This is a genomic window from Dyadobacter sp. (assembly GCF_017744695.1).
Lineage (GTDB): Bacteria > Bacteroidota > Bacteroidia > Cytophagales > Spirosomataceae > Dyadobacter.
The window spans coordinates 346,030-403,700 of sequence record NZ_JAGIAS010000005.1 but is presented as its reverse complement, the minus strand read 5'-3'; the positions used below and the strand labels follow the sequence as shown (position 1 = coordinate 403,700).

51 protein-coding genes (2 of these 51 only partly in view) are annotated in these 57,671 nt (G+C 51.2%); 27 read left to right on the top strand and 24 right to left on the bottom strand.

Annotated elements, in window-relative coordinates; translation table 11 throughout:
• Together J7619_RS20055 and J7619_RS20050 are read left to right on the top strand one after the other, a co-directional pair.
• Positions 1–573: the 3' end of an RND family transporter gene (locus J7619_RS20055; RefSeq protein ID WP_291202667.1), read on the top strand. Its footprint begins 1,749 nt before the window's first position; the window shows 573 of its 2,322 coding nt (coding positions 1,750–2,322); its start codon lies off the left edge, out of view; its stop codon occupies positions 571–573.
• Between the two features lie 161 nt (positions 574–734).
• A complete protein-coding gene (locus J7619_RS20050) occupies positions 735–2,117 on the top strand; it encodes a M28 family peptidase (protein WP_291202664.1) in 1,383 nt (460 codons plus the stop codon).
• Positions 2,118–2,217: 100 nt separating this feature from the next.
• Here the strand turns inward: J7619_RS20050 and J7619_RS20045 are convergent, their stop codons facing one another.
• On the bottom strand, positions 2,218–2,940 hold the full coding sequence (locus tag J7619_RS20045) for a peptidase (RefSeq protein WP_291202661.1): 723 nt from the start codon (positions 2,938–2,940) through the stop codon (positions 2,218–2,220).
• Positions 2,941–3,047: 107 nt separating this feature from the next.
• On the opposite strand from J7619_RS20045, the gene J7619_RS20040 reads away from it, so the two are divergent.
• Together J7619_RS20040 and J7619_RS20035 are read left to right on the top strand one after the other, a co-directional pair.
• Positions 3,048–3,881, top strand: coding sequence for a maleylpyruvate isomerase N-terminal domain-containing protein (locus tag J7619_RS20040; protein WP_291202659.1), 834 nt, complete (start codon positions 3,048–3,050; stop codon positions 3,879–3,881).
• Positions 3,882–3,934: 53 nt separating this feature from the next.
• A complete protein-coding gene (locus J7619_RS20035) occupies positions 3,935–4,639 on the top strand; it encodes an SGNH/GDSL hydrolase family protein (protein ID WP_291202656.1) in 705 nt (234 codons plus the stop codon).
• 71 nt (positions 4,640–4,710) lie between these two features.
• Here J7619_RS20035 and J7619_RS20030 read toward each other — a convergent pair whose 3' ends face one another.
• The 3 genes from J7619_RS20030 to J7619_RS20020 form a co-directional block, all read right to left on the bottom strand.
• A complete protein-coding gene (locus J7619_RS20030) occupies positions 4,711–5,034 on the bottom strand; it encodes a 2Fe-2S iron-sulfur cluster-binding protein (protein WP_291202653.1) in 324 nt (107 codons plus the stop codon).
• 2 nt (positions 5,035–5,036) lie between these two features.
• On the bottom strand, positions 5,037–6,041 hold the full coding sequence (locus J7619_RS20025; RefSeq protein ID WP_291202650.1) for an NAD(P)/FAD-dependent oxidoreductase: 1,005 nt from the start codon (positions 6,039–6,041) through the stop codon (positions 5,037–5,039).
• A 110-nt stretch (positions 6,042–6,151) separates the two neighbouring features.
• On the bottom strand, positions 6,152–7,054 hold the full coding sequence (locus J7619_RS20020; RefSeq protein WP_291202647.1) for a diacylglycerol kinase family protein: 903 nt from the start codon (positions 7,052–7,054) through the stop codon (positions 6,152–6,154).
• An 84-nt stretch (positions 7,055–7,138) separates the two neighbouring features.
• Here J7619_RS20020 and surE point away from each other — a divergent pair, with 84 nt between their 5' ends.
• The 14 genes from surE to J7619_RS19950 all read left to right on the top strand — a co-directional run bounded on the left by surE (position 7,139) and on the right by J7619_RS19950 (position 23,564).
• On the top strand, positions 7,139–7,873 hold the full coding sequence (gene surE / locus J7619_RS20015) for a 5'/3'-nucleotidase SurE (protein WP_291202644.1): 735 nt from the start codon (positions 7,139–7,141) through the stop codon (positions 7,871–7,873).
• A gap of 226 nt (positions 7,874–8,099) precedes the next feature.
• The gene (locus tag J7619_RS20010; protein WP_291202640.1) at positions 8,100–9,398 is read left to right on the top strand and encodes an MFS transporter; all 1,299 of its coding nucleotides are present in this window, start codon (positions 8,100–8,102) and stop codon (positions 9,396–9,398) included.
• Positions 9,399–9,446: 48 nt separating this feature from the next.
• Positions 9,447–11,768 (top strand): c-type cytochrome, encoded by a 2,322-nt coding sequence (locus J7619_RS20005; RefSeq protein WP_291202637.1) that lies wholly within the window; start codon positions 9,447–9,449, stop codon positions 11,766–11,768.
• A 122-nt stretch (positions 11,769–11,890) separates the two neighbouring features.
• Positions 11,891–12,445 (top strand): TetR/AcrR family transcriptional regulator, encoded by a 555-nt coding sequence (locus J7619_RS20000; protein WP_291202634.1) that lies wholly within the window; start codon positions 11,891–11,893, stop codon positions 12,443–12,445.
• Between the two features lie 51 nt (positions 12,446–12,496).
• Positions 12,497–13,405, top strand: coding sequence for an NAD(P)/FAD-dependent oxidoreductase (locus J7619_RS19995; RefSeq protein WP_291202631.1), 909 nt, complete (start codon positions 12,497–12,499; stop codon positions 13,403–13,405).
• A gap of 152 nt (positions 13,406–13,557) precedes the next feature.
• On the top strand, positions 13,558–14,721 hold the full coding sequence (locus J7619_RS19990) for a class I SAM-dependent RNA methyltransferase (RefSeq protein WP_291202628.1): 1,164 nt from the start codon (positions 13,558–13,560) through the stop codon (positions 14,719–14,721).
• Positions 14,722–14,821: 100 nt separating this feature from the next.
• Positions 14,822–14,989: a hypothetical protein gene (locus tag J7619_RS19985; RefSeq protein WP_291202625.1), complete on the top strand. Its 168-nt coding sequence runs from the start codon at positions 14,822–14,824 to the stop codon at positions 14,987–14,989.
• Positions 14,990–15,221: 232 nt separating this feature from the next.
• The gene (locus J7619_RS19980; RefSeq protein WP_291202622.1) at positions 15,222–15,794 is read left to right on the top strand and encodes a hypothetical protein; all 573 of its coding nucleotides are present in this window, start codon (positions 15,222–15,224) and stop codon (positions 15,792–15,794) included.
• 322 nt (positions 15,795–16,116) lie between these two features.
• On the top strand, positions 16,117–17,712 hold the full coding sequence (locus J7619_RS19975) for a response regulator (RefSeq protein WP_291202618.1): 1,596 nt from the start codon (positions 16,117–16,119) through the stop codon (positions 17,710–17,712).
• A gap of 13 nt (positions 17,713–17,725) precedes the next feature.
• Entirely contained in the window at positions 17,726–21,328 is a 3,603-nt protein-coding gene (locus J7619_RS19970; RefSeq protein ID WP_291202615.1) for a response regulator, read from the top strand.
• A 9-nt stretch (positions 21,329–21,337) separates the two neighbouring features.
• Entirely contained in the window at positions 21,338–21,703 is a 366-nt protein-coding gene (locus tag J7619_RS19965; RefSeq protein WP_106595304.1) for a response regulator, read from the top strand.
• A gap of 4 nt (positions 21,704–21,707) precedes the next feature.
• Positions 21,708–22,517, top strand: a complete 810-nt coding sequence (locus J7619_RS19960; protein ID WP_291202609.1) for a protein-glutamate O-methyltransferase CheR — start codon at positions 21,708–21,710, stop codon at positions 22,515–22,517.
• Positions 22,499–23,080, top strand: coding sequence for a chemotaxis protein CheB (locus J7619_RS19955; protein ID WP_291202606.1), 582 nt, complete (start codon positions 22,499–22,501; stop codon positions 23,078–23,080). The genes J7619_RS19960 and J7619_RS19955 overlap by 19 nt, the downstream gene beginning before the upstream one ends.
• 103 nt (positions 23,081–23,183) lie before the next feature.
• Complete coding sequence (locus tag J7619_RS19950) at positions 23,184–23,564, top strand: DUF983 domain-containing protein (RefSeq protein WP_291202603.1); 381 nt, start codon at positions 23,184–23,186, stop codon at positions 23,562–23,564.
• Between the two features lie 5 nt (positions 23,565–23,569).
• On the opposite strand, the gene J7619_RS19945 is transcribed toward J7619_RS19950, so the two are convergent.
• Entirely contained in the window at positions 23,570–24,442 is an 873-nt protein-coding gene (locus J7619_RS19945; protein WP_291202600.1) for a helix-turn-helix transcriptional regulator, read from the bottom strand.
• A 101-nt stretch (positions 24,443–24,543) separates the two neighbouring features.
• Between J7619_RS19945 and J7619_RS19940 the strand changes: the two genes are divergently transcribed.
• Together J7619_RS19940 and J7619_RS19935 are read left to right on the top strand one after the other, a co-directional pair.
• Positions 24,544–26,328, top strand: a complete 1,785-nt coding sequence (locus J7619_RS19940; protein WP_291202597.1) for a cytochrome-c peroxidase — start codon at positions 24,544–24,546, stop codon at positions 26,326–26,328.
• Complete coding sequence (locus J7619_RS19935; protein WP_291202594.1) at positions 26,325–28,436, top strand: metallophosphoesterase; 2,112 nt, start codon at positions 26,325–26,327, stop codon at positions 28,434–28,436. Before J7619_RS19940 ends, J7619_RS19935 begins: the two co-directional genes overlap by 4 nt.
• A 5-nt stretch (positions 28,437–28,441) precedes the next feature.
• Here the strand turns inward: J7619_RS19935 and J7619_RS19930 are convergent, their stop codons facing one another.
• The 4 genes from J7619_RS19930 to J7619_RS19915 all read right to left on the bottom strand — a co-directional run bounded on the left by J7619_RS19930 (position 28,442) and on the right by J7619_RS19915 (position 32,800).
• Complete coding sequence (locus tag J7619_RS19930; protein WP_291202591.1) at positions 28,442–30,784, bottom strand: T9SS type A sorting domain-containing protein; 2,343 nt, start codon at positions 30,782–30,784, stop codon at positions 28,442–28,444.
• 130 nt (positions 30,785–30,914) lie between these two features.
• Positions 30,915–31,448 carry a DUF4199 domain-containing protein gene (locus tag J7619_RS19925; protein ID WP_291202588.1) on the bottom strand — a complete coding sequence of 178 codons (534 nt, stop codon included), beginning with the start codon at positions 31,446–31,448 and terminating at the stop codon, positions 30,915–30,917.
• 408 nt (positions 31,449–31,856) lie between these two features.
• The gene (locus J7619_RS19920; RefSeq protein ID WP_291202585.1) at positions 31,857–32,342 is read right to left on the bottom strand and encodes a response regulator transcription factor; all 486 of its coding nucleotides are present in this window, start codon (positions 32,340–32,342) and stop codon (positions 31,857–31,859) included.
• Positions 32,343–32,392: 50 nt separating this feature from the next.
• Positions 32,393–32,800 (bottom strand): hypothetical protein, encoded by a 408-nt coding sequence (locus J7619_RS19915; protein WP_291202582.1) that lies wholly within the window; start codon positions 32,798–32,800, stop codon positions 32,393–32,395.
• 222 nt (positions 32,801–33,022) lie between these two features.
• On the opposite strand from J7619_RS19915, the gene J7619_RS19910 reads away from it, so the two are divergent.
• Entirely contained in the window at positions 33,023–34,918 is a 1,896-nt protein-coding gene (locus J7619_RS19910) for a CocE/NonD family hydrolase (protein ID WP_291202579.1), read from the top strand.
• A 4-nt stretch (positions 34,919–34,922) separates the two neighbouring features.
• Here J7619_RS19910 and J7619_RS19905 read toward each other — a convergent pair whose 3' ends face one another.
• The 5 genes from J7619_RS19905 to J7619_RS19885 form a co-directional block, all read right to left on the bottom strand.
• Positions 34,923–36,656, bottom strand: a complete 1,734-nt coding sequence (locus tag J7619_RS19905) for an ATP-binding protein (RefSeq protein ID WP_291202576.1) — start codon at positions 36,654–36,656, stop codon at positions 34,923–34,925.
• 1 nt (position 36,657) lies between these two features.
• Positions 36,658–37,773 (bottom strand): universal stress protein, encoded by a 1,116-nt coding sequence (locus J7619_RS19900; protein ID WP_291202573.1) that lies wholly within the window; start codon positions 37,771–37,773, stop codon positions 36,658–36,660.
• Between the two features lie 129 nt (positions 37,774–37,902).
• Positions 37,903–38,268 carry a hypothetical protein gene (locus J7619_RS19895; protein WP_291202570.1) on the bottom strand — a complete coding sequence of 122 codons (366 nt, stop codon included), beginning with the start codon at positions 38,266–38,268 and terminating at the stop codon, positions 37,903–37,905.
• Between the two features lie 45 nt (positions 38,269–38,313).
• Positions 38,314–39,408, bottom strand: a complete 1,095-nt coding sequence (locus tag J7619_RS19890; RefSeq protein WP_291202567.1) for a porin — start codon at positions 39,406–39,408, stop codon at positions 38,314–38,316.
• 89 nt (positions 39,409–39,497) lie between these two features.
• A complete protein-coding gene (locus tag J7619_RS19885) occupies positions 39,498–40,058 on the bottom strand; it encodes a K(+)-transporting ATPase subunit C (protein WP_291202564.1) in 561 nt (186 codons plus the stop codon).
• 41 nt (positions 40,059–40,099) lie between these two features.
• Here J7619_RS19885 and J7619_RS19880 point away from each other — a divergent pair, with 41 nt between their 5' ends.
• Both J7619_RS19880 and J7619_RS32300 read left to right on the top strand, forming a co-directional pair.
• Complete coding sequence (locus J7619_RS19880) at positions 40,100–40,330, top strand: hypothetical protein (RefSeq protein WP_291202561.1); 231 nt, start codon at positions 40,100–40,102, stop codon at positions 40,328–40,330.
• Positions 40,311–40,724 carry a PIN domain-containing protein gene (locus tag J7619_RS32300; RefSeq protein WP_409012750.1) on the top strand — a complete coding sequence of 138 codons (414 nt, stop codon included), beginning with the start codon at positions 40,311–40,313 and terminating at the stop codon, positions 40,722–40,724. Before J7619_RS19880 ends, J7619_RS32300 begins: the two co-directional genes overlap by 20 nt.
• Before the next feature lie 4 nt (positions 40,725–40,728).
• Here J7619_RS32300 and kdpB read toward each other — a convergent pair whose 3' ends face one another.
• From kdpB to J7619_RS19860, 5 genes are all read right to left on the bottom strand, one after another.
• A complete protein-coding gene (gene kdpB, locus J7619_RS19875; protein ID WP_291202559.1) occupies positions 40,729–42,768 on the bottom strand; it encodes a potassium-transporting ATPase subunit KdpB in 2,040 nt (679 codons plus the stop codon).
• Between the two features lie 17 nt (positions 42,769–42,785).
• Positions 42,786–44,474 (bottom strand): potassium-transporting ATPase subunit KdpA, encoded by a 1,689-nt coding sequence (gene kdpA, locus J7619_RS19870; protein ID WP_291202556.1) that lies wholly within the window; start codon positions 44,472–44,474, stop codon positions 42,786–42,788.
• Positions 44,475–44,488: 14 nt separating this feature from the next.
• Positions 44,489–44,566 carry a potassium-transporting ATPase subunit F gene (locus tag J7619_RS32295; protein WP_090379866.1) on the bottom strand — a complete coding sequence of 26 codons (78 nt, stop codon included), beginning with the start codon at positions 44,564–44,566 and terminating at the stop codon, positions 44,489–44,491.
• A 269-nt stretch (positions 44,567–44,835) separates the two neighbouring features.
• Positions 44,836–46,173, bottom strand: a complete 1,338-nt coding sequence (locus J7619_RS19865) for a sigma-54 dependent transcriptional regulator (RefSeq protein ID WP_291202553.1) — start codon at positions 46,171–46,173, stop codon at positions 44,836–44,838.
• Between the two features lie 70 nt (positions 46,174–46,243).
• On the bottom strand, positions 46,244–46,669 hold the full coding sequence (locus J7619_RS19860; RefSeq protein ID WP_291202550.1) for a response regulator: 426 nt from the start codon (positions 46,667–46,669) through the stop codon (positions 46,244–46,246).
• Between the two features lie 185 nt (positions 46,670–46,854).
• Between J7619_RS19860 and J7619_RS19855 the strand changes: the two genes are divergently transcribed.
• Positions 46,855–47,478 (top strand): YceI family protein, encoded by a 624-nt coding sequence (locus J7619_RS19855; protein WP_291202547.1) that lies wholly within the window; start codon positions 46,855–46,857, stop codon positions 47,476–47,478.
• Positions 47,479–47,553: 75 nt separating this feature from the next.
• Here the strand turns inward: J7619_RS19855 and J7619_RS19850 are convergent, their stop codons facing one another.
• From J7619_RS19850 to J7619_RS19830, 5 genes are all read right to left on the bottom strand, one after another.
• The gene (locus tag J7619_RS19850; protein WP_291202544.1) at positions 47,554–48,318 is read right to left on the bottom strand and encodes an SDR family NAD(P)-dependent oxidoreductase; all 765 of its coding nucleotides are present in this window, start codon (positions 48,316–48,318) and stop codon (positions 47,554–47,556) included.
• Between the two features lie 92 nt (positions 48,319–48,410).
• Positions 48,411–49,319 (bottom strand): AraC family transcriptional regulator, encoded by a 909-nt coding sequence (locus J7619_RS19845; protein ID WP_291202541.1) that lies wholly within the window; start codon positions 49,317–49,319, stop codon positions 48,411–48,413.
• Positions 49,320–49,649: 330 nt separating this feature from the next.
• Complete coding sequence (locus J7619_RS19840; RefSeq protein WP_291202538.1) at positions 49,650–49,919, bottom strand: UBP-type zinc finger domain-containing protein; 270 nt, start codon at positions 49,917–49,919, stop codon at positions 49,650–49,652.
• Positions 49,919–51,580 carry a response regulator gene (locus J7619_RS19835; protein WP_291202535.1) on the bottom strand — a complete coding sequence of 554 codons (1,662 nt, stop codon included), beginning with the start codon at positions 51,578–51,580 and terminating at the stop codon, positions 49,919–49,921. The genes J7619_RS19840 and J7619_RS19835 overlap by 1 nt, the downstream gene beginning before the upstream one ends.
• 35 nt (positions 51,581–51,615) lie before the next feature.
• Positions 51,616–53,016, bottom strand: a complete 1,401-nt coding sequence (locus J7619_RS19830) for an ATP-binding protein (protein WP_291202532.1) — start codon at positions 53,014–53,016, stop codon at positions 51,616–51,618.
• Between the two features lie 87 nt (positions 53,017–53,103).
• On the opposite strand from J7619_RS19830, the gene J7619_RS19825 reads away from it, so the two are divergent.
• From J7619_RS19825 to J7619_RS19815, 3 genes are all read left to right on the top strand, one after another.
• On the top strand, positions 53,104–53,931 hold the full coding sequence (locus J7619_RS19825; protein WP_291202529.1) for a DUF72 domain-containing protein: 828 nt from the start codon (positions 53,104–53,106) through the stop codon (positions 53,929–53,931).
• A 333-nt stretch (positions 53,932–54,264) separates the two neighbouring features.
• Positions 54,265–56,997, top strand: coding sequence for a DNA ligase D (gene ligD, locus J7619_RS19820; protein WP_291202526.1), 2,733 nt, complete (start codon positions 54,265–54,267; stop codon positions 56,995–56,997).
• 249 nt (positions 56,998–57,246) lie between these two features.
• Positions 57,247–57,671, top strand: the start of a protein-coding gene (locus J7619_RS19815) for a TonB-dependent receptor (protein WP_291202523.1). The gene runs 2,686 nt beyond the window's last position; only the first 425 of its 3,111 coding nucleotides appear in the window; it begins with the start codon at positions 57,247–57,249; its stop codon lies beyond the right edge, outside the window.

Genomic DNA, 57,671 nt, shown 5'->3' with positions numbered 1-57,671 from the left:
CCGGAGAAATACAAAGTGGGCCTCACCGGTCACAGTCTTGTGTTCCTGAAAAGCAACGACTACCTGCTCAGCAATTTGTACGAAAGCCTCCTGATCGCCATTGTCCTCATCGCGATCGTGGGCATGGCGCTCTTCCGCTCCATCCCTATCATCCTGCTTTCAAAGCTCCCCTGCCTGATCCCGCTCGCATTGACGGCCGGTATCATGGGATATTTTGATATTTATTTCAAACCGACGACAATCCTCATTTTCAGCATCACGTTTGGTATTGCCTCCGATGGAACAGTATATTTCCTGACACGCTACCGTGAGGAGCTCTACAAAAAGGGCCTGACACCATCGAAAGCGGTAACCGCAGCTATTTTTGGAACAGGCCTAAGTATGATCTACACGGCCGTGATCCTCTTCTGCGGGTTTTCTATTTTTGCAGCGTCCAGCTTCGGCGGAACGGCAGCGATGGGTGTGATGGTGTCAATCACTTTGCTGGTGGCAATGTGTACCAATCTGATTCTTTTGCCTGCCTTATTGCTATCAATTGCCAAGCGGCAGGGAAAAGACGTGAAACCGAGCTGAATGGAGTTTAGAGTTTATGAGTCTATGAGTTATTGAGTTCAGAGTCTATGAGTTCATGAGTTCAGAGTTCAGAGCAGGAATTAATAAACTTTAAACTCATAAACTCTAAACTCATAAACTTTAAACTCAATAACTCATAAACTCAATAACTCCTTCCATACATGAAAACATTCATTACGGCGCTATCCCTTTCCATTACGGGGATAGCGCTTCCTGTTTCGGCTCAAACCGACTTTCAGGCTGACTCTGCCTTCATACGCAAAATTTACGACACAGCACTCGGCGAGGGCAAATCCTACGAATGGCTTCGGCATCTTACCCAGCAGGTGGGGCCGAGACTGAGCGGCTCGGAAGGTGCGGCTAAGGCTGTTACTTATACCAAGTCGGTGATGGAAAATGAGCGTTTCGATCATGTATTACTGCAAAATGTGATCGTTCCGCATTGGGTACGCGGGGCGAAGGAGAAAGCACAGATTATCGTCGGTAAACAGAAAACAGACGTTCCCATTGCGGCATTGGGCGGCTCGGTTGCCACACCCAAAGGTGGTGTCAGGGGCAAAGTAATCGAGGTAAAAAGCTTCCAGGAACTTCGCGACCTGGGTGCGGATCGGGTGAAGGGTAAAATCGTATTCTTCAACCGCCCGATGGACCCGACCAAAATCAACACATTCGAAGCTTATGCAGGTGCGGTCGAGCAACGGGCCGCTGGCGCGAGCGAAGCTGCCAAACTGGGCGCAATAGGGTCTATTACCCGTTCCATGACGACCCGCCTCGACGACTTCCCGCATACGGGCAGCATGCGCTACGCGAGCGGCGCGCCCATGATCCCGGCGGCGGCAATCAGCACGAACGGCGCCGAGCTGCTGAGCAAAACATTAAAGGAAAATCCCGAGACAGAATTCTATTTCGAACAAAACTGCGAAACACTTCCGGATGCTCCTTCGCATAATGTGATCGGGGAATTGAAAGGGAAAACCAGCCCCGACAAATACATTGCCGTAGGTGGTCACCTCGATTCGTGGGATTTCGCCCAGGGCGCACACGACGACGGGTCCGGCTGTGTGCAGTCCATTGAGGCAGTCCGCATCCTGAAAGCATTGGGTTACCAGCCCAACAACACGCTACGTGCGGTCATGTTCATGAACGAGGAGAATGGTATGAAAGGAGGCGTTACTTATGCCGATTCCGCCAAGTCCAGACAGGAGACGCATATTGCGGCTATTGAATCGGATCACGGAGGATTTTCACCGCGCGGCTTCGGGGTCGTAGGTACGCCTGCGCAAAAGGCTAAAATCCAACAATGGTCGAGGTTGTTTGCAGCCTATGGCGTTCATGAGCTGGGCCCCGGCGGCGGCGGCGCGGATATTGGCCCGTTGGCGCAGCAAGGTACCGTGCTATTGGGGCTTATGCCGGATACGCAGCGGTATTTCGATTATCACCACGCGGCGAACGACAAGTTTGAGACCGTCAGCAAACGCGAACTGGAACTCGGGGCAGCAGCGATGGCCTCCATGCTGTATCTTATAGACAAGTATGGCCTCTAAGGCTGTCCCTTGTCCCAGGGACTGAAGTCCCTGGATAGGAAATGTGTCGGGCCGCTGGCCCTCAATGACATAACAAAGGGGACTTTTGGTCCCCTTTGTGCTATTCCATTTTGTCGAAGGTTTGATCCATCCAATCTTCGGGGATGTCGTCCAGCGCTTGTTTGAGCTTTTCGGCCCAGATCCTTGATATTTCTTCCATATCTTTCTGCTCGTAGCGATGTTCGGCGATCGCAAAACTGTCCTTTTTGTACAACACCACGTCGATCGGGAAATCGACATCGTTGTTGCTGACGCGCGTGGAGTCGAATGACAAAAACCCGGCTTTCAACGCCTGCTTCATCGTTGAATTTTCATTGAGTACACGATTCAATATGGCTTTCCCCTGGCCGGAATTGCCGATAATCACGTACGGCGAGCCTTCGTCGAGCTCTACCCAGTTGCCTTCCGAATAAAGAAGAAACAACTTGTGGTCCTTGTCGTCTTTTAATTGACCGCCCACAATGGTATTAAGATTGAATTTGAGGCCCGACCTTTCCAGGCTCGCCTTGTCCTCCTCCGCTACCCGTTTGATCTGCTCGCCAAACGCATTTACAGCTTTGTAGAGCTTGTTATAAACGACGCCTTCGCTGATCAGCTCTTCGAAATAATGTACCGCCTTGTCGCGTACAGACCTCAATCCGCTGGTCATGATAAACATCGAATAATTGTCCTGCTGGGTTACGTACATCTTCTTTTTAGTCGTCGTGTTGGTACCCGCGGTAATCCGGGTATCGGCCAGGGCCACAAGGCCCTCTTTCACTTTTATTCCTAAGCAATAAGTCATTTTTCTGCACTTTGAACCAGCCCAAAAATACCAAATCGCATCCTGAACATCACAACAAATCCCTTTTTCATCGATATTTAGGGAGAAACCAAGTCCACGCCAACGCCATGATCCACACCATTCACCTGTTCGCCGAGCTCGACGAACACCTCATTTCACTACTCAAATCCCTCACACCCGAAGAATGGGAGAAGCCAACTGTCGCGCGCTTGTGGAAGGTACGCGACGTAGCCGCGCATTTGCTGGATGGCAATATTCGGGTGATATCCATGTACCGCGACGGCCATTTCACAGCCCCTGATCGGCAAATCAACAGCTATGACGATCTGGTAGCTTACCTGAACCAGTTGAACGCGGATTGGGTAAAAGCCTCTCAACGAATGAGCCCTGCCCTCCTGACCGAGCTCCTGGAAAGCACAGGTAAGCAATATTCAGAAATCATGGCCCAACAAGATCTCGAAGCCGACGCTATATTTTCAGTGTCCTGGGCCGGCGAAGCAGTTTCCAAAAACTGGTTCCACATCGCCCGTGAATACACCGAAAAGTGGCACCACCAGCAACAGATCCGCGATGCCGTCGGCCGGCCGGACATTGTGCATGGCATTATGACACCCCGGCTTTTCCGCCCGCTCATCGAAACCTTCCTGCGCGGTCTCCCGCATACATACAGGCACACGCAGGCGCCTGAGGGAACGGCCGTACGCATTGTGGTCGCGCTCGATGAGACGTTTGAATGGTTTTTGATTAAAACTGAAAACGGCTGGATAATCGGGGAAACTTCCGAAAACACTGCGGAGGCGTCGATAACCCTCGATGCCGACACTGCCTGGAAGCTTTTCACCAAAGCCATTAAACCGGACGACGCATTGGCGAAAGTGCATTTAACTGGAAATAAAGAACTTGCAGGCGTTACATTAAACCTGATCGCGGTAATGGCTTAGTATAATTCAATGGCATATCGATCCAAAACACCCGGCGAAACGGTATATCTGTTATGAGACTGTTTCAAATCGCTATCACACTTTTCATGTTGTCCTGTGGCGGCACGCAGGTACCTGCCCCTTCCGTACCCGACCCCGTCAATGAAAGCGGCAAGACGCAATACCTCGCTCTGGGCGATTCGTACACCATCGGGCAAAGCGTATCTGTGGACGAGCGTTGGCCTGCTATACTGACTGCCGAACTGAAATCGAACGGAAAATCGGTTGCGGCGCCGCAGATTATCGCCAGAACGGGCTGGACCACACGCAACCTGCTGGACGCGCTGGAACAGGCCCCTCCTACGGGAACGCCATCCGGCACATTTGATGTGGTATCGTTGCTCATCGGCGTCAACAACCAGTACCAGGGACGTAACCTGGAAGAATACCGAGTCGAATTCCGTCAATTACTGACAAAATCGATCGGTTACGCTGGCGGGGAGGCCGAAAAAGTGTTTGTACTTTCCATCCCCGATTGGGGCGTAACTGCCTTCGGCGAAGGTAACCGCGACCACATTGCAGCGGAAATAGACCGGTTCAATGCTGTTGCAAAGGAGGAATGCGACAAACAGAAAATCCTCTTTATCGACATTACAGGCATTTCGAGAACAGCGCTCGGCGATCCTACCATGCTAGCGTCCGACCAGCTGCATTTCTCCGGCAAAATGTACAAATTATGGGTGAACGAAGTACTACCCCAGGTAAGGCGACTTTTCTGAAAACTAAAAACCTCCGCTGTATGCCAGCGGAGGTTTATGTACTATTATTCCAAAATTCTAATAACCTTATTTCAAGCTTCCTGCAAGGCTTTCAGGCGGATTACCAACCCGTCCATTTCGTCGGACGGCCGGAGCTGGCACGAAAGTCTGCTGTTATTGTCGGCATTCGGCAATGTGTCGAGCGTATCGAGCTCCTGGTCGTTGGAGTCCGGCAACTTTTCCTTGCCTTCCAGCACTTCGATGTGACAGGTAGCGCAGAGCGCCATTCCACCGCAGGTTGCCTGTATGTCGTATTCGTATGCTTTGAGGATTTCCATCAGGTTGAAACCCATATCGGTGGGTACTTCCAGCGCCTGGCGTTCTCCTAAATCGTTCTCAATGAATATATTGATCATGGCTAAAATGGATTAACACCGTTCACTGTGGTGTATTTAAAACTTAATTTCTGATCAGGGTAAACGTACTTGAATGCGCTCTGCATCATGATGGCCGCTTCGTGGAAACCGCACAAAATGAGTTTCAGCTTACCCGGATACGTGTTGATATCGCCAATGGCGTAAATGCGTTCGACATTGGTCGAATAATCGAATGTATCGACGATGACCGCGGATTTCTCCACGCCCAGGTTCCAGTCGGCGATAGGGCCGAGTTTCGGGCTGAGGCCAAAAAGCGGGATAAAATCGTCGGTGGGAATGGTGGTGACCGATTTATCATTTCCTAAAATCGAAACTTCTTTGAGCACGCCGTTCCCTCCCAGCTTGTTCACCTGTGCTTGCAGAATGAGGTCTATTTTTCCCTTACCTGCCAAATCGTGCACTTTTTCAGCCGAATCCGGCGCGCCGCGGAAGGTGTCGCCCCGGTGTACGAGCGTGACGCGGGAAGCGATATCGGCCAGGAAAATCGTCCAATCCAGCGCGGAATCACCTCCACCTGCCAGTACCACATTCCTTCCCCGGAACTGTTCCGGCTTTTTCACCATATAATGCACACCTTTGCCTTCGAAATATTCCAGCTGTTCGACGGCCGGCTTCCGCGGCTCAAAGCTGCCAAGGCCTGCCGCGATAACCACCACCTGGCAATGCACATCGGTTCCCTCGTTGGTACGCACGATATAGCTTCCGTCGTCCTGCTTTTCGAGTGCTTCCACCCTTTCGCCCAACGTGAACCCCGGTTTGAACTCCTCGATCTGCTTCATGAGGTTGTTCACAAGGTCTTCGGCAATGATGGCCGGTGCACCGGGAATGTCGTAAATTGGTTTTTGGGGATAAATTTCAGCAAGCTGGCCACCCACCACGGGCAGGGCATCGATCAGGTGGCAACGCATTTTGAGCAGTCCGGCTTCGAAAACCGCGAAGAGCCCCACTGGCCCCGCTCCGATAATGCAAATATCTGTGTGAATCATAATTCAATGTGAATGAGAATTTTGGAAAACTTTGATGTTCCAAAAGTAGAGCACATTCACATCGTACGCCAATCACAATTGGTTATCCGCTATAACCAAAAGTTATGGACTTAGCCTTCGGTAATCATAAATTGCAGCATGTCAGGCAGTATTTCGATGTCCACTTCGACCGGCGTTTCGATTTTCAACCGTTCGTCGTCCGCGTGGCCGTCTTTTCCATCCCAGAAAACCTTCACTTTCCGCGCACGGAGCGTTGAAAAACTGAATTCCTTGTCCTCGTCATTAATGCGGCTGAGCAAAAACGACTCGAACTTGCTGCGGCTTTCTTCCGAAACCATCACCACATCGAGCATACCATCGCCCGGATCGGCCTCGCCGGCGAGCACCAGGTTGGGGCCGATAGAGCGGATATTCATGATTTCAACCATAATATAATTACCCGAATGCTCTACACCGTCGGCCACGATCGTGCAGGGCCGGGCCTCGTAGTTTTGTACGATTTCGAGCAGTACGGCACGGGCGGCTTTCAGCTTTTCTTCGGCCGTATCACCGATATCGCCCTCTATTTTACTCATCACCTTCATCAGGCGCGGGAAAATACCATAGCCAAATGCTTCCAGGAAAAACAGGTCATCACCCACCCCATGGATACGGCCGATGTCGAACGATTTGAGCCGGAAATGATGCCAATGCGGAATAATCTCCTTCGGATGTCCTTCTATCTGCAATGCGGTGGCGATATTGTTGGCGGTCCCGTGCGGCAACAGGGCCAGCGGATATTGCTTGTCGAGCCGCTTGCGTTTCATGAGCGCTTTCGCCGCGCGCCTGACGGTACCATCGCCACCGGCCACAATCAGAAAATCGGTATCATTTTCGAAAGTATCCCAACCTTCCTCCTTCACCGACGAATAGGTACATTCGAAACCTTCTTTCTTTATCAGTTTGACCAGTTCTTTTTTAGAAAAGTCATTATCCCCAGCTGTTGGGTTGTGTAAAAGGGTCGTTTTTTTCATATCAGGATGTATAGCATATCCCGGTTTTATAAAAAACATACCAGGCATAATTTTATTAATAACCACCTGAAAACGCTATACGTTATGAAAATCCTGGTAACGAACGACGACGGAATATACAGCCCGGGCATTGCGGCGCTCGCCAAAATTGCCTCGCGGTTCGGGGAGGTGAAAATCGTGGCCCCGGATGTGGAACAATCCTCTATGGGCCATGCTATTACGGCGTCCAGGCCTCTCTCCTATAAAAAATCCCCGATCGAATTCGAGGGGATCGACGCCTACCGCGTGAATGGTACGCCCGCCGACTGCGTGGCACTGGGGCAACACCTGTGGGACAAGCCCGATGTGGTGCTTTCGGGTATCAACCTGGGGCCTAACCTGGGGAATGCGATGTGGCATTCGGGCACGCTCGCCGCCGCCAAGCAGGCGGTGCTGTTCGGGATCAAGGGCATCGCATTGAGCACCCCCACCGACGTGGAACCCGATTTTGAGAAGCTCGATCCGTTTGTGGAAAAAGCATTGGACCTGCTTTTTAAAAACCCCCATTTAAACCTGGTGAACGTAAATTTCCCGCATAACCCCAGGGGCGTACGCTGGACGCGGCAGTCGGTGCGGCTTTATGACAATAAAATTGTCCCGGCCCTCGACCCGATGGGCCGCAAGCATTACTGGTTTACCGTGGTGCCGCTCGAACCTGCCGAGGAAGGGACCGACCGCTGGGCCATTGAAAATCAATTTGTATCCATCACGCCCCTCCGCCTAGACCTGACCAATGAAGCCGAACTCGTGAAGGCTCAGCTGGCCTATCCTATTACATGAGTAAATCCGGCCACACCGCCTCTTTAATGAGAAAGTGTGGTTAGTAAATTATTTACGATACGTTCCTTCTATTACCCAAGATCCTGCCCAACCCGGTGCGGGATCTTTTTTTGTTGAAGTCTTTTGCAAAATCATTAAGGGGTAGAATGGGAAAAATGTAGTCTTATCCCCAAGACAGACGTATTTTTACAAATTCCTGAATCCAAGAAATCAGTTTTCCCCCATCATGAAACAAACCAATATTGGCAACTATCGCTGGGTTATTTGCGCATTACTCTTCTTTGCAACCACCATCAACTACATCGACAGACAGATTCTTGGATTACTAAAACCGACCCTAGAAACAGAATTCAACTGGACCGAATCCGACTATGCGAACATCGTGATGGTTTTCGCGGGCTGCTATGCCGCCGGTTATATTGTGTTCGGTAACATCATCGACAAAATCGGCTCGAAACTTGGTTACGCCGTTTCCATTATCATCTGGAGTGTCGCTGCGGTGGCACATGCATTTGTTAAAAGTACGTTCGGATTCGGTACGGTCAGGGCTATTTTGGGCCTTGGCGAGGCGGGTAACTTCCCGGCGGCCGTCAAAGCGACAGCCGAATGGTTCCCTAAACGCGAACGCGCACTCGCTACCGGTATTTTCAACTCCGGAACAAGTATCGGCGCGGTAGCTGCGCCTATTCTGGTACCCTGGCTGCTGAGCACCTACGGCTGGCAGGGTGCATTCCTGATCACCGGTGCGCTCGGGTTTATCTGGTTGATATTCTGGTGGCTGATGTACGAAATCCCTTCGCGCCACAAGAAAGTAGGTCCCGAAGAATATGCATTCATCCATAGCGATAATGAAGCCGGTGACGGTGAGAACCAGAAAACCATACACTGGACCAAACTGGTTAGGCTCCCGCAAACCTGGGTATTCATTATCGGAAAGTTCCTGACCGACCCCGTATGGTGGTTCTTCCTGTTCTGGCTGCCATCCTACTTCGCTACCACATTTGCACTGGATCTTAAAAAGCCAAGCCTGCATTTGGCGATCGTTTACACGGCGACCACATTCGGTAGCATCGGTGGCGGTTACCTTTCGTCATACCTGATTAAAATAGGCTGGACGCCGCTCCGTGCGCGCAAAACCACATTACTCGTGATGGCATTCGCAGTCATGCCGATTATCCTGGCGCAATTTGCTACGGATATTTGGACGGTGGTTGGTATCATCGCCATAGCAACCGCAGCGCACCAGGCGTGGAGCGCGAACATCTTCACGATCGTTTCCGATATTTTCCCGAAACGTGCGGTCAGTTCGGTGGTCGGTATCGGGGGTATGGCCGGCTCCCTCGGCTCGACGTTCTTCCCGCTGCTGGTGGGCGCGTTGCTCGACCATTATAAAGGAACGGGAAATATCGGCGCCGGTTATAACATTCTGTTCGTTGTTTGCGGGCTCGCGTATATTATCGCCTGGCTCGCGATCCATTTCCTCACCGCCAATATGAAACCGGTTGAAGAATCGTTAAACAACTGATCTTACCTAAAATCACCAAGCTGTTAATATTGCTAGCATAGCATTCCAATGAAGAAGTACCGTTATCCCATTTTGATCCTGGCTGTTTCGTCCATGTTGGTGTATTGTAAAACCAACAAGCAAACCAGCCAGCAAACCGCCTCTTCCGCTGCTACAACTGTTGCGAAAGAAGAAAAACCCGCCCCGAATGCCGGAAAATCTCCTTTCATCCCAGCCTCCGAAACCATCGGCAAAATGGTGATCGAGGATGGCTTTGAGGTCAAACTAGTTGCCGCCGAACCGCTCGTGAGCGCGCCTGTGGCCATGCAGTTCGACGATAAAGCCAGAATGTGGGTCGTGGAGATGGTAGGCTACATGCCCGACACCATCGGTACCGGCGAAGACATCCCGAATGGCAACGTCGTGATCCTCGACGACAAGAATAAGGACGGCGTTTACGACGACCGCAAAGTGGTGATCGACTCGCTGGTACTCCCACGCGCGATCTGTCTGATCGACAACGGCATCCTCGTAGCCGAGCCTACCAATCTTTGGTTTTACGAACTGAAAAACGACCAGGTCGTCAAAAAAACACTGGTTGACCCGAAATACACCGAAGGCGGTAACGTGGAGCACCAGCCCAACGGCCTCCTCCGCGCGATGGACAACTGGATTTATAACGCCAAATCCGACAAGCGCTACCGCCGTGTAGGTGGCAAATGGGTGATCGAACATACCCACTTCCGTGGTCAATGGGGCATTTGCCAGGACAACTACGGTCGTCTTTATTACAACAATAATTCCCAGAACCTTCTGGGCGACTATTTCCCTGCCGGCCTCGGTGCCTGGAACAAGAACCAGAGAGGCGTTGCCGGTTATAACGAGAAATCGGTGGCGAACAATAAAGTGTACCCACTTCACCCGACACCGGGCGTGAACCGCGGCTACATGAAAAACGTCCTCGACGACAGCCTGCGCCTGAATGAGTTTACAGCTGCCGCTGCGCCCGTCATTTACCGCGGTGACCTGTTTGGCAAGAATTACGATTTCAATGCATTTGTACCGGAACCTTCGGCGAACCTGATCAAACGTGATTTCCTGAATGAAAAAGGTTACGTCGTGAAAGGCGACATTGCCTACAAGGGTAAAGAATTCCTCGCCAGCACCGACGAGCGTTTCCGTCCGGTAAGCCTTTACAATGCACCCGACGGCAGCATGTTCGTGCTCGACATGTACCGCGGCATTATCCAGCACAAAACCTACCTGACACCATACCTCAAGGACCAGATCGGCAAACGCGACCTTACACAGCCGCTTTCGGCCGGCCGCATTTACAAGATCGTTCCCAAAGGCACGAACCCTAAACCGGTAACCATCCCGGACGGCGCACAGGAATTGGTGAAACTGCTTGGGCATCCCAACGGCTGGGTACGCGACCGCGCGCAGCAAAAACTAATCGACGGCAAATACAACCAGACAGTACCCGCGCTTCGGGAGGCGATCAAACAAACCGCCGATCCATTGCTGGCCATCCACGCATTGTGGACGCTGGAAGGCCTGAATTCCCTGAAACCGGAAGAAGCGCTGAGCTGGATCAGACAATCGGCATGGACGTTCCGCGCGCAAGGGTTATATGCCTCGACGGCGGTAATCACACCGGGCTCATACCAGCAGTTTGCCACCGCATTCGATGGCATCGTCGATTCCGGCGATACGCTTGCGGCGCCTTACATTGCGTTTCTGGCCAAAAGCATCGAAAAATTCGACCAGAATGCGTCCCGCGGGCTGCTCAACAAGCTGGCAGCCAAATATCCCAACAATCGCTACGTGTCCGACGCCATCATCAGCAACTTGCAGGATCAGGAAGAGGTCTTCCAGAGCGCGATCTCGGCGTCTGTATCCGATCAGAATGCATTGATTAACAAGCAACTGACCCGCGTAGTGACCGCAATCCGCAATGCGCAAGGGAACCGCAATCCTGAAATGCTCAAAAAGGAATTCCCCAAAGGTGAAGCATTATTTACTTCCGTATGCCAGACCTGCCATGGTGCCGACGGTGGCGGCGTAAAATCGCTCGCCCCGCCATTGAACCAATCGGAATGGGTGACGGGGAACAAAGACAAGCTCATTTCGATCGTCCTTTTCGGCCTCACCGGTCCGGTGAAAGTAAACGGCCACGTGTACCAAACGCCCGAAGTAAGCGGCGATATGCCTGGTATCGGCTACGACAAGGACATGCCAAACGAAGACATCGCGCAGCTGTTAAGTTTTATCCGCCGCTCCTGGCGCAACAATGCCGACAAGGTTACGACCGAAGAAGTCACCAAAGTCCGCACGAAACTCACCGGCCGCGAAAAAGCATTCACCGAAGCCGAGTTGAACGGCATTTGATGGTATGTTGTTGATTGTTAATTCAAAGGCGCCTTGCAAAGGGCGCCTTTTTGTTGCTACAAAAGAAAATATGCAATCCAAAATGTCACACATTTGAGACATTTTACTACCTTTGTCAAATCATGAAAGACACCGAACAAAGTATTATCGAAGCTGCGATCCTGATTTTCAATGAGGACCTGTCCGCACCGCTGGAAAAAGTGGCGGACCAGGCGCAGGTGACGCGCAGGACTTTACACCGGTATTTCAAAGACCGGAAGGAACTGATGGACAAATGCCAGAAGGAAATCCGGAAGGCTTGCGCCATAGCGATGTCCAATGCCTACAACACCAGCGAAAATCCCAGGGAAAGACTGGAAGCGATGTTCTACGCCGGACTCGACTGCGGTTCCAAAAACACATTTTTACATAAACTACACACTCTGCACGACCACAAACACCAGGCCGCCAATGAAGAGTGCTCCGAATATGACGATACCTTCGAACTCTGGAAGGGTAACCTGCAAGTGCTACTCACAAAAGGGGTTATTAACCAGGGAATGACGGTCGACTGGATACATAACTTCTTCCAGAGCGTGGTAGTGGTATTCATTAACTCGCAGCAAAGAGGCCCGCTCAGTCGCGCGGAGGCACGGCAGCTTGCGTGGTTTTCTTTCAGTAAAGGGATAGGTATTTAAAAATTTTTGTTCAACCGTGTCTCAGTTTTGAGACATTTATATACTTCAATAATGACAGATCAACAACTATTCGACGTCGTGATTATCGGCGGCAGCTACGCGGGGCTTTCGGCCGCCATGACATTGGGCCGTGCCCGCCGTAAGGTTATGATTATTGATAGCGGCAAACCCTGCAACCTTCAAACGCCACATTCGCACAACCTCATTACCCACGACGGCCAAACGCCCGCCGAAATCTCCGCGCTCGCACGCGAGCAGGTACTCGCCTACCCGACCGTGCAAATGCGCACGGGACTGGTCACAAGTGTGTCGGGAGTCGATGGAGCATTCTCCGTCACCGTGGATGAAGACCATACATTGCAAGCCAAAAAACTGATTTTTACCACCGGTATTCGCGATATCATGCCGGATATTCCGGGCTTTGCCGAAAGCTGGGGTATCAGCGTCATTCATTGCCCCTACTGCCATGGCTACGAGTACAGCGACGCCCGCACCGGCGTTATGATGAATGGCGAAATGGCGCTGGAATACGTTAAAATGATCCGTAACTGGACCACGGACCTGACGCTTTACACCAATGGCCCTGCCACGTTCGACGAAACAGCGCGTGAAAAAATGCGCTCATTCGGAGCAAAAATCGTTGAACAACCCATCGCATCGCTGGATCATGAAAACGGCTACCTCAAAACCCTCCGGTTAACCGACGGCTCCACGCATGGTATTACCGCCCTTTACCATCGCCCGGCGTTCGTCCAGCACTCTTTGATACCTGAAAAATTAGGCTGCGAGCTCAATCCGCAAGGGTTTATCAAGGTAGACGAGTCCCAGAAAACAACGGTAGCCGGCATTTACGCCGCAGGCGATAACACCGGCGCATTCAGAGCGTTAGCAGCCGCCATGGCCACAGGAACAACCGCCGGAGCAAGGCTCAATCACGAATTAATCAATGAGGAGTACTGATTGGAGTCTTGCAATATGGTAGCTTTGCGAAAAAATGCTGTAAGCAATAGGCTATAAGCTGTAAGCAGTAAGCAAAAAGCCTTGGGCCAAATGCTTATTAACTTGTAGTATAGGGCTTAAAGCTTATCGCCTATTGCTTAAAGCTTAAAAAAATGTCCCCATTCAAAACAACCGCCCCCATTATCATTACCTGTTACAAGCGCCTTGCGCCGTTTCTTGAAAAAGAAGTGGCGGAACTGGGTTACCGGGTCGAAGAAACCTTTGCCACCGGGGTGCGGCTGCGGGGTACCGTCAACGACTGTATCAAACTAAACCTCAACCTCTATTGCGCGAGCCAGGTACTTTACAGCCTGGGTACATTCAGTGCGCAGCATCCCGACGATGTTTACCGGTTTCTGACAAAAATGCCATGGGAGAATATCCTGGCCGACGACGCGTATTTCTCGGTTACCAGTAATGTAATGACTGCCACGGTGAACAACACCATGTTTGCGAACCTGCGTGTGAAAGATGCCATTGTGGACAGGCTACGCGATAAAAAAGGCGCGAGACCGTCCACCGGCTCGGAGTTGAAGGGAGCGGTGGTGCATTTGTTCTGGAAGGACGACCGCGCCGAGATTTTCATCGACACTTCCGGCGAGACGGTGGCACGGCATGGCTACCGCAAAATCCCCGGCAAGGCTCCGATGCTGGAAGCCCTCGCTTCGGCAACGATCCTGGCCAGCCAATGGAACCGTAACTCGGCATTTATCAATCCGATGTGCGGCTCGGGTACGCTCGCGATCGAAGCCGCATTGATTGCCACCAACAGCCGTCCCGGGCTTTTCAGGGACAATTATTCGTTCATGCATTTGCTTGGGTATGACGAGGAAGTCTATTTCAAAGGGCAGAACAAGCTGGAAGCGCAGATCATCGAAGCTCCGAAAGTGCGCATTATCGCTACCGATTACGATCAGAATGCCGTAATCAATGCCAAAAAGAACGCAATCGCGGCCGGCGTGGCCGATATGATCGAGTTCGGTCTTTGCGATTTTGCCGATACCGAAGTGCCGCAGGATAACAAAGGTGTGTTCTTCGTGAACCCGGAATACGGCGAACGACTCGGCGAGATCAGCGAACTTGAAGAAACTTATGGACGGATTGGTGATTTTATGAAACAGAAGTGTGGAGGATATTACGGATATGTCTTTACCGGGAACCTCGATCTGGCCAAAAAAATAGGTCTCAAAGCCAAGCGCAGAATAGAGTTTTATTCGGGAAAAATCGATTGCAGGCTGCTGGAATACGAACTTTACGAAGGGTCAAGAAGAGGATAGTCCCGGATTTGGCAAGTACAGTGAAAACCGGGCACGGCGCCTCAACAACTTTGGCATAATATTTAGATCATATAAGACATAACCATTTAGAAAAATTGTCATGAAACAGTCACAAAGTTCAGGAACCATGCCGCAAGGCCAGGTCCGGAACAGGCCTGAAAACAAAGACAATCTGGATAGCAGACATCGTGAGGAAGAAATGGTAAAAGGTAATCATATTACCAGCAACCAAAAAGAGAATCACAGTCTGGGAAAACAGCAAAGGTAGCATTCGATGCACCTTAAATGGTTCCTAAGTTGAGACGAAGTCCGCATGAAACGAACATCCGGACTTCGTTTTTTTTATGCCCGCCACCGGCCTCATCAAGCCACTCAACCGATGCTGAACAAGCCCCATCCCACGATAGCATCTGTGTCTTGCCGCCCCGCATCCAATTTTTAAGCGAATTATACGTTCCTATCCTAAATTTCGGCCGGCATTTACATTAAAACCAGAACCGATGAAACGATACCTGATGGCGCTCACCCTCCTGATCGGCGCTGTTTCCTGCGATTGGATCGGCAATACGCCGAGTTTTGGGGACGATTTTATTACTTACGATATCAAGGCAGGCAATCATGAAGTCGAGCGGAACCTGAATACATTGTTCACCGCCTCATCCATGCGTTTTCAGGCTTTGTTCGACAGCAGCTGTATTTACAAAACAAATATCCCTGAAAACCAGCACGATATCAATAAGCTCTACGGTTTCTCGGATTGCAGCTCGCAGCATCAGAACAATAGCGCGCGTTTCGGGTGGAACTGGCGCGAAGGCGCATTGCGCATCTACGCGTACATATATGTGAATGGCGTGCGCCAGGAACGCGAGCTGGGCACAGCGGAGCTGAACGAGGTTACCAGCTTCCGGATCGACATTCGCGAGAATACATACGTGTTCACTTACCACGGAATCGAAACCGTAATGCCGCGCCATTGCTCGGGTGGTGTGGGAGTAGCTTACAAACTCCTTCCCTATTTTGGTGGCGACGAAGTGGCACCGCACGATATCCGGATCAAAATCAGGAGTTTATAAGATTGACATCAACCCGGACTCTCATATCCGGGCGGAAATTCCCCAGCTACCTCCCGCTTCGAATTGATTTACACAGCCCCACTCCCACGCGCTTCCCGCTTTACGTCAGGTTATTATGAAAAACGGCCAGGAAGAGCTGTAACTGGTATAATTTTTATACACAATTCGAACCACACACACGGCAACACTTGTACACACACTTGAAAATTTTGTGTCTCAGCGAGCCAACCGTATATAGATCAGGTGTCACGACACCGATGCGCGACACTCCGTGTTTCGACGTCCGGCAAATACCAGATTAGTGCCTACTTTTCCCAAAAACATGATTCTTATTGTCGACGACAGGCCGGAGAACATCTTACCGCTTAAAAAAATCCTGGAACTCCACAATTTCAACACCGACACCGCAGAGTCGGGTGAGGAAGCATTGAAAAAGGTGCTTAAAACAACTTACTCGGTTATCATCCTTGATGTGCAAATGCCGGGTATGGACGGGTTCGAGGTAGCCGAGGCCATTGCCGGTTTCGGGAAAGCGAAGGACACGCCCATTATTTTTCTCTCGGCAGTCAATACAGAAAAAAAATTCATTACGAAAGGCTATACCTCCGGCGGTATCGATTACCTCACCAAGCCTGTCGACCCTGATATCCTGTTGCTGAAAGTCAAAACATTTTACCGGCTTTTCGAACAGCAGCAGGAATTGAAAGCGATTCAGGAATCCCTCCGGCATGAGATCGACGTGCGCAAGCACGCGCAGGAAGAGCTGGCCGCCCGCATGGATGAGCTCCGTTTCATCCTTGAATCGCTGCCGCAGATTGCATTCACGATCCGTAACGACGGGAAGATCGAATATGTCAACAGACATTGGTTCCAATATGCCGCTGACGCCCGGACATTCCCGGAAACGCACGCCGACGACCACGCCTATGCGCGCTGGAACGAGCATTTTCTGAATGGCCTGGAATTTTCCGGCGAGGCCCGGTTACGGCAGCTGGATTCGGAGGATTACAGGTATTTTCTGCTTAAAATCATCCCCGTATTGCAAAATGGTGCCATTGTGCGCTGGGTGGGGACGTTTACTGATATTCACCAGCAGAAAATGGCCAATGAATTGCTGGAACATAAGGTGGAGCTGCGTACCAAAGAGCTTGTCGATAAAAACTCGGAGCTCGAAACGACCAACCACGAATTGCAGCAATTTGCCTGGGTGGTATCTCACGACCTGAAAGAACCACTTCGTAAGATCCAGACTTTCAGCCATTTGATTAAAGACAAATACCTATCCGGCAACGACGAAGCAATTTCCTATCTCAACCGGTCGATCAGCTCTTCGGCCAGGATGTCGCGGCTGATCAGCGATTTGCTTGACTACTCCCGCCTATCGGTAACCGCCTATTTCCAGCCGACCGACCTGAATGCGTTGGTGGAGGAACTGCTTGCCGATTTCGACGAGACGATCCGGGAAAAAAAAGCCAGCATCCGGAAAGATAAACTCCCGGTGGTAGAGACAATTCCCAGCCAGATCCGCCAGGTATTCCAGAACCTGATCAGCAACGCGCTGAAATTTTCGAGGCCCGATGTGGCGCCCGTAATCGATATCCGCTACGAGATCGTCGAAGAAAAGGACCTTTCCAGTCCTGCATCGACCGAAGGCCCTTATTGCAGGATTATCATCGCCGACAATGGCATTGGGTTCGACGAGAAGTTCCTCGACCGGATATTTGTCATTTTCCAGCGACTCAACAACATCAATGCCTACGAAGGAACGGGGATCGGGCTGGCCATTGCAAAGAAGATCATGGACAAACACAACGGCCTCATTTCCGCCCGGAGCGCCGAAAACGAGGGTTCAGAATTCATTTTGATACTTCCGTTCGTGCAGGAATATTTACCAACGACCTTTAAAACCGACATTTAGCTGACACCCGTTTATGAAGAAAGTTTCCAATTCGATCATCCAGCAATTACAGATCGTCTTTTCCTTCTCCATTCTCCTTCTGTTTTTCAGCCTTCTGGCATCCTATTACAGCACACAGAAGCTGATCAACAATTCGGAGCTCGTCAACCACACCAATGAAGTGCTTATCGAGGCGGAGGCCATCATGTCGCATATGAAAGATGCGGAAACCGGCCAGCGCGGTTACCTGGTGACCTCGGACCTGCAATTCCTCGAACCCTACGAGGGTGCCTATGAAAAGACCACCGACAGCTACAACAACCTGGTGGAGCTTACTTCCGACAATCCGATGCAGCAAAAGAACCTTCGGGAGGTGAAGGCCCTTTATGAAGCCAAGTTCGGCCAGATGCAAAACATCATCGACATGGCCAAAAAAGACCGGAATTTCCTGCATGACACCGACTCCCGTTTGCGGGAAATGGTGAGAGGGAAGAAGATCATGGACGATCTCAGGATCACCACGGAACGCATCAAGGAAGAAGAAAGCGCCAGGCTGGCCGAACACCTCGAACAGCAGCAGATCTACATCAAATATACCCCCATTCTGGTCGTTGTAGCCGCGCTGATCTCGATCCTGATCACCATCTCGTCATACCTGCGTATTCGAAAGGATATAGGCAAGCGAATCGCGCAACAGCAGCTGGATGAACAAAAATATACGGAAACAAATCGTCGGATAGGCCACATCGAAAAGGTGGCGCAGAGGGTTTCAGAAGGCGATTATGCTGCCCGCAGCATGGATGAAACCGACGATGAGCTCGGCCGCATTTCGGTTGCGTTGAATAATATGACGGGATCACTGGAACAAACTTTCAATGATCTGCACATTCAAAACTGGTTGCAGGCGGGCGAAGTGCAGATCAACGACGCGATCCGGGGAGAGCGTGTACTCAAAAAGCTGTCCGCAAACCTGATCAACACCCTGGCCGCGTATTCGGGCGCGAACCTGGGGACCATCTATATTCTCGACACCGACTGGAATTTCCGGCTTAGCGGCAGCTTCGCCGTGCAGAATGCACCGGAAGCCGTCGCGCCCGGACAAGGACTATGCGGGCAGGTAATCGATACGAAGAAGCCCCTGCTGGTGCACGACGTGCCAGAAAACTACCTTAAAGTGACATCCAGCCTGGGCGAAACAAGTCCTTCGGCGCTCGCAATTCTCCCGCTCGTGTACTCCTATGAGTGCATTGGCGTGATCGAGCTAGGGTTCCTGAAAGCCCCGGAAGATCTGACCATGCGTTTCCTGGAAGAAAACCTGGAAACAATCGCCAGCGGCATCAATTCCGCGCTGGATTATGTAAAGCTTCAAAACTTCCTGGAAGAAACGCAGGCCCAGGCCGAGGAACTTCAAACGCAGCACAACGAGCTGGAAAATCTGAATGCGGAACTCGAAGCGCAATCGCAGAAGTTGCAGGCGTCGGAAGAAGAGCTGCGCGTGCAGCAGGAGGAATTGCAGCAAACCAACGAGGAACTGGAAGAACGCAGCAGCCTGCTGGAAGAAAAGAACCTTGAAATACAGAAAAAAGCGGAAGAACTGGAACTGACGACCCGGTACAAATCCGAGTTCCTCGCCAATATGTCGCACGAGCTGCGGACGCCGCTGAACTCGATCCTGCTGTTAAGCCGCCTGCTTGCCGAAAATGACGACAAGAACCTTACCCCCGACCAGATCGAATATGCGACGGTCATTCAATCTTCCGGTAATGGCTTGCTGGGCCTGATCGACGAAATCCTCGACCTGTCGAAAATCGAGGCCGGGAAAATGGAACTGGAATATGTAACGGTGTCGGTAAAGGAGATCAGTGACGATATGAAGAGCCTTTTCACGCCGATCGCCCGGGACAAGGGGCTTAATTTCTCGGTTACCATTGCGAGCGGCGTTCCACCGGTAATCGAGACGGACAAAATGCGGATGGAACAGATCCTCAAAAACCTGATTTCCAACGCATTGAAATTCACTGCACAGGGATCGGTGGACATTAGCGTCAAGCTGAATGACGGAAATGACAAAATGCTCTGTTTCACCGTTCGCGACACGGGCATAGGTGTTCCGCCGGAAAAACAGCATCATATTTTTGAAGCATTCCAGCAGGCCGACGGTTCGACCAAACGCAAATACGGCGGCACGGGGCTGGGACTGTCCATCAGCCGTGAACTGGCCAAGCTGCTCGGCGGGGAAATATCGCTTACGAGCGTGGTTGGTCAGGGCAGCGAGTTCACACTTTTTGTGCCCATCGGGCCGGCATACAGCCGTTCCGAACCGGAAACAGCCAATTTCTTCGGAAGCTACCAGGAAGAAAACGTGGCCAAAGCATTGCCGGCCATACAAAACCAGTTTGTCAGCACTGTCATTCCCGAAAGTATCCCCGACGACCGCTCGACCGTCGGCGATGCCGCTAAGGCGATCCTGATCATCGAGGACGATACGTTTTTTGCCAAATCCCTCCTGGATTACACCCGCAAGCAGGGCTATAAAGGCATTGTGGCCGTACGCGGCGATGAGGGACTTGAATTAGCACGGACATTCAGACCGATGGGTATCCTGCTCGACATTCAGCTACCTGTTGTCAGCGGATGGGAAGTGATGGATCAGCTCAAAAACGATCCCGAAACACGGCATATTCCGGTCCACATCATGTCGTCGCACCGGATGAAAAACGAGAGCTTGCAAAAAGGTGCGATCGACTTTATCGACAAGCCCGTGGCGATCGAAAAGATGGACGAAGTTTTCCGGAAGATCGAATATGTGATCAGCAAGAAATCGAAAAAGGTGCTCATCGTCGAGGACAATTCGATGCATGCCAAAGCATTAGCCTACTACCTGGGCACATTCGACATCCATTCAGAGCTCAAAAGCGATATCAACGAAGGGGTCAGTGCGCTTTCGAATAACGAGGTCGACTGCGTGATCCTGGACATGGGCATTCCCGATAAAAAGGCCTACGACATGCTCGAAGAAGCGAAAAAGAACCCCGGATTTGAGCATGTACCGATCATTATTTTCACCGGCAAGAGCCTTTCCATGACGGAAGAGCTGCGGATCAGGCAGTATGCAGATTCGATCATCGTCAAAACCGCGCATTCTTACCAGCGCATGCTCGACGAAGTATCGCTGTTCCTGCACGTGGTGGAAGAGAACAAGAAAAATGCCCGCCAGGGCACGGACGTACGCAAGCTCGGCGGACTCGGCGAAATCCTGAACAACAAAACCGTGCTCATAGCCGATGACGACGTCCGGAATATTTTCTCGCTTTCCAAATCATTGGAAAACTACAAAATGAATGTCCTGACAGCGCTGGACGGCAAGGAAGCCTTGCAGAAACTCCACGAAAACCCGGAAGTAGACGTGGTGTTGCTCGATATGATGATGCCCCAGATGGACGGCTACGAAACCGCGAAGCGCATTCGCGAGAATCCTCATTGGCGCAACCTGCCGGTGATCGCCGTTACGGCCAAAGCCATGACGGGCGACCGCGAAAAATGCATTAATGCCGGCGCTTCTGACTATATTACGAAACCGGTGGATATCGACCAGCTCATGTCGCTGCTGCGCGTGTGGCTTTATGAAAAATCCTGACCCCTCACCATGGAGAAGAAAAAGATCATGATCGTCGACGACGACGCCCGGAACATCTTTGCGCTCAGAGCCACCCTCAAATCGAAGGGCTTCGACTGCATTTCCTGCTCCGCGGCAACGGAAGCACTAGATATCCTGCGGACCGGCGAGCCGGTAGACGCGGTGCTGATCGACATGATGATGCCCGAAATGGATGGCTATGAGGCCATTCCGCTCATCAAAGACCTTGAAAACAGGCAGTCGGTACCGGTAATCGCCGTTACGGCGCAGGCCATGGTGGGCGACCGCGAGAAATGCCTCGATGCCGGTGCCAACGATTACATTTCCAAACCGATCGACGTCGACAAGCTTTTGAAGATACTTGGTAACATCTGATGCCATGATTGAAGAGGATGACATCGACCTTTTGCTGAATGACCTGTTCGATCTTTACGGATACGATTTCACGCGGTACTCGCGCGCTTCGCTGAAACGCAGGATTATCCGGCTGTGTTCGCTCGACAAATTCCCGAGTTTCGCCGAACTGCGCTATCGCGTCCGCAACGACCCGTCGTACCTCAAACGGCTTGTAGAAGAAGTGACGGTGAATGTCACTGAGATGTTCCGCGACCCGGCATTTTACAAGTCCCTGCGCGAGGAAGTGCTTCCGGTATTGGGTACAAAGCCGTTTATCCGTATCTGGCACGCGGGCTGCTCGACCGGCGAAGAAGTCTATTCCATGGCGATCCTGCTCAAAGAGGCCAATCTGCTGCGGCGCTCGCTGCTGTACGCGACCGATCTCAATCCGAGTGTACTCGAAAAAGTGAGGAAAGGCATATTTCCGCTGGGGCTGATGAAGCAATACTCCGAAAGCTATATTACGTCGGGCGGTACACGGGATTTTTCGAGCTACTATACCGCGCAATATGGCCAGGCCAAGTTCGATAACGAGCTTTCGGAGAAGATCATCATTTCGACCCATAACCTGGTCTCCGACAGCTCTTTCAATGAATTCGACCTGATCCTCTGCCGCAACGTGCTGATTTACTTTGACAAGGAATTGCAGGACAGGGTGCTGAAACTCTTCGATGCAAGTCTCGGGACATTGGGTTACCTTGCATTGGGCACGAAAGAGACCTTGAAATTCTCGGCTGTACAACACAAGTTCAAGCAACTGAACCGGGAAAAAATATGGAAGAAAATCATTTGAGCCATACTTGTGAATTCCTGCTGATCGGGGGCTCTGCGGGGAGCCTGGAAGTACTGTTCAGGCTGCTTCCGCTGCTGCGTGCCGACTTACCGTTCCCCGTCGCATTGGTCCTGCACCGGCGCAATTCGGGGGATTCGACCTTATCTGGGCTACTAGCTTCCAAGACTTCCAACCCGACCCAGGAAGTGGAAGACAAAGAACCCGTTACCCCCGGAACGATTTACCTGGCCCCCGCCGATTACCATTTGCTCATCGAGCGCGACCGGACCTTTTCGCTGGATTATTCCGAGAAAATCAATTTCAGCCGGCCGAGCATCGACGTGACGTTCGAATCCGCCGCGGAGGTTTACGGGCCTGGGCTTGTGGCGATATTACTCTCGGGCGCTAATGAGGACGGTACCGGCGGACTTACGGCCGTAAAGCAAGCCGGGGGAACAGCCGTGGTGCAGAATCCCGACACCGCGCAAATGCCTTTCATGCCGCATTACGCGCTTACTCACCTGCCCATCGACCATGTATTCGACACCATGGAAATGGCCTCTTTCATCAACTCTCTGACCTAGTATTCGCGACCGATCGTTGATTTCTACCATAAAAGCGAGATTCAGTCTTTCTTTTTGAACAGGCTATTGAGGAAATTTGTATTGAGTTTAAAACAGTAAGATCATGGCAAAGCCCAATAAAATATACAGCGTTTTATTCAACAAATGCCCCCAATGCGGCGTGGGTGACTTTTTCATTACCAAAAGCGCCTATAACCTCCGGAATTTCGACAAAATGAACCGCCACTGTCCGAACTGCGGCGCCGATTTTGTACCTGAGCCCGGCTTCTATCAGGGGGCGTTGTACATCAGCTATGCCTTTTACGTGGCATTCATGGTGATTTACTTCCTGATTTTCGTCAACTTTTTCAAACAGTACCTCGATTATTTCCTGGTCAGTATCATCCCGATCCTCGTCGTGCTGACGCCGCTCTTCTACCGTTTGGCGCGCCGGACATGGCTGGCATTGTTCATCAAACCGGTTTCGACCGAAGAACGGGTATAATGCATTTATAATGCCGGGCTCTTCCGGAAATCTTCCGGCGTCATGCCGGTTTCTTTCCGGAAGAACTTGGTAAAGTAGGAGTTATCGTTGAAATTTAGCTTGTAAGCAATTTCCGAGACCGTGAGATCGAGGTTGATCAACAACCTTTTGGCTTCCAAAACGATCCGGTTGCGGATCAGCTCTCCCGCCTGCATTCCCACATGCTCCTTACATAGCGCATTCAGGTGATTAGGCGTCACATTCAGCATTTCGGCATATTGTCCGGGCAGCCTCACGCGGTCGTAATGCTTGTCGATGAGCCGGATGAAATTCCTGACTGTCGCATTCTTCCCTTTTTCAGCATTCTTTTTCCGGTCTACCGAATCGCTCTGCTCGATAATCAGGAAGATTTGGAGGAGTAAAACCCGCACCATATCGTCGCGCCAGGCCGTGGCGCGGGCATTTTGGCTCAGCAATTCTTCAAACAACCTGCAAACCTGCGCGCGAATCACTTCCGATAGCATCAGCACATTGTTGCTGCTATCCTGGTCAAGGAAAGAAAACGAATCGAGGTATTCGGGTTGCAGCAGGAAGGATTTGAAAAATGAGTCCGAAAAATTGACCACGTACCCTTCCATATTCCCCTCGAAATCCCACGTATGTACCTGCCCGGGGATCATGAAATAGATTTGATACGGCGTAGCCTGAAAATGGTGGAAATCAATGGTGTGCCGGCCGCTGCCTTCGGTGAAAAGTACCAGGTGATAGAAGCTGTGACGATGGGGAAAAATAAGGCTCTGGTGTTCGTGGACGTAATCCGAAAACCGTGCAACCATGATATGGTCTTCGCGGTATTCGGAAAGCGGGCCGATGTCGAGCCGTGGAAATGAACCGTGCATGGCAATTCGGAAATTGGGTCAGGGCCGGCAATTTAATGCTTATTCATGATTTGCCACCTGTTCCGTATCTTGCGGATGTTTCCCGAACCCTTTTCTCCGCTATGTGGAAGGCCTTTGCATTGTGTTTTGCGCTGGTACTGCTGGTTGCCGCATCCGGGCAGCAGGAGATTGGCGTAGCGCATTGTACCGACCTCTTCCGCGAAGATGCCCGGGCGTTTGCCACGAGCGTAAAGGAAATGCGAATTGCCATGGAGCAAATCGATTCTACCAATGCAGAGAGCATTGCGAATGCTAAGGAAAAGCTGAAACACGCCCGCCTCACCTACAAACGTATTGCCTTTTTCCTGGACTACTTCTTTTTCACTTCTTCCCGCGTTTTCAACCGGCCGCCCAAGACAGAAATCGAAGAACCGCACCTCGAATATGCCGAGCCGATGGGGCTCCAATACCTGGAAGCACTGCTTTTTGATAATCCGGGCGGGCATAAGACGGAAATGCTGCAACAATGCAAGTTTCTCGAAATCTCTGCGCAAGATTTGCCCGCATTGCTTTACAACTTCAAAGCGACCGATGCGCAGGTGCTCGAAAGTGTCCGCATTGAGCTGGTGAGGGTGATGACGCTCAGCATTACAGGCTTTGACGCTCCATTACTTAAAAGTGGCCTCACGGAGGCATTGGTTTCCCTCCAAACTCTTCACAGCGCTTTGAATCCCTATTTAAAGCATTCCGACGAAGGTACTATCGAAAAATTGCTGGTTTCCTGTGAAATGCATCTTGCCCGGGAAACAGATTTCGACCACTTCGACCGGTTGCTGTTTCTGACCAGTTATGCATTGCCATTGCAGGAAAGCGTCGGCCGAATGATCAGCGAAATGGGTTTGGAGGTCCATGAGAAGGGCATATTAAATTATAATGCAAAAAACATTTTCAGCCCTGATGCATTCACCAAAGCTGCTTTTTATGGAAATGAAAAGCCCGGTCCTGCACTAAACGAACTGGGCGAAAAACTCTTCTTCGAAACGCGTTTATCCTCCAACGGCACCCGAAGCTGTGCGTCTTGCCATAACCCGGCCCTGCATTTTACCGATGGCCTGTCCAAAAGCATCGGCATTCGTCCCGGCGAGACGGTGCGGCGCAATGCGCCTTCATTACTGTACAGCTCCTTTCAACATGCGCAATTCTGGGACGGACGCGCAAGAACACTGGAAGAGCAAATCCGCACCGTGATCCACGACAGCCTCGAAATGAATGGCAAACCGACTGAACTGATACGAAAACTGGCCAAAGAACGCCCCTATCGCCGTCTTATCCGGAAACTATCCCCGAAACCCCGATCGTTGAACGATACCATTATCTACAATGCCATTGCAGCCTATGTGCGTACATTAGCGCCATTCAACTCGGATTTTGACAGATACATGACCGGCGACAAAGCGGCGCTCACGGACCATCAAGTGAACGGCTTTAACCTCTTTATGGGCAAGGCGCAGTGCGGTACCTGCCATTTCGCGCCCCTGTTCAACGGGCTGATCCCGCCCACGTACTCGCTCACCGAGTTTGAAATACTGGGCACCATCGCATCCGATGATTTGCTCCACCCCAAAGCCGACCCCGACCAGGGACGCTTCGAAGCCCGCCCTACCCCCTATTTTCGCGGTGCATTTAAAACACCCACCGTCCGAAATGCCGCTGTGACGGCTCCATACATGCACAACGGCGCTTTCGGAAGCCTCGAAAAGCTCATGGAATTTTATGACAAAGGCGGTGGCGCGGGCCTCGGCCTCGATATTCCCTGCCAAACGTTACCGGCCGTACCGCTTAATCTGTCGGACGAGGAAAAATCCGACATCATAGCCTTTTTACATTCGCTTACCGACCGTCTATGAAAACATATTTACTTGGTTTCCTGCTATCGTTCACATGCCTCGCCGCCTACGCCCAGGGTACGCTCCTTCGCGGGCCTTACCTTCAGGTAGCGACGCCGACCAGCATCGTCATCCGCTGGCGCACCGATAAGCCCTCTGAATCTGTCGTCAAAATCGGCGGTAGCGCGCAGTCACTCGGCCAGACTTTTGCAGACGATACGCCTGTGACGGAGCACGAGGTGAAGATCACAGGATTGCAGGCGGAAACGCGCTATTATTACTCCATTGGTTCGCAAGGCTCGGTTTTGCAGACAGGCGACCACAACTATTTCCAGACTTCCGCCGTTGCGGGCAAGCCAGGAAAATACCGTTTCGGATTGCTGGGCGATTGCGGAACAAATTCCATTATACAGGATGAAGTGCGGGCGAGGATGATGGACTACCTTGGCCCCAATTATATGAACGCATGGCTGTTGCTCGGCGACAATGCCTATTCTTTTGGCCGCGATGCCGAGTACCAATCCAACTTTTTCAGCCGGTATAAGGATAACCTGCTTAAAACATATCCGCTTTTCCCCTCTCCGGGCAACCACGACTACGATAACGACAATCCGGCCAGGCAGAACGACCATCAGATACCCTACTACGATGTTTTCACGATACCTACCAAGGGCGAAGCGGGCGGGGAACCTTCCGGTACAGAGGCATTCTACGCTTTCGACTACGGTAATGTACATTTCCTCTCACTCGACTCGTATGGCCGGGAGGATAACGCGACGCGACTGTATGACACCCTCGGCAGGCAGGTGCAATGGATCAAGAAAGATCTCGCAGCCAACAAAAACAAGGATTGGGTAGTGGCCTATTGGCACCACCCACCCTACTCAAAAGGCTCACGCGAGTCGGACGGCGACCCCGAAATGACGGCCATCCGCCAGAATTTCATCCGCATTCTCGAACGCCTGGGCGTGGACCTGATCATCTGCGGACACAGCCATGTGTACGAGCGTTCGCGCCTCATGGGCGGGCATTACGGATATGCGAACACGTTCGACCCCGCAAAACACCTCATTGACGCCTCCTCCGCCCGGTATGATGGTTCGGACAACTCGTGCCCCTATATCAAAAACTCCCCGCAGAGCCGGGGAACGGTGTATGTCGTAGCCGGTTCCGGCGGGCAACTCGGCAGCCCCAAACCCGATTTTCCGCACAAAGCGATGTACCATTCCGACGCCGAGCATGGCGGCGGGCTTATGCTGGAAGTGGAAGGCAACCGGCTGGATTTGAAATGGATCGCAGCCGACGGCGTAATCCGCGACAAGTTCACTATGGAAAAGGGTGTGAATAAGGAAACGACCCAGGAAATCGCCCGTGATCAGTCCATTGAACTGAAAGCCTCATTTGTGGGTGATTATGTGTGGAGTAATGGTTCAAAAACAAGGGCTATCACCGTCAAACCAACGGAAAGTACCGACTACACGGTAAGGGACGGGCAAAACTGCATTCAGGATGTTTTTCACGTAAAAGTACCGGCTCCCAAACCTGATCCTGCGACATTCATAGGGTTCAATGCAAAAAAGGACGAGAAGAACCTGGTAACGCTGAGCTGGACCACGAGTACTGAAAACGAGCTTGCGTATTTTGCCGTCCAGCGATCAACCGATGCGAAAAACTTTACACAAATAACGAAAGTGCCCGGCGGCCCGAATTCCCAAGAGAATAAGAATTACACGTTCGGGGATGCCGAAAGCCCAACGTTGCCCGTAAACGCACGCTACTATTACCGGGTCGTTGCAACAGCTATTGATGGGCGATTGCTGTACACCCCCATCATACAGGTGTCCCTTTTTGAAATTGTACTAGCAGCCGAACCAAACCTCTCGCTCGAAATAGAGATCATCCCAAACCCATCATCGGCAAGCCAAATGCAGATTCGTACCACCGGACAAACGACGCAAATAGCGGAACTGACGTTGACAGACGTCTCCGGAAGGACCTTGAATAGCCGTAAAATGACGATCAGCCACACACCCGCCGCATTCCTGCCCAGCCAGCTCACCGCAGGCATTTACTTCCTGAAAGTGAGCATTAACGGCAGGAGCACGGTCAAAAAACTGGCGATTCAGTAGGGATTCTATTTCTTGATAAACCTGCCTGTATGCACGGCCCCATCCGCATAAGCGACTTTGGCAACATACATTCCACCCGGCAAATGGCTTGTATCGATGGTCGCGGGCTCAGGTAAGGCCATCGCGTGGACCGATTTGACCGCCACGCATTGGCCGGAGGCATTATACAATGCAATCTCCCGGATTGAGCCGTTGCCCGGTCGCACGACCAGACTTGCAACGACCGGATTAGGATAGATTTCAAAAACCGGCAAATCGTCGAATCTCACCGCCTGAATGCTGCTGAACGCGAAAGTTTGATCCTTATCGACCATTTTCAGGCGGTACAGGTTACTACCATTCAGCGGATTGGAGTGGGTAAAAGAATAAGGTTTTACCACGGCACTCTCTCCGGCTGCCACCGTTTTGCCTACCACTACCCACGTTTTGCCGGTACTTTGTTGTATCTCAAAGTAGTCGCTGTTGGTTTCCACGCTGGTCGACCACTCGAGTACTGCCATTCGGCCTTCCTTTTTGGCCGTAAAGGCTATCAGCGTCACCGGTAGCGCCACACAGGCCGCATCCACGGCCTCCCGCGTCTCGCAATCGCCTAGGTTATTCTCGATCAGCACCTGGTCTGCCGTTTTGGTTTTGAGTATCGCGCAGAATTTGGCGGTAGCGCAGGTTTCCAGCAATGCATTATCGGCAATGGTAATGGTCCCGCCAATGCTGTTGAGGTTAGTCAAACCATCGAGGCTGGTCAAAAGCGAGTCCTCTGCCAGCAACAAGCCCCCGCCGATGCTTTGCAGCGCGGCAAGGCCATTGAGGGTGGCCAAACTATCATTGTGAGTTATTGACAAAGAATCTGTTATCGAAGTAAGATTATCCAAACCGGCTAGCGATTTGAGGCTCGGATTTGCTTCAACAAAGAGGCGATCGACCGTCGTGAGACCGGTTAAACCCTGCAAATCCGGCAGTAAAAGGTTCATAGCTACTACAAGGGTTCCCTCCTGGCCGAGCGCCTGGAGGTTGCTCAGGCCTGCAAGGCTCGTCAACGAAAAGTTGTAAATCAGCGCCAGGTCGCCATCGATGGATGCCAGCGAGGATAGGCCGTCCACATTTTGCAATACAAAGTTGAGGGCGATCTGCACGCCCAGATTTCCGACGGAGGTAAGTCCGTTCAGCCCGTCGAGGTTTTCCAGCACCGGATTGAGCGTGATTACCAGTTCGTTGCCGAGCGACGGCACGTTCTGCAAGCCATCCAGGGTGGTAAGCGATGCATTGGCATACAAATACAACCCACCTCCGATGGAAGAAAGGCTGCTCAATGCCGAAATGGTAGTCAGGCTATCGCTGTCGCCAATCGTGAGGTGGCTGCCAATGGAAGCCAGCTGATTGAGTCCGCCCAGGTTTTGGAGAAACAAGTTATATTCCAGAAAAAGCTCACCGCCGATCGAAGTCAGCTGATTAATGCCTTGCAGATTCAGCAGACTGTCATTGAAATCGATATAAGTGTTACCTCCCACCGAAGTGAGGCCGTTCAGGCCCGTCAGGTCCTTGATCGAATAGTTATTCGTGATTTCGAGGTCACCGTTAATCTGCGTAATGCTTTCCAGGCCGGCGAGCGAGGCGAGATTGGTATTGAAACCAATGCGGACCGAACTGTCGACCGAAGCGATGGTGAGGTCGTTGATCGACGTCAGTGAATCGGTCGTACCGATGATCAGCGAACCGCCCACTGCGCCAATGTTCCCGATCCCCGCGAGGTTTTTGAGCACAAGATTGCCGTCGATAATCAGGTCACCGGGTACTATGGTAAGGCCTTCAAGCCCGGCAAGACTCTCCAATACCGCATTATCATATATTTCCACCACCGAACCTACCGACGTAATCGTAAGATCAGCGATCGACTTCAATGAATCGCCCTGCGCTATCAGCAATGAATCGCCCACAGAGCCGATGTTTTTAATTCCTGACAGGTCTTTCAAAACAATATTGGAATCAATCAGCACGCTGCCCGGCACCGTGGTGAGTCCTTCCAGCCCTGAAAGGCTTTCCAGCAACGGATTACCATATATTTTCACTGAGGACCCTACCGAAGCGATACTGCCGAGCCCCGTCAGGTTTGTCAGCAAAGGGTTATTCCGCACCGTGATATTACCTCCCACGCTGGCAAGCGTACTCAGCGTGCTCAAATTCACGATATCGGCGCCTTCAATCATGAGATCCCCCGGCAGGTTTACACAACCCGGGTTATTTGTTACGAAATTATCCAGCGTGGCCTGGTCACTGATAACCAGGTCGGTGGGACATTGTGCCAGTGCAGCAAACGGCAGCAGCGCCACCAACAGGAGGTAGAGTTTTTTCACAAAAAAGAAGGGTTTGGTGTTTACTGAAAGATTTTCAGGCGATTATAGCTAAAAACCTTTGAAACACAAACCCTTGCTCGTAGTATTAGTTTTAAAATTTAGGTATCGGCTGTACCCAAGCCAGCCATACCTAAACCGGCCGCACCTCAGCACCGGGCTTTTTAAGTATCAATGCAGAAATGAGCGTAACGACCAACCCTACCGGCAGAATCTCCGCGTAAGTCCATAAGATTACCATCAGAGGACTCCGGTACATTTCCTTGTATCCGGCCAGTTCCACAACCTTTGCGTCAAGTTCGGCCGCCGTTGGGCCTTCGGCCTGAAATTGTTTCAGCAAATGCGCCGTGTATTTGTCCATGAAATCGGGAATGAAAAGGTAATAGTCGATCAGCCAGACGACCACGTAGACCGTAGAGGCTACCAGCGTTATGTAGAGCCCGATTTTGAATGCCTTTCCAAAAGACACCGAGCCGTTATTGTACTTATCGCGGTAGTTTTTGATACCTACAAATACCATGGAAAATGACAGCAGCATGGCCGCGTAGCCAAGCACCATATTCCCGTCGAAACTCTCCTTCTGATAGCAAAGCGCCATGGAGCAAACCATGAAAGTTGACACTGCCGCGCCTGAAATCAGCCCGCAGATAACGATGATCCTGTTCATATCATTTTGATTTAAATGTCCGGCAATACGGCGAAATTGGCTCATAGCGGCCATTTTCAGGTCATACTTTCGGGTGATTTTACGCCCGGGAGGTGAAAATATCGGGAGTTCTTTGGTCAGGTATTGTCGGGTGTGGTCAGGAATAGTCAGGTTTTGTCAGGTTTTGTCAGGTTTTGTCAGGTTTTGTCAGGAATAGTCAGAGATAGTCATGTATTGTCATTTGTAGTAAGAATGGTCGGGTATTCTAAGCTAATGAGACATTGACAATACCTGACTACACTTGACCACACCTGACCACACCTGACTACACCAGACTACACCTGACCACACCTGACTACACCTGACCACACCTGACCACACCTGACAATACCTGACCACACCTGACCACAACGCCCACCATACCCGGCGTCAGCCGATCAGCCCGAGGCGCCTCGCGCGCTCCACGGCTTGCGTTCGGCTGCGGACTTCCAGTTTTTCGAAGATCCGCGACGAATGCGTTTTCACCGTGTTCACAGATACGAACAACCGTTCGGCGATTTCCTGGTTGCTCAGCCCTTCGGCCACCAGTTGCAACACCTCCAGCTCACGTTGACTGACGCCCAGCCGCAATCGTTCCGGCTCATTCACGGTAAACTCATCGCTCGCGGTGACATACACCTCCCGCTCCACGATGTGCGTCTCCACCTTGGGCGTGGTGAGTTTGTGTGCGAGCCAGATACCCAGCCCCGTAAACAGCAGCGCGATGGCCCCTACGTAAATTTCAATGATATGGTCGATGATCAGGAACCGCAATTCGAGCCATTTGAGCACAAAAAGCAACAAGGCAAGCGATACCCCGTAGAGTAGCTCCTGCCTGTGTTTGTGGTAAAAACCGCTGATCGTTTTGGAAGTCATTTGTAACCAGTCCGTTGGTTGACCAAAAATAAAAATTTTCGGTCAGCGGTCTAGTTTGCGCGGGAGTTTTCCGGACGGCTATTTTTCTTCTTATCATGTTTCAGGATGACATCCTTAACCCCCTCACAAAGGTTTTTGATCCGGTGGTAGGAATCACGGCTATTCTCCTCTTTGTCGAGGTAAACCATCAGCTCACCTGGCGACGACTCGACGGTCAGCCTGGTCTGGTCCGGTAAAACGGTTATGATTTTGGAATCCTTCTCCGGATCGATCCGCATGGTTGAAATGTGCTCATTCAGAAACTCGCTCACATATGGCGAGAGATCTTCATCGAAACGGGCCTTGAAACGGTAGGAGTCATCCTTGTCCTTCACGGCAATGCTTACGCCACCATTATGGCAGGAAACAAGCATGGCGATCATCACAATTTGGGAAATCAACAGGGATTTAATTTTCATAGCTAAAAAATTGTTTTGCAAGGTACTATGCAATGTACAGTACTGATTGCAAATCTGCAAGCGCGATGTGATAAACGGCGATGTTTTTAACGGGCACAAGCTTCGAAAAAGGCTTCCAACTGCGATGGTAAGGTGTTTTATATTAAATTGGCTAAAACTAATCCTGCAACCGCCTTGAAAACAACCTTACTTCACTCCTTGATTCGCCGGTTCCCAAAACATGTGCGCACGACCTTACTCCTGGTTTGGGCGATCCTCACGGGCGTATGCTTGCACGCGCAAACCACCCCAAAAGAAGACTCGCTCTACATCCGCGAGCATTACACCAAAATCGAGCGGCAAATCCCTATGCGTGACGGCGCGAAGCTGTTCACTTCCATTTATTTGCCGAAGGATATTTCAAAAAGCAAGACCTACCCCATTCTGCTCAACCGCACGCCGTACAGCGTGGCACCTTACGGAGAAAATTTGTACAAAACTTCTCTCGGCCCGAGCATGCTCTTTGCCAGAGAGGGGTATATTATTGTATATCAGGACGTAAGAGGCAAACTCATGTCGGAAGGCGATTTCGAAGCCTACCGGCCGTTTATTCCTAACAAAAAGGTCCAAACGGATATCGACGAAAGTTCCGACACTTACGATACCATTGAATGGCTTGTTCAAAACCTCGAGGGAAACAATGGGAAAGTGGGTACCTGGGGCATTTCGGCACCGGGCTACTATGCTACCATGACAGCCGTGGATACACACCCGGCATTGAAAATCGCTTCGCCGCAGGCACCGGTTACCGACTGGTTCATGGGCGACGACCGGCACCATAACGGTGCCTTCTTTCTGATGGGCACATTTGCGTTCCTGTCGTCATACGGCGCACCGCGGCCGGTTCCTACCCCCAAGCCGGCGCCCCAGTTTTCAGCCTGGGGAACACCGGACTCCTATGAATTTTACAAGAAAATGGGCCCGCTGAAAAACTTCAACGAGCAGATTTTCAAAGGTCAAAACCGTATCTGGAACCAGATGATGGAGAATGAAACTTACAACGATTTCTGGAAAGCCCGCACGCCGGTGCCGCATTTGAAAAACGTCAAACCCGCGGTAATGGTCGTGGGCGGCTGGTTCGACCAGGAAGATTTGTATGGTCCCCTTAAAACCTACCAGGCCGTTTCCTCCCAAAATCCGCAGACACCCAATTGGCTCATCATGGGGCCGTGGATTCACGGCGGCTGGGCGCGCGGCACGGGTGAATCGCTCGGAAATATCCGGTTCGGCGCCAAAACGAGTACATTTTACCAAAAGGAAATCGAACTCCCGGTTTTCAATCATTACCTGAAAGACCAACCCGATCCCAACCTGCCGAAAGCCTACATTTTCGAAACCGGGGCGAACGAATGGCGTAAATACGACCAGTGGCCGCCGAAAAATACGGTAGAGAAAAAGCTGTACCTGCATCCGGACGGCACATTATCCTTCTCGCCGACGATGACCACCATGCAGGTGGGCGCCAAACCGGCATTTCACCAATACCTCAGCGACCCGGACAAGCCGGTGCCTTACACCTCCGAAATCCGCATTATACGAGGCAGCGATTTTATGTACGAGGATCAACGCTTTGCTGCCTCGCGCCCGGATGTACTCGTGTACGAGTCCGAGGTCCTGAAAGAAGACGTGACGATTTCGGGGAATGTGTTTGCCAATCTTTTTGTGTCCACCACCGGCACCGATGCCGATTTTGTCGTGAAACTCATCGACGTTTACCCCGGCGACGCGCCGAACGACAGCCCTGTTAATCCGAATATGAAAATGGGGGGCTTCCAGCTCCTTGTCCGCGGCGAAGTAATGCGTTCCAAATTCCGAAAGAGCTTCTCCAAACCTGAGCCCATGACACCCGGCAAGATCGAAAACGTGAAATTCGATATGCAGGATGCGGCGCACCGTTTCAAAAAAGGCCATAAAATCATGGTGCAGGTACAGAGCTCATGGTTTCCGCTCGTGGACCGCAACCCGCAGAAATTCGTAAACATTTACAAAGCCAGCGCATCCGATTTCCAGAAAGCGACGCACCGTGTTTACCTCTCGGGCCAGGCGTCCTCGTACGTAGGTGTGCGCGTAGTCGAGTAGCGCGTCAGGCGAGCTTTTTCAATGCAATGGTGAAAGTGCTTCCTGCTCCCAGCTCGCTTTCAACCGTGAGCGTGCCGTCCTGGGCCTCCATAAATTCGCGACTGATCGCGAGGCCCAGGCCGGTACCCTCCTTGGTGGAGCCCGGCACGCGGAAATAGCGATCGAATATCTTGTCTTTGTATTCCTGCGAAATGCCTTGGCCACTGTCGGCGACCGCAATCCGCACTGCTTGTGCGTCTTCTTCCAGGATAATGCGGATGCTGGAATGGTCGTAGGAATAGCGGATTGCATTGGAGACCAGGTTCGTAAGCACCCAGGCCGTCTTCTCCGAATCGGCCAGTATGCTGGATTTTACACCATTATCCTCGATTTGAAGGTTGATATCCCGGCTTTCGGCCTGCGTTTCGTTGGCCGCAATGGCGTACTGTACAATCTCCCGGGGCGATGTACCTGCTATATTGAGCTGTATTTTACCACTTTCCACCTGGGTAATATTCAGCAGTTCGCCGGTGATCTTCAAAAGCCGGTCGGCGTCCTCGCGGATGCTGTCGAGCAGGCTGCGTTGTTCCTCGTTGGTATCGCCTACCCTTTCGTTACGAAGCAGGTCGAGGGTTATTTTAATGGATGAAATAGGCGTTTTGAGCTCGTGCGAGACGTTGGCTATGAAATTCGTTTTGGCAAAATCCAGCTCTTTATAAGGCGTCACATTACGCAGGATGATCACATGGCCTATCGACCGGGGCTGCTGTTCGCCGGTCGGCACGATGGTAATATCGACGTATTCCTTTTCAAAATAGCTTTCCTTGTCGTCGGCGTAGATTTTCATGGCCGTACTTTGGCCATTACCCTTCGCCTGTGGTTCGAAAATATCTTTAACCAGCGACCGGACAAGATCGTTGTGCAGTGCAACCTCCGTCGCATCACGACCGACCAGCTCCGATGCCTGCAAGCCGGTTACCTTCCTGGCCACCTCGTTGGCGAATATCACCTTCCGGTTTTCATCCAGGCCTATTACCGGGTCGTGCATATTGTCAATCAGTGTCTCCACGCGCTTTTTCTCGATCATAAGCCTGGCGAGGTTACTACTGTTGTATTCTTCCAGCTTCTCAGCCATTGTGTTGAACGACTGCGCAAGCTGTCCGTACTCGTCGCGGCTGCCGAAATGCACGCGTTCGGTGTAGTTCTCGTTGGCTATCTGGCGGATACTTTCTGTGAGCTCGCGGATCGGATTCGCGATGTTGCCGGGCAGGTTTACAAACAACGTGAATGCAATAATGAAGCACAATGTGCCTGTGATCCCGATCCACACCATCGAACTTTTCGCGGTTTGGCTGGCAACCTGGCTTTTCCGGTTGATCGCATCGAGGTTAATGCTCATGATTTCCAACGCATCGTTGCGGATCAGCGCTATGGTTTCCTTGTCGCGCACATTGGTTTTTAGTTTTTCAAAATGGCCTGTCAGCTGCGCGGTAAGCTCCTTTTCCCCGATTTCGGTAATGTTCTTCTGCTGCGCTTCAAGGTTCTTTTTAAATATATCCAATGCCCCCGCATGCACTTCCAGCTCGTCGAGCGAGTGAAGCATCTGGCGGGTGTATTCCAGTGAGTTATGATTGGCAATGAGGATATTGCGCGAATCGGCCGAAAGCAGGCTCACCTGCCTGATCCCCACCACGGCGAGCACCGTGATCATGGCAAAAAGCAGGCCGATACCCAGCCTCAGTTTGGTTTTGATCTTCATTTCAGGAAAGTATTACGAGGTCAATGTCGGAAGAAGACATTTTATTTAAAAGCCCGTTGAACACATTCGTAGCCAGAATGACCTTGAAAAGGTTCAAATGTGGCTTCCCAATGCATATGGTGGTGATCTTGTTCTTTTCGGCCACCTCCACGATCGTTTTGGCAATGCTGCCGCTCTCCATTTTGATCACGTTCCCGCCCAGCTCGGTAGCCAGCTTGAAATTATTGATCAAATGCCGCTGCTTGGCCAGTCCGATCCGGCTCGCCGACTCGCCGGGTGTCTGCACGTACAGTAAAAACCAGCTGCTGTGGTAGTAGTTGGCCAGCCTCGCCGTTTTCCGGATCACATTCCGGGCGGTCTTTTCATTGCTGCTGATGCACGCCAGAAAACGCTCGTGTTTGAGTGCCATACCCGGCTGTATTTCGCTCTCGACCTTCCGTTCCACCTGCGAAGCCACCTCTTTCAACGCCAGCTCGCGCAGTTGCAGAATATGCTGCGGCTTGAAGAAATTTTGCAATGCAGCCTGTATCTTTTCCTCCCTGTAAATTTTGCCTTCTTTCAAACGGGTAATCAGCTCGTCGGCGGTGAGGTCGATATTCACCACCTCGTCGGCCAGGCCCAGCACCTTGTCGGGAATGCGCTCGGCCACCTCCACGCCGGTAATCTCACGCACCTCCTGGTTGAGGCTCTCGATATGCTGGATATTCACCGCCGAAATCACATTGATTCCCGCTTCGAGGATATCGAGCACGTCCTGCCAGCGTTTCGCATTTTTACTACCTTCAATATTGGAATGCGCCAGCTCATCCACGACCACCACTTCCGGCCGCAAGGTAATCACCGCCTGCACATCGAACTCTTCCAGCTCTTTCCCTTTGTAGAACAACTGCCGCCGCGGGATAACCGGCAGTCCTTCAAGCAGCTCGTGCGTTTCCTTCCGGTTATGGGTTTCGATATAGCCAATCTTCACGTCGATGCCCGTACGCAGGAGGGCGTGCGCCTCCTGCAACATCCGGTAGGTTTTACCCACCCCGGCGCTCATACCAATGTATATCTTGAATTTGCCCCTCCTCGACTTTTTGATCAGTTCGAGAAAATGTTCGGCGCTGGTTTCCATGGAGTTGAGGGTTTATGAGTTTAAAGTTCAAGGTATGGGGTTTAAGTTGGTCGACCACCGGAGTTCAATGCTATAAGCTTAAAGCTTATAGCTTATAGCTTATAGCTTATAGCTTATAGCTTATAGCCCCTAACAGCCGCTGCCATTCAGTTGTTTCAAATGGATTTTGTATAAAACGTCGGGAACAATGTCCGCAGGGAGCGACGACGGTGCATTTCTGGCTTTGGTCCATACATTGGCATACACAAATACATTCTCGATCAGCAATTTCACCATCGCGTCGCCCTCCCGGTAGACTTTCTCCGCAAGGCCGAAACAGCTTCTCGCCGCGCGGAAGTGCCGGTGCTCCATGGTGTTCTTCGTGCAAGCCGACAGGTAATGGATTGATGAATGGATAGAATTGAAAGTATGCGCTGATACTGCCGCGCAATCCGCACCGGCCACGACAGGAAGTTCATTTCTGAGCAGGTTGATGATTTGTAACTGGGTAAACATGGCTGAATGGGTTAAAACGGGCCGGGCTGGCTACCCGGCTATTGTTTAGTTCAGAGCAAAAGTCAATGCGGTAGTCACGTAAGTTTTGTTTTGGGACAAATCGTTGCCCTTGCCATTGAATATCGCGTCGCGACTGCTTAGGTTACGCGCCTCGATGCGCCAGACGACCTGCGGGGTAATCTGATAATCGAAATTCAGCGACGTACCGAAGGTCTGGAAACCGTTTTCGGTTCCGGTAGCGATGATCACACCGTTTTTGTCATGGTAGTATTCGCCTCTGGCCGCGATATTGATTTTGGAAGAAGGCGAAAAGCGCAGAATCATCACCGGCACGTAAACCGTGTTGTAGGCGCTGCTGCCTTTGGTTTTCTGCTCGCTGCCGATGTCAAAGCCGGTTGTGAGGCCCCATTTGTCCGACAATTGAAATACACCGTAAATATTGTGGTAATAGCGCATTTGCCGCGTGCTATCGGGCTTATCGCTGCCGATGAATGTGCTGTAATTCAGCGTTACAGCCGCATTGGGTTTAAAAGTAACTTGTGTCCCGAATGCAGGTGTCGCGTTACCATCCACCCGCTGAATGCGCTGCCAGCCATTGAGGTACATCGCCGAGAGGTACCATTTTGAGTCCTGTGTGGTGTATCCCAATTTCAGACCGGTTTCGAAATAGGGCGTGTTTTCCGCCATCAAGCTACGTGTCAGAGCCCAGTTGTCCTTCCCGATTGCGCTCTCGAAGCCAATGTGCGACGGCATAATGCCTGCATCGAGCCAGAGGTTGTGGTTTTTGGAAATCTTCACGCCTGCATTGGCTTCGAAGACATTTTTTAGCACACCCGGTTCCGCCGAATAGTTTGCATTCATATAAGTACCGGCTGCCAATGCGAGGTTCGCACGTACGCGGTCGCCCGTGTAGCTGCCTTTGAGGAATGCCAGGTTCAGGTTCACCTCGCCGGTGCGGTTATGGTTATAAATAAATCCGGGCATGGTATGGTTGTCGTTTTTGCGAAAATCATGCAGGTAGTAGGACTCCACGTAAGCGCTTACCGCAAATGGTGAAGCCGCAACAGCCTGCGTGGAATCCTGGGCAATAGCGTGTGACACGGAGGCAATGGCAAGCGCACTTAAAATCAAGGTTTTCATAAAAATGGTAAGCTGTTCAATCTTAGCCGCGCGGTAAAAGAAGCGCAGCCCGCTGCGACGGCACTGGAAACGGGCGGCGTTTTTTGAGATTATTTCAATTGATCGAGTGCGAGGTTGAGTTTCAGCACATTCACCTTCGCAGGACCGAACATCCCGAGCAACGGACCCTGAATATGCGTTTTCACAAGCGTTTGCAACTTTTCGACAGGCAGGCTGCGAACTTTCGCGATCCGCTCTACCTGCACGAGAGCTGCTTTTTCGGAAATATCAGGATCAAGGCCGCTACCGCTCGCTGTCACCAGTTCCACAGGGACATCTGCCTTTTTCACCCCCGGATTATGTACCAAAAATGTATCGATACGGGCCCGTACAGCACCCAGGTACTCTTCATTGGAAGGCCCTTTGTTACTGCCACCGCTACCTGCCGCATTGTATCCTACCGCTGAAGGCCGCGAATTGAAGTACTTGTCGTCCGTAAACGACTGCCCGATATTGGCATAATACCGTTTACCATTTTGTTCGATCACCTCACCTTTGCCATGGTTAGGAAAAACCTGGGCCGCGCCCAGCACCGCCAGCGTATACACGCCCGAAAAGAATATCAGCGTCACGATCGTCAACCGGATCGCTGGGAGAATGTGTTGTTTCATGGTTTTGAAATTTTTATTTTTGAGAAAAAAGAAATCGCACTATGTACAGGAAAATTTTCGTTGCCGAAAATGCTGAGGACCTGAATGTCAGGCTTCCAGACGAATATCTTCACAAGGATATCGAGGTGATAGCCTTCGATCTTGGCGAATCCGTCGAAGGGCTTAGAGCAAGCAAGAGAGAGGCCGCGGAAAAGGCCGTTGAATTCTTCAAAACCATTCAGATAGATCGTTCCGGTTTTAAATTCGATCGCGATGAAGCCAATGAGCGATAACTTTTTCATTGACTCCAACATCGCACTGTATCTGATTGATTTAAATGAAACTGACAAGAGGCTGGTAGCAATGGATCTCATGCGAGACGTCCCATTTATCAGCTCACAGGTAGTTTTTGAGTGCATCAATGTATGCTTGCGGAAACATAAGATGGATCGGGAGTCTGCTCGCATGTTCGTCAAATGGTTGACATCCGCCTCATTGATCCAACCGGAAAACACCTCGGTTGTCAATACAGCCCTTTTTATCATGGACCGATATCTGCTACAACCATTTGACGCGAAGATCGTCGCATCAGCGCTCGAAGCAGGTTGCAATATTTTATATTCGGAAGACATGCAAAATGGGCTTATAATTGAGAATCGATTGAGAATCATCAACCCTTTCATTTGATTACTCAAAACCAAACACTTACCAGCAAATCAATCGCCTTAATCCCTACAAAAGGTATCAGTACTCCTCCCAATCCGTAAATCAGCAAATTCCGTCTCAGCAATGCGCTGGCGCCGATCGGTTTGTAGGCAACGCCTTTCAATGCGAGCGGTATGAGCAGCGGGATGATGACAGCGTTGAAGATGATCGCCGAGAGAATCGCACTTTCCGGGCTGTGGAGGCGCATGACGTTCAATCCTTGCAGGGCAGGAATCGACGCGATGAACAATGCAGGTACGATGGCGAAGTACTTAGCCACGTCATTGGCGATGCTGAACGTCGTGAGCGTACCGCGGGTCATCAGCAGTTGTTTGCCTATTTCCACAATTTCGATCAGTTTGGTCGGGTCGTTATCAAGATCTACCATATTACCGGCTTCCTTGGCCGCTTGCGTACCGCTGTTCATAGCCACACCCACGTCGGCTTGCGCGAGAGCGGGCGCGTCGTTGGTACCGTCGCCCATCATGGCTACCAGTTTTCCTTTTTGCTGCTCGGCTTTGATGTAATTCATTTTATCCTCCGGCTTGGCTTCTGCAATGTAGTCGTCGACGCCAGCCTTTTCAGCAATAAACTTCGCAGTCAGCGGGTTGTCGCCGGTTACCATCACGGTTTTGACCCCCATTTTACGCAGCCTTTCGAAACGTTCCTGAATGCCGGGTTTAATAATATCCTGCAACTCGATCACCCCGATGACCACCTCATTTTCAGCCACTACCAACGGCGTACCACCATTGCTGGATATGTCCCTTACTTTCTCCGCAATATCTGCCGGAAATGCATTGCCCGCCTTTTCGCTTAATTTACGGATGGCGTCGGATGCGCCCTTGCGGATACGCGTGTCCAGAAAGTTCACGCCCGAGCTCCTCGTTTCAGCGGTGAATTCGATGAACGTAGGATTTTCGACACGGAGCTGATCGGCATGCAGATCCGCGAGCTCGATAATGGACTTACCCTCTGGCGTTTCGTCCGCAATGGAGCTCAATGCGGCCGCTTTGATAAAAAAGCTTTTATCGATGCCTTTGGCAGGCCAGAAATTGGTGGCTTTACGATTCCCGATGGTGATCGTCCCGGTTTTGTCGAGCAACAAGGTGTCGATATCTCCGGCTGTTTCCACGGCTTTACCGCTTTTGGTGATCACATTGGCGCGCAATGCCCGGTCCATACCGGCAATACCGATGGCCGAGAGTAATCCGCCGATCGTGGTAGGGATCAGGCAGACGAACAGGGAGATAAATGCGGCAATAGTAATGGGCGTGTTGGCGAAATCACCGAATGGTTTCAGGGTGATACACACAATGATAAATACCAATGTAAAACCGGCCAGCAGGATCGTCAAAGCGATCTCGTTCGGCGTTTTCTGACGGCTGGCGCCTTCTACCAATGCAATCATTTTGTCCAGAAAACTCTCACCCGGCTCGGTGGTCACTTTAACCTTGATGCGGTCGGAAAGCACCTTGGTACCGCCGGTAACGCTACTTTTGTCGCCGCCTGCTTCGCGGATCACGGGCGCGGATTCGCCGGTGATAGCGCTTTCGTCGATCGTCGCGAGTCCTTCGATGATCTCACCGTCGGTCGGGATAATGTCGCCGGCTTCGCACAAGAATATGTGCCCCTTGCGCAGCTGCGAGGAAGGAACGACTTTAATTTCATTGACATACATATCACCCACCACCTGCATCCACTTCGCAGGCGTTTCTTCACGGGTTTTACGTAAGCTGTTGGCCTGTGCCTTACCGCGCGCCTCGGCAATGGCCTCAGCGAAATTGGCAAACAACAGGGTAAGCAGAAGGATCAGGAAGATCACCAGGTTGTAAACCATACTGCCCTGCGATTTCTCACCGGAAATAACCCAGATATTCACGATCGCCATGACAAACGTACCGATCCAGACGGTGAACATCACCGGGTTACGGAACATAATCCGGGGGTTGAGCTTCACAAAAGATTGCGCCAGCGCCTCCCGTACGAGGTCTCCCTGAAAAAGGGATGTATTTTGAGCTTTCATTTCTGCTAGTCAGTTAATTATTGCATTGAAAAATATTCGGCGATCGGCCCGAGGGTCAATGCGGGGAAAAAGGATAGTGCGGTGATGATCACGATCACGGCGAATACCATGATACCGAACGTACCGGTGTCTGTTTTAAGGGTACCTGCGCTTTCAGGAACGTGTTTTTTGGCCGCGAGAATGCCTGCGATCGCCACCGGACCGATGATCGGGATAAACCGCGAAAGGATCAGTACGATACCGCAGCTGATGTTCCACCAGGGCGTATTATCGCCTAGCCCCTCGAAACCGCTACCATTGTTGGCGGCCGAGGAAGTGTATTCGTATAACATTTCACTGAAACCGTGGAAACCGGGGTTATTCAATGTGCCGGCGGTCAGTTCGGGCATCGAAACGCCCAATGCGGTCGCGGCCAGGATCAGCAACGGATGCAGCAAGGCAACGATCATGGCGATCTTCATCTCCCTGGCTTCAATTTTTTTACCCATCAACTCCGGCGTGCGGCCCACCATTAAACCACTGATGAACACCGCCAGGATAATGAATATATAGAAATTGAGAATCCCCGCGCCCGCGCCACCGTAAAATGCATTGGTCATCATCGACAGCATCTGCGTCAATCCCGACACCGGCATAAAGCTGTCATGCATCGAGTTGATCGAGCCGGTGGAGATAACGGTAGTGGCTATACTCCAAAATGCGGAGGCGGTTGTTCCGAAACGGGTCTCCTTCCCTTCCATCGCGCCGGAGCCCATATCGACACCCATTTGCGCGATTTTCGGATTGCCGTGGAGCTCGGTGACGATCGTAGGAACGGTCAGCAGCAAAAAGCCGAGCGTCATCACCCCGAAGATCATCCAGGACAGCCTTCTCCTTTTGACATAGTACCCCAATGCAAAGATCATAGCCAGCGGAATGATCATCTGACCGAACATTTCGGTCATATTGGTGGCATAGTTGGGGTTTTCGAGCGGGTGCGCCGAGTTGGCCCCGAAAAAACCGCCGCCATTGGTACCCACGTGTTTGATCGGTACGAAAGCAGCCACCGGGCCGGTCGAAACCTGAACGGTGTCGCCTTGCATCGTGTACATGGTATCTTTACCGTCGAATGTCATCGGCGTGCCGTTGGCAAGCAGGATCAATGCGATCGCGAATGAAACGGGCAGCAGAATGCGCGTGCAGGATTTCACCAACAGGTCGTAGAAGTTGCCCAGCTTGTCGGTTGTACGCTCTTTGAGGGCAATGATGACGACTGCCGCGGCAGCCATACCCGTGCCCGCGGTGACGAATTGCAGGAACATCAGGAACAGCTGTCCGAGGTAGCTCATGCCGGTTTCGCCGGAGTAGTGTTGGAGGTTACAGTTGACGACAAATGAAATGGTGGTATTAAATGCCAGATCGGGCGATTGCGACGGGTTTCCGTCCGGGTTGAGCGCGAGCCAGCCCTGGTTCATCAACACGAGCATGCCCAGGAAGAACCAGACCATGTTGATCGTCAGCAATGCGAACAAATGCTGCTTCCAGTTCATTTCCACATTCGGGCGGATACCGCTCAAACGGTAAAACCCTTTCTCCAAAGGGCCAAAAACAGGATCCAGAAGCGTTCTTTCTCCTCCATATACTTTCGCGATGTACTTGCCGAAGGGTACCGCCAATGCGACCGTAACGACAAACAATGCGACTATGCCAAATAATTCAGTGTTCATTGGATTGGGTGTTTTTAGAATTTTTCAGGCTTCACGAGCACATAGCACATGTACACGAAGACCAGGATCGAGACGATGAATAGCGCGAGCATGATTTCAGATCTTTTCGAAATAGTGAACGATTTTGTAAAACAGCGCGAAACTCAGAGCGCCGGCTGCCAGAAGAAGGAGTGTTGTCATTGTCTAAATTTTTTAAATTCATTGTAGCATATAGCAACTCTTGTTCCGTCGACTTAAGTCGACGGCAGGGGGCTGATTTACAATCAGATGCATTTAAAATGATTTTTTAGGGCATAAAAAAAGCCTATCAAAATGATAAGCTTCTTTATCAGAATGGAAATATTGGCGCTATTGTGTGCAATCAGAGTTTGTACTCGTCGATCTTGCGGTAGAGCGTCGCGATACCTATTTCGAGCAGCCGCGCGGCCTCGGCTTTATTGCCGTTGGTGTAGTTCAGGACTTTTTGCAAATGCAGCTTTTCGGAGCTCGCCAGTGAGAATGCCGACATATTTTTACCACCCTCCTGCCTCGGATGCTGCATTTCGAAAGGCAGACTTTCGACGTCGAGCACGGGGCCGTCGGTGAGGATCACGCTGCGTTCGATCACGTTTTTGAGCTCCCGGATATTGCCGTTCCAGGGATTTTTTTCCAATGCATGGATAAAATCGGGCGAAAGCGAAGTGATCTTCTTATTGGTTTTTAATGCAAATTGAGTTGCAAAACTGTTCGCCAGCGCGCCTATATCCGCCGTACGCTCACGCAATGCGGGCAAAGTGATCTGGAAAACCGAAAGCCGGTAAAACAAATCGCTCCGGAACTCACCTGCCTCAATTTGCTTGGGCAAATCCCGGTGCGTCGCGGCGATCACCCGCACATTTACTTTGGTAGGATGGGTTTCCCCTATTTTGATGAATTCCCCCGATTCGAGCACCCGCAGCAGCTTGGCCTGTAACTCCGGCGCGAGTTCCCCTATTTCGTCGAGGAAGATAGTCCCGTTATTCGCTTCTTCGAACAGCCCTTTTTTGTCGCGCACCGCACCCGTGAATGCGCCCGCCTTGTGCCCGAACATCTCGCTTTCCAGCAAATCTTTGCCAAATGCGGAGCAATTGATGGCCACAAACGACTTTTTGGCGCGATGGCTCGCGTGGTGGATGGATTGCGCGAATACCTCCTTACCTGTACCGGTTTCGCCCAGCAACAGCACCGTCGTGTCCGTAGGTGCCACGCGGCGCGCCAGGTCAATGCAAGCTTGCAGGTTTCTCGACTTGCCGATAATCGCGTCAAACGACCGTCTTTCGCCCAGTTGTTTTTCCAGGCTGACGACCCGACGGTTCAGTTCTGTTTTCTCAATGGCTTTGTACAACAGCGGGATGATCTTGTTGTTGTCGTCGCCCTTGGTAATGTAGTCGAATGCGCCGTTCTTAATCGCCTGGACGCCATCGGGAATGTTGCCGTACGCGGTGAGCAGGATCACTTCCAGCAACGGGTATTTTTCCTTCAAGATCTTCGAAAACTCGACGCCATTGCCGTCAGGCAGCTTCACGTCGCAAAGCACCACGTCGATATCCGATTGGTCGAGCTTTTTCCAGGCCGTTTTAATGTCGCCCGCTTCCATCACCTCAAAGCCTTCCAGCTTAATTACCCGGCCCATCAGGCCACGCAGTTTTTCCTCGTCGTCGACGATCAGTATTTTTTTCATAGCACAGCTGAGCCAGGCCCAAGCCCAAGCCAGGGGTTTAAATCCCTGGTTACTGGTTAAAGGTTAAAAATCAATGATATTGGTTGGGATGCAGGCAATATGCCCAATAATTGTACATCACCCGGATCCTCGCTTTCAATTCCTCGAAGCTGTTTTCCTTTTTGAAAAAGCCTTGAATGGTCGATTCGTATGCATTTTCGATGACCAGGGGATTGTCGGCCGTGCTCAAAAACACGAAAGGGATCGATTTCTTCCGCAGGTATTCATTCTTATCGATCCGTTCGCGGAGTTCCAGACCGTTCATGACAGGCATATTGATGTCGCAAATGATCAGGAATGGCTGGTCACGGGTGGTCTCCAGGTAAAGCAAAGCTTCCACCCCGTTGCCGAAAAACAAAAGCTCGTTAGGTATGTCGAGCTCCTCCACCGCACTCTTGATTAGAAACTGATCATCGGCGTCGTCTTCGATCGAAATAATGGGTCCTCTGATTGACATTGCCCGTAGCTTAATGACTAAATCCTGCCTGCAAATAACGCAATAAATGCTCCGAATACCAATGCCTCCGATTCACGCAAAATCCGCCTTGCGTAGTTTTTCATCCGTCCCGCGTAGGCTGCGGCTACCATCCGGCGCTTAGTTTTGCATCAGAATCAAAATCAGCCATGAAAACAAAGCAAACCATGAAAAAACAACTTCTAACACTGTTAACAGTTGCAGCGCTGTTCACCAGCTGCACCGACCACGATGCGCCTGTCAATGCCACTAACTATCACCTGGACGAAACTTCCGTGGCCGAATGGAAAGGTTATCTCAAAACGGGTTACTTCAATGAAGGCAGACTCGAAGTGGAAAGCAACAGTCTGGTCATCGAAGGAGGAAAAGTGAAAAGCGGGGCATTCACGCTCCCGCTTGCATCGATCGTCAATCTGAACCTGCCCACCGACGAGTTGAAACATCAGCTGGTACATCACCTGCAAAGCGCCGATTTCTTCAATATGGCGCTCCATCCGAACGTAACCTTTGAAATCATGAGCGTAGCGCCGTTCACAGGAAGCGGACCAGGAGTAGTTTCAGGCGCGAATTTTGAGGTGACAGGGCATTTAACACTGTTAGGCAAGAGCAACCCGGTCACATTCCCGGCCCGCATCGATTTGAACGGTGATTCCTTTAAATTGGAGGCGATCACGACATTCGATCGCACGCTATGGGGCATGAACTATGCGACCGAACCCGGCCTGCCGGACGAAGCCTCTATCAAACCGGGTATCGAGGTACACCTGAAACTTTCGGGTAACAAAATGTAGTCTCAAAGGTCTGCAAACACGAGGCCGCCGCAGGTATGGACCTGCGGCGGCCTGGCATTTTGGCAAACTTCCGGATCAAAGGAACATTCCACCCGAAACTTCGATCCGCTGACCGGTGATCCAGCGCGCGTCTTCCGAGCAGAGGAACGCCACCACACCACCAATGTCGTTCGGCTCACCCAGGCGTCCCAGCGCGGTAATGCTGCTGATAAAGTCCGTCAAGCCGGGGTGGTTATCGAACGATTCGCTGTTGAAATCGGTATAGATCGCCCCCGGCGCCAGTGCGTTGACGGTGATGCCCCTGCCACCCAGCTCTTTGGCCATGTAGCGCGTGAGCGTATCGATCGCACCCTTCATGGATGCATACGCGGCGTACCCGGGCGTGGAAAAGCGCGCGAGGCCTGTGGAAAGGTTCACGATCCGTCCACCGTCTGCGAGGAATGGCAATGCTTTCTGCGAGAGGAAGTAAACGCCTTTGAAATGCACATTCATCAGGTCATCAAAGTCCTGCTCGCTGGTTTCGGGAAATACCGAAGGGCGGCTTATACCTGCGTTATTGACCAGAAAATCGAAAGAGTTGCGGTCCCATTTGGTTTGCAAAATGGCTGAAACTTTGGAAAAGAAACCGTCGAAAGACTTCACATCTGCGGTATCCAGCTGAATCGCCGCTGCTTTTTGCCCCATTGCCTCAATGGCCGCTACCACCTCGCCAGCCTCCTGTTCTTTGCTGCGGTAAACGATAATCACGTCGTTTCCTTTCTCTGCCAGGCGCAGCGCCATATTTTTTCCCAAACCACGGCTGCCGCCGGTTACCAATGCTATTTTACTTGCTGATTCCATCTTTTCTGTTGTTTAAAATTGATGGAACAAAGGTACCGGGCGCTATTCTGCCGGATTTGCGGCTTTCAAATCAAAACTTACGAAATTCAAATCTAGGCCCGGAATGCCCGCGGGCTGAGCGCAGTATGCTTTTTGAAAAGGTTATTAAAATGGGAGGCCTCTTCGAAGCCCAGACTGTATGCGATCTCCGACACATTCCAGTCGGTGTGCTTCAAAAGGACCTTGGATTCCTTGATAATGCGTTCGGTAATGAGCTCCGTCGTAGTTTTGCCGGTAATTTCCTTCAAAACCTTGTTGAGGTAATTGACATGGATCGAAAGCTGATCGGCATAATCCTTGGCTGAGCGCAAATGCAGCTTCTGATGCGGCGGCTCCACCGGAAACTGACGTTCCAGCAATTCGATAAACAGCGACGAAACACGTTTATAGGCATTGGTTTCGGTAAAAAGCGAGGAGGCAGGCTGCAACTTCTGCCCGAAATGGATCAGCTCGATCACGTAATTGCGCAGCAGATCATACTTGTAAGCATAATCCGATTCGATTTCCCGGAACATCTTCCTGAAAATGTATTTGATATCCTCGATCTGCTCGTCGTTGAGAAAAAAGATCGGGTTGCCGCCCGGCTTGAAAACCGGTAGCTCGCGCAAGCGTACGCCGCTGTTGTCCTGTGTGAGAAAATCCTCGGAAAAAATACAGAAGAAACCCGCCTGGTTCTCGTCCTGGGGCACATAATTATAAGGAATGAGCGGCGTAGCAAAAAGCAAAGCATTGTGCTCAATATCAATCACTTTATCCGCATATTCCGCCCTGTTCCGTCCAATAATCAGGCTGATTTTATAGTAGGCCCGACGGTTGTAGGGCATTACCCTGTTTTTCGCAGCCACCCGATACAATTCGTCCGTCCTGAAAATATTAAAATGCCCGACTTCCTTCTGAACCTGCTCGGGTATCAGCATGGAGGTGTCCTTGTAGAACTGCTCGATTGTCGCGGATTTCGTCATGGCGTGAAGTTACGAAATTCAAATGAGTGAATGAGTCAATGAGTGAATGAGTGAATGAGTGAATGAGTGAATGAGTCAATGAGTCAATGAGTCAATGAGTGAATGAGTCAATGAGTGAATGAGTCAATGAGTGAATGAGTGAATGGGAAGTCAGGTCTGGTCAAGTGTTGTCAGGTATTGTGTTTAAACCAATCTTTTAAAATTTTGCCCGGCATTGCCCGGCATACCTTTAATCACTCGATGAACATACAGTTTGTCAATCACCTAAAATTCATTCACTCATTCACTCATTGACTCATTGACTCATTCAATCATTCACTCATTCAAAATTCATTCATACTCCACAAACGCCTCATCCTTATAACACCACAACCACTTCTCGCCGGGCTCGGCCGAGGAGGCTACGGGATGGCCGGTGCGATGGAAATGCTTGGTCATATGCTTGGCAGGCGAGCTGTCGCAGCATAATGTAGCTCCGCAGGTCTGGCAGGTCCGCAAATGCACCCACCAGCCGTCGACCTTCTTGCATTCCTCGCAAACCAGCTCGTCGGCGACTTTAATCTCCTGAATATCTTCTATATGCTTACAAACCTGCGTCATTACACTTCGCTTAAATATTGGTGAACAAAACTGATGGACATCGACCCCTCGCCTACCGCGGAGGTCACGCGGTTCATCGCACCCGCACGCACGTCGCCTGCCGCAAAAATCCCCGGCGAACTCGTTTCAAGCAGGTACGGGTCGCGGTCGGCTTTCCAAATTTCCTTAAAGTTTTCGTAATTCTTCATTTCACGGCCCGTCTCGATGAAACCCTTCTTGTTTTTGATGATTTCAAGTCCCACCCATTCGGTATAGGGTTTAGCACCAATAAAAATGAACAGGGCATCGGCCGGAACGGTACGCTCCTCGCTGGTATTCAAATCCACGAGTTTCAAGCTTTCGAGGTGCCCATCGCCTTGCGCCTCCACGATCTCCGTACAGCCCAGGACGCTGATATTCTCCGTACCGGCGATCTGGTCGATCAGATACGACGACATGGATGAGGTCAGGTCATTTCTCCTGATCAGCACATACACATTGCGCGCGAATTTCGACAGGTACATTGCCGCCTGCCCGGCCGAATTACCGCCACCCAGCACGTACACATCCTTGTTCCCGCATGAACTTGCTTCGGTACTGGCCGCGCCGTAGTAAATACCCTTTCCTGTAAAATCCTCCACACCGCGGGTATCCAGCTTGCGGTAATCGACGCCCGTGGTGATCACTACGGCCTTCGCATTCACCTCACTGCCATCGCCCAGCACCACGGTTTTATACTTATCCTTCAACTTGATTTCCTTCACAAACTGCGGAGAAAGGAATTCGGTCCCGAACCGCGTGGCCTGCGTGATCGCGCGGCGCGTGAGTTCGGCACCGCTCAAACCTGTCGGGAAACCAAGGTAGTTCTCGATCCGGGAGCTCGTACCAGCCTGGCCACCAGGCGCTTTCCGTTCGATCAATAAAGTACTTAAACCTTCTGATGCGCCATACACCGACGCCGCCAGCCCGGCAGGTCCCGCACCAATGATCACCACGTCGTAAATCTGCTGTTTTGTCTTGGGATTCAGCCCGATACGCTCGGCAATATCGATCAGGGAAGGTGTTTTCAGCAAAGAACCATCTTCAAATATCACCACCGGAAAATCGACAGGGCAGAGGTTGTTACTCTCTGAAATCTGTCTGCCGGTTTCATTCGACTCCGCATCCAGCCACAGGTAAGGCACCAGATTCCCCGCCAGGAAGTCCTTGATTTCATGCGCTTTGGGCGAAAACTGATAACCTATCACTTTAATACCCTTGAAGTCCGGACGGTAGTTGCCCTGCCAGTCACGGAGCAGCTCGTCGATCGCAGGATAGAGTTTTTCCTCCGGCGGGTCCCAGGGCTTCATCAGGTAATAGTCGAGCTGGACGTCGTTGATCGCCTTGATGGCCGCCTCCGTATCCGAATAGGCCGTGAGCAGCACCCTTTTCGCAAAAGGGAACATCTTCATCGCCTTTTGCAGGAAATCGACACCCTGCATTTCGGGCATCCGCTGGTCGGAAATGAACATGGCTACCTCGTCGCCGCGGTTCTGCAATTCGAGCAGGCTTTCCATCGCCTCGGCGACGGACGTAGTGCTCAGTATCCGGTACTTTTCACGGTAGTGGGATTTCAGGTCGCGGCTGATCGCCCGGAGCACCTGCGGATCGTCGTCAATCGAAAATATAATGGGCAAAGCCATGTGAGCTTCTGTTATGAGTTAGTTGAGAATTAAAATTATCCATTAAACGGGAAACATACCACAAACTCGGTACGCCCGGGCTGTGAATGCAGCGTTACGGTGCCCCTGTGCTGGCGCACGATGCGGTTCACGACGTCGAGTCCCAGCCCTGTCCCCTTTCCTACCGATTTGGTAGTAAAAAACGGGTCAAAGATTTTGGAACGGATCTCGGCCGGAACGCCCGGACCATTGTCGCACACGGTCACCTTCACAAATTCCTTATCGCGCCGCGTAATAAGCGTCAGTTCTGCTTCCGGCTGGTTTTCAAGCGCGTCGATCGCGTTGTCGATCAGGTTTGTCCATACCTGGTTCAGCTCGCCCACCATCGCCTTTACCGGCGGTAAGGTCAGGTCAAAATCCTCCGTTACTTTGATATTACCCTTTTTCAGCTTGTAATTCAGCATAATCAGCGTGTTGCGGATGCCCACGTGAATATCCACATACTCGCGCTCGCCCCCGCGGTCCATATGCGTGAAAGTCTTCACCGATCCCACGAGCTCGGCAATGCGCTTGGATGCCTCCTGAATGTCGGCCACCATTCGTTCGGTGGTCAGGCTGTTGTTGATCCAGGTCAGTACAGGCGAAAGGTCGTCGTGGTTGATCTTGCTTTTGAGCTTTTCAAGGTCCTCCTCCCCCACACCAAATTCCACCAGATTATCGGCAATGTCCTCGCACCCTTCGATGTTGTTCGAATCGAGCCAGTCCAGTATTTCGTCTTCCTTTTCCGAGCGTTTCATCATCGATAGCACCGGACGGTTCGCATTATTAAGCAAACTCACCATTTTATCATTTAAAAGGTCGATTTCCTCGTGCGACAAATGGATCGAAAGCAGTGATTTGAACGAATCGGGCTGCATCAGCAAATGCTCTTTCAGTGAAGCGGAGCTGCGCACAATCGCTGCGGCGGGGTTGTTCAATTCATGCGCCAGACCGGCCGAAAGCTTGCCGAGCGCCATCATTTTCTCGTTCTGCTGTTCGAGCTCGGTGAATTCCCGCACGCGCGACGTCATCACGATCACGAGCGCCTGTGTGAGTTCGTAATGCGAAATGATCAGCTCCTTCATGAGCTCCTTCGGAAAGGTCATGAGCTGGGTCGTTTCGAGGCATACGCCGTAGGCAATCCCGATTTTCCCCCTCGAAAACGGCAGCATACCCGTAACCGTGCCGGGCAAAATCTGGGAAATGACGTGTTTGCTATTGTTCTGAATCCGGTAGAACTCGATGCGGCCCGAAAATAAAATGTGCGTGCCCGTCAGCGGCTCGCCCGGCCGGGTCATTACTTCTCCTTCGGGCAGTTCATAATGCCGGCTGCGATCGATCATCCATTGCAGCTGGTCTTCAGGTACCTCACGAAAAACCTCAATGGCCTGCAAATCCTTTACGCCAATATCCTTCATATGACAAACGATGGCTGTGATCAATGCGGCCAATTTCGAAATAAATCGGCATTAAAACGGGCTTTTCCAAAAACCATTCCGATTATCATGGAGATACCACTGACTATCCTTCGGTACGATTATTGCTTTCCCTACCCTCACAACAAACTGATAATGAAAGTGGAGCGAAAGATACACATCGGGACCTCGGGTTGGAGCTACAAACATTGGAAGGACATTTTCTATCCAAAAAATGTAAAACCAGCGGAATACCTTGCATTCTATGCCCGGCATTTCCCCGTTTCGGAGATCAATAACAGTTTCTACAAGCTGCCGACGATGGAAACGGTGGCAAAATGGATCGATACCGTACCGGAAAATTTCCTTTTTTGCCCCAAAATGAGCAGGTACCTGACCCATTTAAAGAAACTCCACGATCCCCGCGAACCCTTGGAGCGATTTTTCCATGTTTTCGGTCCATTTAAAAAGCGCCTGGGGCCGATATTGGTTCAATTACCGGCCAACTCCCGGTTCAACGCGGAGGTAGCAGGGACGTTTTATGCAGAAACCGAACAGTATCAAGGCTTCCGCTTCGCGCTCGAAGTACGGCATCCTTCCTGGTTTTCGGAGGAAAGTGTGAGGCTAATGAAAAAGCACCACATCACGCTGGTCTTCTCGCAAGCCGACCGGTTCCCCTACCACGAGGAAATTACGTCCAAAGATATTTACCTCCGTTTCCACGGCCCATCATCGCTGTACAGTTCATCCTATTCCGACGACGTACTGGAAGACTATGCCGAAAAATTCGCAGCCTGGGCCGACGACGGACACCACGTCTGGGCCTTTTTCAACAACGACGTCGGCGGCTACGCCCTCGATAACGCCAAAAGATTGCAGGAACTAGTCGACATCAAAATCGCCGAACCGGTGGGGTGAGGTGTTAATGATTGAATGACTGAATGACTGAATGATTGAATAACTGAATGAGTGAATGAATTTTGAATGAGTGAATGGGAAGTCAGGTCTGGTCAAGTGTTGTCAGGTGTTGTGTTTAAACCAATCTTTTAAAATTTTGCCCGGCCAAAATTCTGTAAGACACTGAAAGTCAACAACAAAATAATATACGATCAGTCAATCATTCACTCATTCACTCATTCACTCATTCGAAATTCAATCATTCAATCATTCAATCATTCAATCATTCAGTCATTCAGTCATTCAGTCATTCAATCATTCAAACCTCACTCCCACACATTAACCATTACCGCCATGAGCCTTTCCAAATACAACGAAAAACGTTCTTTCGACAAAACTCCGGAGCCCAAAGGTGGCAAAGCAGCCAGTGAGGAGCTCATTTTCGTGATACAAAAACACGACGCGACACGCCTGCATTACGATTTCAGGCTGGAAATGGATGGTGTACTCAAAAGCTGGGCGGTACCGAAAGGTCCGTCGACCGATCCGTCGGTGAAGCGGTTGGCCATGATGGTGGAGGATCATCCCTACGATTACAAGGATTTTGAAGGCATTATTCCAGAAGGAAACTACGGCGCCGGAACGGTAATGGTCTGGGATTTTGGAACTTACGAACCACTGGAAGAAAAGAACGGTCAGTTGAAAGGTGTTAGGGGCAAAAAGGCGCAGGAAAAACTTGCGCTCAAAGAACTGCATTCGGGCTCTTTGAAAGTGCGGCTGCATGGTAGAAAATTGAACGGGGAATATGCTTTAGTGAAAACGAAAGGCATGGAGGAAAATGCCTGGCTGCTGATCAAGCACCGCGACAAATATGCCTCCGAAGATGATATTACGGAAAAAGACCGCTCCGCCGTTTCCCGCAGGACTTTGAGCGGCATCGAAAAGGCTGGCGACGCCGTTTGGGAAAGCAACCACGAAGAGAAAAAGTCCTCAACAACAAAAAGCAAGGCTAAAACCAAAGCGTCCAAAACGGAGGCCAAAGACCCCGCAGAAGACGCAGCCACGGAAAAAAAAAGTCCGGACGCCGACGTAGCCGCGATTCTCAGAAAGGGTAAAAAGCAAAAATTCCCGGAAAATGTACAGCCAATGCTGGCTACGCTGGTAGATGGCCCCTTCGACGATCCCGGTTGGGAATACGAGGTCAAATGGGATGGGTACCGGGCAGTGGCCTACCTGAACAACGGCGAGGTAAGCCTGCAATCACGGAACAAGAAATCGTTCAACGACAAGTTTTATCCCGTTTACCAGCAGTTGCAGGAATGGAAAATCAATGCGGTGATCGACGGCGAAATTGTGGTCATTAACGAAAAAGGCCTTTCCGATTTCAACGCGCTGCAAAACTGGCGGAGCGAGGCCGACGGCAAACTGGTGTATTATGCATTCGACATTCTCTGGATGGAAGGTAAAAGCCTCATACACTTGCCACTGGCCGACAGGAAAGCGATTCTGCAGAGCATTGTCGACCAAAACAGCCCGGTACAACTCGGGTACAGTATCGCAGCCGATGGCAAGGCATTCTTCGAGGCGGCCCAAAAAATGGGCCTGGAAGGTATTATGGCCAAAAAATCAGACAGCGAATATTACCCGGGCATCCGCACGCGCGACTGGTTGAAAATCAAGATCAACAAACGGCAGGAAGTCATTATAGCGGGTTACACGCTGAATGAAGGTTCATCGAAGCTGTTCAGCGCATTGCTGCTGGCGGCTTATGACAACGGTGAATTGCATTACGTGGGCAAAGTGGGTACCGGGTTCAAAGAAAAACAGCAGCGGGAGATGATGGCACTTTTCAAGCCGCTGGTTATTCCAAAAAGTCCGTTCAAAGAAACGCCTGATTACAACAAGCCCTCACGCTTCCGCCCGAACCCGCCGCATGCGAACGCAACCTGGCTGAAACCGGAACTGGTATGCGAAATCAGTTTTACGGAAATCACGCAGGATGGCGTGTTCAGGCATCCGTCCTTCGAGGGAATGCGTGAGGACAAGTCGGCGAAGGAAGTGGTGCGCGAGGTGGAAAAACCGGCCGAGAAGGTGGTAGAGGATGCAGACGACGACCGGGAAACCATTATTAAGAAGCCGGCCGGCGCACAAAGAAAGACGCTTTTGAATCCCAAAGACGATACGCAGGTCCGTAAGATCAACGGACACGAAGTCAAGTTTTCAAACCTGGGCAAACTCTACTGGCCCGACGACAAGATCCAGAAACGTGAATTGATCAACTATTACTATCAGGTCGCGCCATTCATTTTACCTTACCTCGAAAACCGCCCGTTGTCGCTCAACCGCTTTCCAAACGGCATCAAAGGCAAGAGTTTTTACCAGAAAGACGTCACCGGCAAAGTGCCTGACTGGATCGAAACAACACCTTATGTATCCGAGGGCGAGCACAAGAACTTCATGCTCTGCAACGACGAGGCCACATTGCTGTATATGGCCAATCTCGGCGCCATTGACGTGAATCCCTGGAACAGCCGCGTCGAAACGCCCGATAACCCCGACTGGTGCCTGCTCGATCTCGACCCCGACGCCGGCAACACCTTCGAACAAGTGATTGAAACCGCGCAGGCCATCAAGGGCTTGCTGGACTCGCTGGCAGTCCCCTCGTACTGCAAAACCTCGGGCTCAACCGGCCTGCACATTTACGTCCCGCTCGGCGCCAGATACAGCTACGACCAATGCCAGCTCTTCGCCGAATGGGTGGCCGGCCAGGTGCAGCAGCAACTCCCCGATTTTACCAGTGTGGAACGCCTCACTAAAAACCGCAAAAGCAAACTTTACATCGATTACCTCCAAAACCGTCCGAAAGCGACCCTGGCCGCGCCCTATTCCGTGCGCCCGAAGCCAGGCGCTACCGTTTCCATGCCCCTACATTGGGACGAAGTTAAAAAAGGGCTTCAACTGAAAGACTTTACCATTTACAATGCGATCGACCGCATCCGGCGCGAAGGCGACCTTTTCAAGCCGGTTTTAGGGCAAGGGATCGACCTGGAAGAAGTGATCGGAAAAATGGATGTGACCGGCGGCTAAAAGTCAAAATACTCCTAGTTTTTATCAATAAATAACCACCATACCCCTCATTGTAGTAGTAATGTAGGGGTGATTTTTCCGTGAATACATTTCACTTGTGCAATATGAGGTAGTAATGTAGTAATGCTTTGCTACCCTGCTGCCTCTTTGTGCCTCTACCTTTGTCGGCGATACGGAAGTATTACTTTTTCAATAATTAATTGGGCAAAGATTATTTGCCACTTCTACTAATTTTTAATACTAACATTTATGAGCAAAAGAATTGTACTATTATGTAGCGTGCTGATGCTATATGGCCTGGTACAGACCGCCTTAGCCCAAAGCCGGGTGATAAAAGGCAAAGTGTCTGTCAAGACAAAAGGCGAAGAGCTGGTAGGCGCTACCGTGGTAGTAGAAGGCACCAATTATGCGACAATCACCGACGCAACCGGTAATTATTCGATCGAGGTGCAACCCAACTCCGTCCTGGTAGCTAGTTTCATCGGGATGATCACCCAGAAGATCCCTGTCGGTAACCAATCCGAAATCAATTTCGAACTCGAAGAATCCGTCGATAACCTCAACGAAGTAGTAGTGGTAGGCTATGGTGCGCAAAAGAAAAGCGTCGTTACGGGCGCTATTTCGAGCGTCAAGGCCTCCGACTTACAGTCAATGCCGATTAACCGTTTGGAAGA

Excerpts from the sequence above, each read along its gene's own strand:
- J7619_RS20050 (WP_291202664.1), top strand. The coding sequence starts at position 735 with ATGAAAACATTCATTACGGCGCTATCCCTTTCCATTACGGGGATAGCG.
- J7619_RS20045 (WP_291202661.1), bottom strand. The coding sequence starts at position 2,940 with ATGACTTATTGCTTAGGAATAAAAGTGAAAGAGGGCCTTGTGGCCCTG.
- J7619_RS20040 (WP_291202659.1), top strand. The coding sequence starts at position 3,048 with ATGATCCACACCATTCACCTGTTCGCCGAGCTCGACGAACACCTCATT.
- J7619_RS20035 (WP_291202656.1), top strand. The coding sequence starts at position 3,935 with ATGAGACTGTTTCAAATCGCTATCACACTTTTCATGTTGTCCTGTGGC.
- J7619_RS20030 (WP_291202653.1), bottom strand. The coding sequence starts at position 5,034 with ATGATCAATATATTCATTGAGAACGATTTAGGAGAACGCCAGGCGCTG.
- J7619_RS20025 (WP_291202650.1), bottom strand. The coding sequence starts at position 6,041 with ATGATTCACACAGATATTTGCATTATCGGAGCGGGGCCAGTGGGGCTC.
- J7619_RS20020 (WP_291202647.1), bottom strand. The coding sequence starts at position 7,054 with ATGAAAAAAACGACCCTTTTACACAACCCAACAGCTGGGGATAATGAC.
- surE (WP_291202644.1), top strand. The coding sequence starts at position 7,139 with ATGAAAATCCTGGTAACGAACGACGACGGAATATACAGCCCGGGCATT.
- J7619_RS20010 (WP_291202640.1), top strand. The coding sequence starts at position 8,100 with ATGAAACAAACCAATATTGGCAACTATCGCTGGGTTATTTGCGCATTA.
- J7619_RS20005 (WP_291202637.1), top strand. The coding sequence starts at position 9,447 with ATGAAGAAGTACCGTTATCCCATTTTGATCCTGGCTGTTTCGTCCATG.
- J7619_RS20000 (WP_291202634.1), top strand. The coding sequence starts at position 11,891 with ATGAAAGACACCGAACAAAGTATTATCGAAGCTGCGATCCTGATTTTC.
- J7619_RS19995 (WP_291202631.1), top strand. The coding sequence starts at position 12,497 with ATGACAGATCAACAACTATTCGACGTCGTGATTATCGGCGGCAGCTAC.
- J7619_RS19990 (WP_291202628.1), top strand. The coding sequence starts at position 13,558 with ATGTCCCCATTCAAAACAACCGCCCCCATTATCATTACCTGTTACAAG.
- J7619_RS19985 (WP_291202625.1), top strand. The coding sequence starts at position 14,822 with ATGAAACAGTCACAAAGTTCAGGAACCATGCCGCAAGGCCAGGTCCGG.
- J7619_RS19980 (WP_291202622.1), top strand. The coding sequence starts at position 15,222 with ATGAAACGATACCTGATGGCGCTCACCCTCCTGATCGGCGCTGTTTCC.
- J7619_RS19975 (WP_291202618.1), top strand. The coding sequence starts at position 16,117 with ATGATTCTTATTGTCGACGACAGGCCGGAGAACATCTTACCGCTTAAA.
- J7619_RS19970 (WP_291202615.1), top strand. The coding sequence starts at position 17,726 with ATGAAGAAAGTTTCCAATTCGATCATCCAGCAATTACAGATCGTCTTT.
- J7619_RS19965 (WP_106595304.1), top strand. The coding sequence starts at position 21,338 with ATGGAGAAGAAAAAGATCATGATCGTCGACGACGACGCCCGGAACATC.
- J7619_RS19960 (WP_291202609.1), top strand. The coding sequence starts at position 21,708 with ATGATTGAAGAGGATGACATCGACCTTTTGCTGAATGACCTGTTCGAT.
- J7619_RS19955 (WP_291202606.1), top strand. The coding sequence starts at position 22,499 with ATGGAAGAAAATCATTTGAGCCATACTTGTGAATTCCTGCTGATCGGG.
- J7619_RS19950 (WP_291202603.1), top strand. The coding sequence starts at position 23,184 with ATGGCAAAGCCCAATAAAATATACAGCGTTTTATTCAACAAATGCCCC.
- J7619_RS19945 (WP_291202600.1), bottom strand. The coding sequence starts at position 24,442 with ATGCACGGTTCATTTCCACGGCTCGACATCGGCCCGCTTTCCGAATAC.
- J7619_RS19940 (WP_291202597.1), top strand. The coding sequence starts at position 24,544 with ATGTGGAAGGCCTTTGCATTGTGTTTTGCGCTGGTACTGCTGGTTGCC.
- J7619_RS19935 (WP_291202594.1), top strand. The coding sequence starts at position 26,325 with ATGAAAACATATTTACTTGGTTTCCTGCTATCGTTCACATGCCTCGCC.
- J7619_RS19925 (WP_291202588.1), bottom strand. The coding sequence starts at position 31,448 with ATGAACAGGATCATCGTTATCTGCGGGCTGATTTCAGGCGCGGCAGTG.
- J7619_RS19920 (WP_291202585.1), bottom strand. The coding sequence starts at position 32,342 with ATGACTTCCAAAACGATCAGCGGTTTTTACCACAAACACAGGCAGGAG.
- J7619_RS19915 (WP_291202582.1), bottom strand. The coding sequence starts at position 32,800 with ATGAAAATTAAATCCCTGTTGATTTCCCAAATTGTGATGATCGCCATG.
- J7619_RS19905 (WP_291202576.1), bottom strand. The coding sequence starts at position 36,656 with ATGAAGATCAAAACCAAACTGAGGCTGGGTATCGGCCTGCTTTTTGCC.
- J7619_RS19900 (WP_291202573.1), bottom strand. The coding sequence starts at position 37,773 with ATGGAAACCAGCGCCGAACATTTTCTCGAACTGATCAAAAAGTCGAGG.
- J7619_RS19895 (WP_291202570.1), bottom strand. The coding sequence starts at position 38,268 with ATGTTTACCCAGTTACAAATCATCAACCTGCTCAGAAATGAACTTCCT.
- J7619_RS19890 (WP_291202567.1), bottom strand. The coding sequence starts at position 39,408 with ATGAAAACCTTGATTTTAAGTGCGCTTGCCATTGCCTCCGTGTCACAC.
- J7619_RS19885 (WP_291202564.1), bottom strand. The coding sequence starts at position 40,058 with ATGAAACAACACATTCTCCCAGCGATCCGGTTGACGATCGTGACGCTG.
- J7619_RS19880 (WP_291202561.1), top strand. The coding sequence starts at position 40,100 with ATGTACAGGAAAATTTTCGTTGCCGAAAATGCTGAGGACCTGAATGTC.
- J7619_RS32300 (WP_409012750.1), top strand. The coding sequence starts at position 40,311 with ATGAAGCCAATGAGCGATAACTTTTTCATTGACTCCAACATCGCACTG.
- kdpB (WP_291202559.1), bottom strand. The coding sequence starts at position 42,768 with ATGAAAGCTCAAAATACATCCCTTTTTCAGGGAGACCTCGTACGGGAG.
- kdpA (WP_291202556.1), bottom strand. The coding sequence starts at position 44,474 with ATGAACACTGAATTATTTGGCATAGTCGCATTGTTTGTCGTTACGGTC.
- J7619_RS32295 (WP_090379866.1), bottom strand. The coding sequence starts at position 44,566 with ATGCTCGCGCTATTCATCGTCTCGATCCTGGTCTTCGTGTACATGTGC.
- J7619_RS19865 (WP_291202553.1), bottom strand. The coding sequence starts at position 46,173 with ATGAAAAAAATACTGATCGTCGACGACGAGGAAAAACTGCGTGGCCTG.
- J7619_RS19860 (WP_291202550.1), bottom strand. The coding sequence starts at position 46,669 with ATGTCAATCAGAGGACCCATTATTTCGATCGAAGACGACGCCGATGAT.
- J7619_RS19855 (WP_291202547.1), top strand. The coding sequence starts at position 46,855 with ATGAAAAAACAACTTCTAACACTGTTAACAGTTGCAGCGCTGTTCACC.
- J7619_RS19850 (WP_291202544.1), bottom strand. The coding sequence starts at position 48,318 with ATGGAATCAGCAAGTAAAATAGCATTGGTAACCGGCGGCAGCCGTGGT.
- J7619_RS19845 (WP_291202541.1), bottom strand. The coding sequence starts at position 49,319 with ATGACGAAATCCGCGACAATCGAGCAGTTCTACAAGGACACCTCCATG.
- J7619_RS19840 (WP_291202538.1), bottom strand. The coding sequence starts at position 49,919 with ATGACGCAGGTTTGTAAGCATATAGAAGATATTCAGGAGATTAAAGTC.
- J7619_RS19835 (WP_291202535.1), bottom strand. The coding sequence starts at position 51,580 with ATGGCTTTGCCCATTATATTTTCGATTGACGACGATCCGCAGGTGCTC.
- J7619_RS19830 (WP_291202532.1), bottom strand. The coding sequence starts at position 53,016 with ATGAAGGATATTGGCGTAAAGGATTTGCAGGCCATTGAGGTTTTTCGT.
- J7619_RS19825 (WP_291202529.1), top strand. The coding sequence starts at position 53,104 with ATGGAGATACCACTGACTATCCTTCGGTACGATTATTGCTTTCCCTAC.
- ligD (WP_291202526.1), top strand. The coding sequence starts at position 54,265 with ATGAGCCTTTCCAAATACAACGAAAAACGTTCTTTCGACAAAACTCCG.